Consider the following 57,186-nt stretch of genomic DNA (forward strand, 5'->3'; position numbering starts at 1 on the left):
CTCAGCCCAAGACTTATTTCCCACGTAGCCTGCAGTCTGGGCATACTGAGAACCAGCAAAAAGTATGCGCTAGGTCATAGAAAAAGATTCCGGCAGAGCTTAAGCTAGTAAAGTCACAAAAGCCTTTGGCGATCCCATTGACCACTACGCTACGCCGCTCCGCTGCACTAAGCCCAGGCCTGTTGCATGTCGCGGCATTTATCTGAGGTAAGCCCCGCAATGAGTCTAAATGTAGCCACTCCAGCTGGACCAAGCGAACCCGACACCACCGCCGGTCTGAGCGCGCAAGCCGCTGCCGCTCTGCTGGCCAGCGATGGCTACAACGAACTCCCTTCGGCAAAGCCGCGCCGTATCTGGCACATTGCTCTGGGCGTCATTAAAGAGCCCATGCTGTTGCTGCTGATTGCCTGCGGTGCCATTTACCTCTTGCTGGGCAACCAGCAAGAAGCGCTGGTTTTACTCGCCTTTGTATTTGTCATCATCAGCATCACTTTCTTTCAAGAGCACAAGTCTGAACGCGCCCTGGAGGCGCTGCGCGAGCTTTCCAGTCCGCGCGCTTTAGTGTTGCGTGATGGCGTTCAGCAACGCATTGCCGGGCGCGAAGTAGTACGCGGCGATCTTATCTTGCTGTCCGAAGGCGACCGGGTTCCAGCCGATGCTATTTTGCTGTCTTGCCTGAATATGACGGTCGATGAATCGCTACTGACAGGGGAATCCTTGCCGGTAAATAAGGCCTTGCTAGACCCAGCGCCGAGCAAGATGGAAGTGGCTGGCGGCGACGACCTGCCCTTTGTATTCGCTGGCTCGCTAGTAGTACAAGGCAAGGGTATGGCGCGCGTGATCGCCACCGGCAGCGATAGCGCCATCGGGCGCATAGGCAAGGCCTTGTTTGCACTGGAGCAAGAGCCAACCCGGGTCCAGCTCGAAACCGCGCGCGTGGTCAAATATGTCGCTAGCCTAAGTATCGGTATCGCGCTCCTGTTGGCACTCTGGTATGGCTATAGCCGGGGTGACTGGCTAGCGGGCATTCTGGTCGGGATTACCTTTGCAATGGCATTGATACCGGAAGAATTACCGGTGGTACTGACCTTGTTTTTGGGTTTGGGGGCATGGCGTCTGTCACAAAAAAATGTCTTAACGCGCCGCGTACCCGCTATAGAAACCTTAGGCGCAGCGACCGTCTTATGCGTCGATAAGACGGGCACGCTGACACAAAACAAAATGGCGGTGGCGCAGATTTTTTGTGGCGATCAATATCATCATCTGGGACACGCGGACCAACAACTGCCGGAAGACTTTCACGAAGTCCTCGAATACGCGATTCTAGCCAGCCACCGCGATCCTTTCGATCCTATGGAAGTGGCGATACTTGAGGCCGGGGTGGCAACGCTCACGCATACCGAGCATCTGCATCAGAGCTGGAATCTGGTCAACGAATACCCGCTCTCGAAAGAATTACTGGCCATGTCGCGGGTCTGGGAATCGAAGGATAATCAACACTATGTGATCGCCACCAAGGGCGCGCCGGAAGCAATCGCCGATCTTTGCCATTTACCCGCAGGCGCGTGCGCCAAGCTGATGGCAGAAGTAAACGCCCTGGCGGCACAAGGTTTGCGTGTGCTAGGGGTGGCCAAAGCGATCTTTAAAGCACGCGATCTGCTTGGCGATTTACCACCAATACAGCATGACTATGACTTTGAACTGGTTGGCCTGATCGGTCTGGCCGATCCGATACGGCCCGCGGTACCGGCCGCCATCAAGGAATGCCAGAGCGCAGGCATACGCGTCATCATGATCACGGGCGACTACCCCGCCACCGCCAACAGCATTGCAAAATTGTGTGGTTTGTTATCGCCTGGCGGCATCATGACCGGGGCCGATATGTCGGCAATGAGCGACGTCCAGTTACAGCAAAAAATCCGCGACATCAACATCTTTTGCCGGGTGCAACCCGAGCAAAAACTGCGTTTGGTAAATGTACTTAAATCGAATAAAGAAATCGTCGCCATGACCGGCGACGGCGTCAATGATGCCCCGGCGCTGAAGGCTGCACATATTGGTGTGGCGATGGGCAAACGCGGTAGCGATGTAGCACGCGAATCGGCCGCGCTGGTCTTGCTGGACGACGATTTTTCGTCGATAGTGGCGGCAGTTAAGCTGGGGCGTCGCATCTTCGATAATCTCAGAAAAACCGTGAGCTTCATCGTGGCCGTACATATCCCGGTGATCGGTATGTCCTTGATCCCGGTGATGCTGGGTTGGCCTGTCTTTTTAATGCCGGTGCATATCCTGGTCTTGCAGCTCATCATCGATCCGACCTGTTCCCTGGTATTTGAAGCAGAGGCAGAAGAAGATGAGGTGATGCAACGTGGCCCGCGCGCCACCGATGCCAGCATTTTTGATCGCAAGATTCTCATCAAAGGCCTGCTACAAGGACTGGCACTACTAGCGGTGGTGTTGGGCAGTTACGCCACGTCACTGTATCTGGAATTAGGCGATCAGCAAGCGCGGGCACTGGCTTTTTGCGTCATGGTGCTAGGCAATATCGGCTTGATTTTCGTCAACCGCTCGCTCTCGCCCAAGCTACTCAAGTCACTGACGCGGCCCAATCCTACGTTGTGGTGGGTGGTCGGCAGCGCCTTGTCGATTTTGGCGGCAGCACTCTTTATTCCGGCACTCAATACCTTGTTCTACTTTGCGCAGCCCAGCGCACTCCACATCACCGTCAGCGCAGCGCTGGCCACAGTCTGTATCACTGGTATTGCACTAGTAAAATCACGCGGGCTACTAAGCCTGGACAAGCACGCCTAAACTTAGCAGTGAGATTCATCACTCTTGATTGTGACTCAAGCGCTTGTGGAGACAGGCAAAAAAGCGTTTCCCTGCGCTGACATTCACACAGAGCCGCACCGCGCACCCGGTCATTTTTAGGACTTACGCAAAATTATTGAAGCTAAGCACAAAACCTTAGCTACTAGCGGCTTTGCCTAGGTCTCATTTTTTGATATCCACGACTTATCTTAATCGTCGTATGGCAACTAGCGCGCCCCGCACAAATCGAGATTATTGTATCTGGCCGCTTCTTGAGCATCTTCTATGGCGCGTCTTAACTTGATCTGTTTGCGCAGTATCTGCGCGTGAAGTTCCTGGTCCATCGGTGCGGCGGTCATTAACTGCTCTAAGTCTGCCGTATTGTGAGTGTGCTGATTGGAACGTCGATACATCATTTACTTTCTAAAAAGTGCAAACAATTATCTTTACAGATCGAAACGAAAAATGTTGGATTGCAGCGCGTGCAGCATGCAAACCGCTATTTTCTTTAGCTTAACGCTTCTATAGCAATTTATACCAAGGATTTGTGACTATTTCATGTCTATTTACAAAAATTCGTCTATTTGCAACAAGTTGCATTGCTTAGTAAAACGCATGAACTGTGCAGCACTGACGCTATTTTTTCCAGCAAAGGGGGGAGTTTTTCAACTCGTCTCGTATTTTTAGCTCGCGCCCCAAGACTTAACTTAAGCTCTTTGACGAGCAAATCAAGTTGCTGTCGGTGAGCAGGTTTTAAAACTTTTATTCGATTTCTTGAAGTTTACTGATAAATAACAAATCATTGTGAAAAATATAATCGGCGCAGCAAATAAGCTACTTACACTCAATAGGTAACGTCTAGGTTACGTATCCAGAATGCCCCCTCTTGCTACCCGCACATTTTCCATCGAAGGAATCGCAATGAAAATCACCGTATCTGATTTACAAGCAGCACTTCTCGAGAAAATCGAGCCACATCTGATCAACAAAGGGGGCGATTTTGGACAAAATTTAAAAATACACAAGCAAGCCTCACTCTCGCAGCGCCCCGTATTGCTTGCAATGGGCGCCTCACTATTGCTTGCCGTGAGCGGCTGTGGTGGTGGCAGCGGCGGCGACAGTTCTCCTGTCAGCGCCGCCCCAGCAGTTTCAACGTTTACGACGACAGGCAGTGTGGTCGATGGCAATTCTGTGGGAGTCGCCGATGCAAATATAGTGACCACGATAGGCGCACAGAATTATGGTACGAGCACCAAAGCAGATGGATCTTTTGAGCTGACGCTGCCAAAAAATGCGCCCTTCCCAAAATTTTTTGAGGCCACCGTCATCAAGGACGGCAATGTGACTGGCGTCATATTATTCACCTCGGATAATGGTCAAGTGAGCGTCATCAGTCCTACCAAAATCGTCACTCCTGTCAAAAGCATTGCCGATCTGAGTTTTCCTAATCTCACCAATCTTTTTCATTTAGGCGATGGCACTTTTACCGGGGTGGCAAACAGCCAGCTGCAGATAGCGCTGACCGGCGCGTCGATAGAGAATCAATTCACCTTAAGTGCGGAACAGTTGGCGCAATATGCCAGTTTGAACATCTCTTTCTATGGTCGCGGCATTCAAACCGGAACAGTCCAAAATTGCAAAGACTATGCGATATTACTCAAACTCGATGACAATGGCCTGCCCAATCCCTTGGTGAGCGCACTAAGTATTTCCTTACCGGCCTCACCTGACGATGGCAGTTTTTTGAAATCGACGATTAACTTTTCCTTAGCTGGATACGGGGCAGGAAAATTTAGTCTGAAATTTGTGGCAGGTGTGTGCGAAGGAGCGTCCACAGATTTGGACGATCTGGAAATGGTAGCCATCAGCGGTGTCTTACTACATTGAGCCGCAGCATAACAAAAGGGCGGGCCGAACAAGTATAATGTACTCACTTGTCGCTTTTAAGCCAGCCCTCGTTTTACGACCACATGAAAATTCTCGCTCTCCCGGGCAGCCTGCGTGCTGCCTCACTCAACTCTGCCTTGTTACGTGTCATCGCACGGCTCGCCCCCGCTGAAATTAGTATCCGCCAGTTTGATGGCATGGCGCATTTACCCTTGTTCAATCCTGATCTGGAGCATCTCAATCTGCTCCCGGTGCAGAGCTTGCGGGAGGCCATACGCGCGGCCGATGTTTTGCTGATCGCCAGTCCGGAATATGCACACGGCATCACTGGCGTGATGAAAAATGCGCTGGACTGGATGGTCAGTTGTGAGGTGTTTGTGAATAAGCCGGTAGCGATCTTAAATGCCTCGCCACGCGCCACACATGCGGATGCTTCATTGCGAGAGATCATCAAGATGATGTCAGGCGATATCATTGCCGACGCATCGATTACTTTAGCGATAGTCGGCGCGCGGCTAGATGAAGAAGGGATGCTTGCAGATCCCGGCATCACCGCTGATCTGCGCGGAGCACTGGCGGCGATGCAGGCGCATCTTAGCAGTAGGGCCGCAGTATAGTTTAAGCCGCCAGCGCTTTTTCCAGCAAAGCGTGCAGTTCTGTGAATGAAGGCTGACCCACATAGCGCTTAAGGATATTGCCCTGTTTGTCGATTACATAAGTAGTTGGCGTGAGCTTGACGTCGCCAAAGGCTAGCGCCAACTTGCCCTGCACATCAAGCGCCACATGGAAAGGCAGTTGCCGTGTTTCTGCGTAATTGAGGACGTAATTCGGTGGGTCGTAACTCATCGCCACCGCCACAAACTCCAGACCTTTGGCGTGAAATTGATTATAGGTGGCGACCATCTGCGGCATCTCGGCGACGCAAGTGGAGCACGAGGTGGCCCAGAAATTGACCATCACGACTTTGCCGCGCAAGCTCTCACTGCTAATTTTTTCGCCCTTGAGATTGACGTAACTGACATCCGGCGCTTTCTGTTTTCCGGGTAGCGACTGATAAAACAAACTAGCCAAAACGATCAGAAAGCCAGCCGCCAACAGAGCGAATAGTAAAAACTTGCGGGGTGCGGTGGGTGCTAGCATGAGAGATCAATGTCAAAATAAGGGCGAAAAGTACGTCTATTATACGGTCAAGCACTAGAGAATATGAATCCTGGCAAGATCGCGTCTGCGATGTGGCAGATTTTAAAATGGCATAGGCCTGTTGCGCATATTCCATGCGGCTTTCCAGCCATGCAGGCCTGTAGGCCGCATCGCAGTTACGTCACAGCGATGCGCGCTGGCAGAGGGTATTTTAAAAACCCGGTATCACCCTTACCATAGTTTCGCCACCGGCAGCACGATACCGGCGAACAGCGCCAAGTCTGGTGAGCTGGTAGTCAAGCCTTTGCTCACACCGATATCCATCGTCATGCGCTTGCTTGGGCTGTAGCTAAATGCAAACAAGGCGAGACCTTGCGCCTTAGTACCATTGCGGCGTGAGCCCGACCATTCGCCGGTGATGCCCCAATGTTCGCTGAGCACAGTAGAGAAAGAAGACGACAGGCCGGTTTGCATACGCGAAGTGTCGGTCTCCGCCACACCTAGCCGCGTCAGATTCAGATTGGCATCCATGTGTAGCGCACCAAAATCGCGGCTATAAATACTATTGATCGCATAGTCAGCACTACCCGAACCTAGCGCCTTGACAGCGGTCGGCGCCTTAGCTGACAACTCCAGCCCAAAGGCGCTCTGCTCATCCACAATGAAAGCACGTTTTAACACCAGCGAGGTATCGCCATAGCCGCGATCAACTTGCCCTGCGCCATCGTTGGCGACCACCAGCAACTCGCCCCCCACTAGCACGCCCCACTCTTGGGAGAACGCCAGTTTTAATTGATACGGCATGCTATGCCTACGCGCCTCATCGCTGCGGCTACTTAATCCGCCCAACTCCAGCTCCAATTGCCCGGCCAGCGGCAGTTGCGCCGGGCTAGAAACCGAGGGTCGATATGGGGTGATCGCGTCATCGTTATCCGCCGCCAGCACTTGCAGCGGTAGGCTAATTATTCCTAGCAAAAGCACTAGTTTTGAGATCTTTAGCAAGTCGGACATATTATTCCTTGTATTTGATTATTCGAGATCTTAGTACAAAAAAAACCTCAGTTCGGCCCACCTCAGCGGCAGATTACTCGCACCTGGCATTGCCAGCTTATTCAGTTTTTTTCATACTGTTAAACAAAGACCAAGCCATCCCCGCCAGTAACAACAAACCTGCCGCCAACGCCGCCCATAACCAGAATTTATTCTCTGATTTCGATAATTTTTCTGCTTCGCCCAGTGTCTTGTATTTTTCGGCAATCGCGGTGACGCTGATCAGCGCTAGCGGTATCTCTACCGTTGCTACCTCCGCGTTGACCGCCTGCTCTGACTGGTAGCCTGGCATTAGCGTGCTCAATGCTAGTGCGCCGCCCGTGGTCTCGTCAGCTCCCCAGCTAAGGCTAAAAGGTGAAGCTCCGCGCCCCAAAAAAATAAGGCTGCGTGGCATGCTGGCGACTTCTATGCTGGGCGCGGTTTGCCCTAGCATGCTGATAGGTCCCTGCGTTTGCAGTCTCAGGTGGGTGTAGATCGCGCCGTCCATAGACAGATTTTCCGAACGCGCTTCGCCATTGCTTAGACTTAGACGATAACTGACGGTTTGCGCCAAAATGGTTCGAGCGGCGCTATTATTCTCTGCCGCCGCTCGCTTATGCCTGAGCACATACAGAGGATGATGGCGCAATGGACGAACATCCTCACTGCGCGCGGGCCTTTGCCCCGACACTGTGACGCTCGCCAAGGTATTGGTCTCGCTCAGATTGATGCGCAAGCTATCGAGCGGGGTATTGACTGGCAGTGGATAATCGCAGTAATTTTCTGAGCAACTTGTCGCCTTGATGACTGGCGACCATTGCAGCGGAGCTGGCACTTCATTCTGTTGCAGGCTGTCTATCGTGACAGATTTGATGCTAATCGCTGCGGTCGCATCATGCCAGTGAAGGCGCAGAAATTTGCCTCGATTGCCGTACAGATCGAGACTGAGTTTTTCTATTTTCGCGCCTTGCCGTTTGAGTACAACAATTTGCTCGTCGCTACTAATGCCACGCCAGTGTTGCAAATCGTCGCTGGCGTCTATGCTTAAAGGAAACAGGCCTTCAGCATGTTCATCGAGCTCTAAACGCGCCTGCAGCAAGCTACCCTTGATCTGACTGACATCGATAATACTGTCGGCGCCGGCGCCCGTAGTCAGTGCGGTTTTTGTCTGTATTCTCAGCAGAGAACCGTCTGAGTTTTGCTTAAACTCTAGCGATAAATTACTCGCTTCGGTCGCACTACGATTGCCGCGTGGCGTCAGAGGGTAAATAGTCGCAGCGCTAGAAAGTATTTGCGGTGCAGCTGTCTCATGTTGCAGCCAGGCATACGGGACCAGATCGCCGCTGGCATTGCGAATACGCACATCGCGTAAATCGACATGGCTCGCAGTCGGATAAATCGTCACCGGCAGGTTCAGTCGAAAAAAGGGCCCGCTACCTTGGCTGCGTATAGTCGCTTGTTGCCCGGTGCTTTTCACATCTTGCGCCGATAACGCATGACTGGGTTGCATGAGCAGCATAGCCACGCCAAGCCAGCCGCATCGCTGAATAATTTTCATATACTCTCCAACGATTCGCTATCCTGTTTGCGTAACGCCGCAGCGTCGACTTTCAACGGTACCGGTGCAAAATAGCCGACCACCAGCAACAGTACACCGACTCCGATAAAGGAAACGATTTGATACAGACCGCCGCGATCCGCTAGCTCAACCACAAACAACTTGAGCACCACCACCGCTAGCAATGCTGCACCGCCTGCCCATACGGTACGTGAGCCGCGGCGGTTACCGAACAACATGGAAAGCACACCCAAGCTGGCCCAGGTAATAGACAAAGCAGCTTGGGTCAAATGGGAAGAAAACAGTGCAGAGCTGTGCCATGCGACACCGGCAAAATGGTGGCAACTGCGCAACACCATTCCGGTAATTAAAGCTAAACCCAAAACCGCGCTGATTGCCTGTAACTTGTCAGGTCTAAGTCTGACGCCAGATTGTTCTGGCAGCGCGCGCCACCACAACAGCAATGCCGCCAGCACCAGCCACTGCCCAAGTTCTAAGGGGTTAAGCAAAGGCAAATAGGGCAAAGGTGCAGCATCGCCGGCGCTGAGGATATTACTGAGAAAGCACCAAGCCAGCAAATACACGGCGACTGGCGTACAGGCAGTCTCCAGATAGCCACGGCGAAATTCAGTCAGTGGCCAACGTTTCGCTAACCAGGAAGAGCGCAGCAGCCAGAAACTGAGCGCTGGTACCAATACCCAACCGAGCAATGGCCAGCTTGAAGTAGACTCGCCAAGAAAGCCGAAGCGGGCCTGGCATTCGCGCGCCGCCAGGAATAAATAAAACCAAAACCCAAACACGTGCAGGGTGTTGCGCTGCTCTTGAGCACACCAGCGCGCTTGCATATGCAAGAGGCAAAAATGCCAGATCAATGCTAAAGGCCACAACACCCAACCGAGATAGGCCGAGGGTAGAAACGGCAAGCCAGATCCAGCCAAACCAAGATAGCTGCAGATCAGCAAGGCGGGCAAGGTGAACATGCTGGCCACACCCATTTGACGCCAGTCGCGCCAGCGTGCAATTGCACTTACTAACAACGATGTAAGCAACACGATCGCGCCCATCGCGCTGCCAAAATATTCGGGAATAAGACGAAGTTCTAACACTCTGCTGCTTTCTATACCCCAGGCACTTAGCCACCAGAACAAGCCCCAAAACACCGGCAAGTACAGCGCAATCGTTTGTGTACACCATGGGTTAAACCAGCGCACGGGCTTAACTAGCGTGGTATAGTCACTCTCATTTTTTTCAAGCAGGCTGGCAAGTAGACGTTTGGCTTCTGCGCGAATACTATCGCCGCTTAACCAGGCCACCACAGCAAATGTTAAGGGCGCAAAAAAGTGCAAATGCGCAAACGGCGCTAAGTTGACCAGTGGTAGTTGCGCGCCGATTGCGGACATATGATCCATCTCAAACAAATCGGGTTTAAAGACAAACAGTACAACCGAGATCAATTGTAAAGCCGCCGCTAATCCAGCTAGGGCAATATGCGACATACGCAATGCAACCCACAGGACTAAGTAAGAAGTGATAGGCCAAATCACGATCGCCTGTTGCAAGCTGACCGCAAATAGTAGCGCCAGATGCAACAAAGCAGTACCCACTACCACTGAAATAGAATTGATACGTGACCATGCCGGAGGCAAGCCATTCGCCAGCGCGGTTTTGCGCGCCTGCGCCATGCTCCAGCCAGCGGTCAATAAAATACTCGCGGCAATGACGAAAGCCGCGAGCATCCCTTGCAGGCCACTCTCTAACACCGCGCCTGCGGCCTTAGCCATCTCATCGGCAGCTGCGGGAGCGCTATGCAGGGTAAAAATAAAACTGCCTACTGCCAGTGCCTGCAAGCTTAAAACGATAGGCTGTAGAGCCTTCAGATCCCGCCGGCGTGCGACAAAATACGTGATGACCGATAACAGCGCGCTAGCGGCGGCCGCCATCGCTGGGCTAAACCACTGCCACGGTAAAATCGTCAGCGCGGCGATGCCCAACCAGGGCAGACATTTGCCTGGCAGATATTCCGGGCTGATGGCGCTGTCAAGCTTACCGCCCCGATGCTGGGTCCACATAGCGAAGGCACTGAGGACGAGTAACAGCGGACCTATACTTGAGCCCTGCAACAGCGCTGCGGCGGGTGCCGCGTTGATACCGATCGCATGCAGCAATTTATAACTGGCCCCAACTAGCACCAGGTAAGCAAAGGCGCGTGCATATGGCCGGTGCTGGCGCACGCCCAGCCAATACATACCTGCGCCCTCGACGGCCCAGGCAGCGCTAGTCCATACCCCTTCCAAGCCCAGCGGTATCGCTAGAGTGGCGAAGATCACGCCGACGATTGCATACGCTTCTGCCAGTAAGGCCATGCCCTTGCGTTCGCGCGAAAAAATCAGACGCGCCAAAATGAAATAGAAAGCGGCAAGCGCCATGGCAGAAAATGCCGGGCCAAACTCCCACTGCTTACTCAAAATATACTGCAGACCAAAAGCGGTTAGCGGAGTACCGAACACGAGCGCGCTATCGACTCTGCCGACCTGCGTCAAAGCCGCAGCTGCTTGTTGCGCCAGACCACCAGTATTGTCCAGCTTGCTCTTGGCATCGAGCAAAGTACGGCGCGCAAAAAACACCCCCGTCGCAGTGAACAGTAAGAAAAATAAGATCAGAAAAGCTTGTACCGGCGCATATTGCGCATCGCTGTAATACTGATTCGCCCAGCCGCTGGCCAAAGTAAAGGTGCCGACAAAGCCGATTACGTTCAAAATACGCCAGGCGTTAAACCACGCGACCAAGACTATGCCCAGGTCTAGTATGCTCAGGTAAGTAAACAAGCCCAGCATATGATTGCCGCCAGTAGCCGTGAGTATAGGAGTGGCAAAACCTTCCAGCGCTGCGATGATCGCCAAACTTGGCGCCTTTTGCAAAATCGCTAAAACGGCACCCAGTAATGACACCACAAACATAAAAACAAAACCCATCTCACTGGGGATCAGGGCATGAAATTTTATCGCCGATAAAGTAGTTAAATAAAATACCCCTACCCCCATACCCTGCATGATCAAGGCGTAATCAGTGCGGCGCAAACGCAAGAACCAGCCCAAGCCCAGTAAAGCGACGCCCGTCAGAGCCACACCGGCGTAACGCAATTCGATAGGCACGGTAACGCGTTCAGCGGTGTAACGCAGCAAGAAAGCCAGACCGAGAAATAGTATCAAGACACCCATCTTGACCAAGGTATTACCACCGTAGATGAAATTTCTGATCGGTGCAGGTAGACGCTCTTTAAAAGGAATAATCGGTTCTGCTGGTTTTGCTGCAGGTCTGGGTCTAACCAATGGTGCAGCAGGCGCGGCTACCTTAGCGGGCGCGACCTTAATCACTTCAGGTAAAATTTCAGGTGCTTTCTGAGCTGGCATAGCCAGCACCGGGTCTGGCGTTTTGGCCGCCGCCATGACGAACACGGGAGCCACCAAGTCAGGTCTGCTTTGAGGCTGAGAGGCGCTAACTTCGGCCTCGTTCGGTGCGGCGACCGGGGGTTGAATAGGCTCATTGATTTCAGGCCGCGCCGCAAGCGGTTCCACGCCAGCCACGACGCGCTGCGCCAATTGGCGTTCGACCGAACTCAAGCGCGCTTCCATCAAGGCCAGTTTTTGTCGTAAATTTTGCACCGAATCGCTCTCGCCCAGAGGCAATACTTGGCTGCCACGATCGCGCTTAGATTTACTCAATTGATGAACGACAACACCACCAATAATCGCCATGAAGAAAGCGCCAGGAAAGGACTGAAACCCAGCGCCTATCATTAAACCTAGAATTACACCTAAAAACCACATATTCCATCCTCACACTTCGGTAAACCTGAAGACCTTGGCAAACGCAGGATTTAATTCCTAAATCTTAGGCATGAAGCGAGGATAGTAAACCAAGATGCATATCATCCCAACAATTATAAAAAATAGAATTGAGGTGGCGATAAACGCTACTGCTGGTGTTATTTCACCAGCTTAAATAACACTCAAAATCAGTCGCGCAACTAATCTAATTCTTTCGGCACCGAGATAGGCTTGCCCGCCACATGGGTGGTCAGTACGATGGCAGTAGAGGTCGAGCCGTAGGCGTTAAGCGCATTGATGATGCGTTGCAAATGCTCGACATCGGTGGCCAGCACGCGCATCACGGCACCATCTTCTCCGGTGACGGTATAACAGTCTATGATCTCGGGGCAGGCAGCAACAAACTCAGCATACGGTCGGCCTTGCTGGGTAGAGATGCGTATCATCGCGGTGATCTGGTAACCCAAAGCTCTGGGATTGATATCGGCGCGGTAGCCGCGGATCACGCCAGCAGCCTCGAGGCGCTTAATCCGCTCAGAGACTGCGGGCTGGCTCAGATGCACCTTGCGACCGATCTCGGCATGCGAGACACGGGCATCTTGTTGCAATAACTGCAGGATATTTTGATCGAACTGATCGATTTTTTGATTCATAAGCATTTCGCCTCAATTTCAATTCAATTCACGAAAAATACGCTTTATTACCTATCGTATCAGCTTCATTTTACGCCTTAGCCTTGTTACAGTATAGGTCAACAATATCCATTCCGGATTCCGGTAAGCTGCAATTGAGAAATACTTTTAAGAATCGAAACGACCATGAGCAATGCCATCACGCCGTCCCAAATCGCCCAAATCGCACGCGAATTTGCTACCCCTTGCTGGGTCTATGATGCGCAAGTGATACGCAGCCAAATCGCCAGATTGCGTCAATTTGACGTGATCCGTTTCGCCCAAAAAGCATCGAGCAATATTCACCTGCTCAAGCTGATGCGTGAAGAAGGCGTGATGGTTGATTCAGTCTCGTTGGGCGAAGTAGAACGTGCATTGGCGGCTGGCTATGCGCCGAACGCGCAAATCAATGGGGCGGCGCATGCTCCGATAGTTTTCACCGCCGATCTGTTGGATAAAAATGCTTTGCAGCGCGTGGTCGAACTGAATATCCCGGTCAATTGCGGCTCGCCGCAGATGCTAGAGCAACTCGGTCTGGCCCATCCTGGCCATCCGGTCTGGTTGCGTATCAACCCAGGGTTCGGACATGGTCACAGCCGCAAGACCAATACCGGCGGCGAGCAAAGCAAGCACGGCATCTGGCATGAATACTTGCCGCAGGCACTAGCGCTGATCAAGCAATACGGCTTGCAGTTAGTCGGCCTGCACATGCACATCGGTTCCGGGGTTGATTACGCCCATCTGCAAAGCGTCTGCGATGCCATGATAGAACAGGTGAAAATCTGCGCCAGCGATCTGCAGGCGATCTCTATCGGTGGCGGTTTGTCTATCCCTTATCTGGAGGGTGAAGCCGAGGTCGATACCGCACACTACTTCCAGATCTGGGATCAGGCACGGCAAAAAATCGAAGCACACCTGGGTCATAAAATCAGCATGGAGATAGAGCCGGGGCGTTTTCTGGTGGCGCAAGCTGGCATCTTGATTTCTGAACTGCGGGCGCAAAAACAAGTCGGCAACAATTTCTTCGCCATGGTCGACGCCGGTTTTAATGATCTGGCGCGTCCCGCCATGTATGGCAGTTATCACCGCATCAGCACCCATGCACCCGACGGTACGCTGCGTACCAGCACACCGCGTGCCACCGTGGTTGCTGGTCCTCTGTGTGAATCGGGCGACGTGTTCACCCAAGAAGAAGGCGGCGTGGTCACCAGCCAGAACTTGCCGGCTTGCGAGATAGGCGATTTATTTGTCTTTCACGATACCGGTGCCTATGGCGCCAGCATGTCGTCCAATTACAACTCACGCCCATTGATACCGGAGATACTGGTCGATGGCGCGCGAATCAAACAAATCCGCCGCCGTCAGACGGTACAAGAATTGATTGCGTTGGAGTTGTAATTTTCCAGCAATTTGCAAAAAAATAAGTCATTCTCATGACATGCAACATGCTATTCTTCTTGAAGTAGTTTCATTATCAACATTGCTTGCGCTCATCTATTATTCTCAGGAGTATAGAAATGCCTTTGCACTACTTCAAGAACTATTGCCTGCTGCTGGCCTTGGCTAGCAGTCTGTTTGCGAGTGTTAGCGCATGCGCCGCCACTTACAGCATCGCGGTGGTACCGCAATACAATGTGGCTCTGCTGCATGCCGAATGGCAACCGCTTTTAGAGCGCATTGCACGCGATACCGGTGTCACGCTAGAACTGATCTTGCAATCGTCCTTTCCCAAATTTGAACACGCCTTACTCAAAGGCGAACCCGATTTTGCCTATGCCAACCCGTATCATGCGGTGATGGCGAAAAATGCTCAGGGCTATCTGCCCTTATTGCGAGATAGCAAATCACTGACAGGCATACTGCTAGTGCGCAATGACAGCCCATATAAAAATCTGGCTGACTTAAACGGCAAAGACCTAGGTTTCCCCGCGCCGAATGCCTTTGGTGCTTCGCTGTATTTACGCGCCTTGCTGAAAAAAAAGGACATTAAATTCGAGCCAAAAATCCTCAATAGCCACGGTAACGTATTTCGTAGCATACTCAATGGTAGTGTCGCCGCTGGCGGTGCAGTCAACAGCACCTACAACGATGAAAAACCGGAAATCCGCGATCAGCTAAGGATCATTTTCCAGACACCGGGCTCAGCATCGCACCCGCTACTGGTCCATCCACGTGTGCCAGAAAAAGTACGCATGGAGATAAAAAACGCAATTTTGGAACTACAAAAAGACGCTGCCGGTTTGGCCCTGCTCAAGGATGTACGTTTGTCGCAACCGCTAAGCGCCGACTACAAGAGTGACTATCTGCCACTTGAAAAATTAGGCATAGAAAAATTTCTCGTACACGAAAAAGAATAAAGCATGCGCCTAGAATTTAATTGGCGTCGTTGTTTGCCATACCGTCTTCGTAACCAATTGTTGCTATTTATCGGCATCGCGGTAACGCTCGCCGTACTCATCGTCTCTACCGCATTTACCTACCAATCCATAAAACGGGAACGCGCTCAAATCAATGAGAATGTCGATTTTTTGGTCAAAAATATTGAGGCGGTCAGTGCCAGCTTAATCCTGAGCAAAGACAATGAAGCCTTAGAACAAATACTGTTAATGAACGCGAAATTTCCTTTGGTCGACGGCATATTAATCGTCGATACAAAGAATCGTGTCATGAGTGAAGTAGTTAAGGTAGACGGTTTCCCAGAGCCGATATTTAGCACCACGACCATCATCCCTCACTTGATCGACGATGCGCTCGACACCAAGACCGGCAAACCTGCCGAAGCTGACTGGTTCTCGGTTCTATTGCCACCCGATGTACAGCTGGAAAATTGGTATCCTATCCAGGCCGGCAGTTGGCTGGCCTCGATCCGCATCCGTTATAGTCTGACAGAACTGCACGACAGAACAGTCAAGCAATGGCAGCACACCTTACTGTATGCCTTAGCCGCAGCGCTGGGTAATTTTTTTGTTCTGGTATGGATGTTACGTACGCCGATGCGTGTATTGCAGCAAACTACCACGTTTGCCGAACATCTTAGCGAGCATATAGGCGAAAAAACGCCGGTCTATCATGGCACGCGGGAATTCTACGCATTGGGCAGCGCACTCAACGGTTTATCCGAACAACTACAGTATCAGGGTCAAGCACTGAATGAACAGGCGGCACACACCCAATCGATACTCGACAATATTGTCGATGGCATCGTCACCATCGACACGCTGGGCACCATACGCTCATTCAATCGGGCTGCCAGCCGCATCTTTGGCTACGCTCAGGACGAAGCGATTTCCAAAAACATCCGCATGCTGATGCCAGAGCCACATCGCAGCGCACACGACAGCTATTTAAAAAATTATGCCGATGGTGGCACCGCAAAGATTATAGGTAAAGGCCGCGAGGTAGAGGGTATGCGTAAAGATGGCACGCTGTTCGCTATGGATCTGGCAGTCTCGCGCGCACTTGATCACGACGAAGTGATCTACATCGGTGTGGTGCGCGACATTAGCGAACGCCATCGTCTGGATAGATTGAAATCCGAGTTTGTATCCACTGTCAGCCATGAATTGCGCACCCCCTTAACCTCGATTCATGGATCACTCAGACTGCTGGAAAGCGGTGTCGTCGGAACCCTGCCGGCGGCGGCCTTAAAACTAGTCAACCTGGCACAAAAAAATAGTCAGCGCCTGATCTTACTCATCAATGATTTGCTCGACATGGAGAAATTGGCCGCCGGGAAAATGGACCTGCAGTTGAGTATGGTCGATCTACTCAGCATCGTGAAACAGTCGATTTTAGACAATGGCGGCTATGGGCTCAATTACCAGGTGCAGTATGTTCTGGATGCTCATCCCGAGTCCTGCTTCGTGATGGCCGACGCCGCGCGTCTACAGCAGGTTTTGGCCAATCTTTTATCCAACGCGGCAAAATTTTCGGGATCGTCGCACCAGGTGAATATCCAGATAATTCTGCTCGATGGCAAAGCCAGAGTGCAAATAGAAGATCATGGCGCAGGGATCTCCGAAGAGTTTAAGGGGCAAATATTTGGCGCTTTTGCGCAAGATAACAATGGTAATACCCGCAAACAAGGCGGCACCGGACTAGGCTTAAAAATCACGAAATCGCTGGTACTGGCGATGCAGGGCGAAATCGGCTTCGACACCAAAATCGGCAGCGGCACCATCTTCTGGTTTGATCTGCCGCTGGCCGCGCCTGCAGCATAGTAAACTGCCTAGCAGTCGGCATGGGATTGACGCCATCGCGGCCTTCACTTAAAATCCGTCACACAGGTGTGAAGGGACGCCTGCCCGCAGAAGAGGCTCTCACCCTGATTCATATCTGTACCATCAATGATGGCATGAAAACTTCATTCGTACCTTAATTCGTTAGGCATCAGCGGGATGCCCGGCATAACGAAAAAGGAAGCTTTTATGTTACATACCTTGCAGACGTTTTCCCCCGTCACAGAATTAAAAACCCGCGCCCGTTTGCTGTTAAATGCCTTACGCGCCGAATCTCCCACAGTCATGCAAAACAGCGCTCGCATCGCCCGACAACAAGGCTGGCCGGTGCCGCAAGAGTGGAGCTTACACCACGCTCTCAATCTGGTTGCCTGTGAAGCCGGGTTTAGCCAATGGGAACATGCGCGTCAGACTCTGGAAGGCTCAGCGCCAGCGCCGCAGGACATGGGTACTTTCTGGTACGACAAGCAGGCACATGGCTACACCAATCACTGGTTCGCCAATTATGCCGACGCCAGGCAGCAATTAGATCTGCATCCCGACAGCTATCTGCTGCCCTACAAAAATCAATTCTTTGTCGCCGAACTGCCCTGCGTAGAGCAACTCGGTCTGGGCCAACATCCGGCTTTGTGGCAAGCGATCTCACATGATCTGGTGGCAGGCTATGGCAGTGCCGCATGGCAAACGCTGTGCGCATTGCGCTTCAAGGCAACGCGGCGCGACACTTCAGCATTGAAAAACTAAACAGAAATTTTTAAAAAGCGTGGCGCATATCCGGTGCGGCTTGCAGGCCATTATCAGGCTGTAAGCCGCATGGAATATGCGCTTGCATTCTTCAATTTAGCTGAGAACTAAATCGCGATCTCAGGCAAGCTGGCCGAACGCGTGCCGGCTAGCGGCGCATTATCGCCAGCGCGGTAAGTAAACACCATAGAGAACTTAGTCTGCGTGGTCTGATTGCAGCCAGCCGCATGAAACAGATTACTATGAAATAACAAGGTATCCCCCTGCATCAAAGGTACCGAAATCGCCTGCTGCAGCAAGGCTTGATTTTGCCCCAGATCGGCACGTAAAAACTGCGCCGTATCGAGTTGTTCGGGCTGGATAGTCCAACGATGCGAACCTGGCAGCACCAGCAAACAACCATTCTCAATAGTCTCATTGCGCAAGGCTAGCCATGCCGAGATCAGCTCGGCGCGTTGAAATTGCCAGTAACGGCTATCCCGATGCCAGCCGGTAATGCTGGAAAAACGCGGCTGTTTAGTCATGATGCAGTTGTGATGCACTTGCGACAGTGCCGCGCCCGCGCCCAATAGCTGACGCAGGGCCGCTGTTAGTTGCGCACCGCGTGCCCAATCCGCCAGCAAGGGGCTGCGTGCCACCGCCTGCAATAAACGCCTGGCAGTGCGGCCGCCTTCGGCGTCGCGTGAAGCTGGCGCGCCTGGATAGCGGGTATCCGCCTCGTACTCGATAGGGCCGGCTTCCGCCGCTAATTCCTGCTGGGCAAATGCGACCACGGCCTGGCAATAAGCGGCATCGGATAGGGCTGGCAATACCAGATAACCGTCTGTGCGAAATTGTTGTATTTGTTCAGCTGTGAGCATGGCAAAAAAAGTAAATGTCGAAACGCTATTGTGACATGCGGTCTGGATAAGCAAACAGATACAGTTATACAAAAATCGACCATAACAGAAGGCTCACCTAGCCAGCGCGAAAGCGCTTGCCCGCCAGCGTATCAAGTGGCACCATGATGGCAACATGCGTGGCAAGAGACATAACATCACCCTACAATCTAACCTCAGGAGATCAGCATGGCATCTGGAAAAATCTTGGTAGCGCAAGGCGGCGGCCCCACTGCGGTGATAAACCAGACGCTGGCCGGAGTAGTGCTGGAGGCGCGCCGTTTTCGGCAGGTAGAACGGATCTACGGTGCCCGTCATGGAGTGCGCGGCATCATCGAAGAAGACTTCGTCGATCTGACCCAAGAGACCAGCCACAATCTGGAACTAGTCGCGAATACGCCCTCGTCCGCGCTCGGTTCTACTCGCGACAAACCAGATGAAAAATATTGCCAAGAAATTTTTAAAGTCTTGCGCGCGCATGAGATAGAACACTTTTTTTACATAGGCGGCAACGACTCTTCCGACACCGTACGCATCGTCAGTCTGGAGGCGCAAAAAGCCGGCTATCCGCTACGCTGCATCCACATCCCCAAGACTATTGATAACGATCTGGTGGGCAACGACCATACCCCCGGTTTCCCGTCTGCTGCACGTTTTGTGGCACAGGCGTTTGCCGGTGCCAATCTGGATAACGCCGCCTTGCCCGGCGTCTACGTGGGTGTCGTCATGGGGCGGCATGCCGGATTTTTGACGGCGGCCTCGGCCCTGGGTAAAAAATTCCCGGAAGACGGCCCGCATTTAATCTACTTGCCGGAACGCGATTTTTCGATAGAGAAATTTCTCACTGATGTACAAGCCACCTATGCGCGCTATGGTCGCTGCGTGATTGCCGTATCGGAAGGCATACACGATGCCAGCGGCACGCCTATCCTGAGCTTATTGGCCAAAGATCTGGAGCGCGATGCGCATGGCAATGTGCAACTCTCAGGCACCGGTGCGCTGGCCGATTTACTCTGCGAAGAAATCAAAGCCAAGCTAGGCATCAAACGTGTGCGCGGCGACACCTTTGGCTACTTACAGCGCTCCTTCATCGGTTGTGTCTCGGACGTCGATCAGCGTGAGGCGCGCGAAGTCGGCGAAAAAGCGGTGCAATTTGCCATGTGGGGTAAGTGCGATGGTTCGGTGGCGATACGGCGTACCGGCTTTTACTCGGTCGATTATGATTTACTGCCTTTAGAAGCAGTGGCCGGCAAAACCCGCACCATGGAAGACGAATTTATCAGCGCCAATGGCACCGATGTGACTGACGCCTTTCGCATGTATCTACGTCCCTTGCTAGGCTCGGCCATGCCGGATGCTTTCCGTCTGCGTTTTAGCCCGGTAGAAAAAGTATTGAAGCGCTCTTAAGAAACGGCGCTGCTCTGCAAAGCAGCGCAATTTTGTGTAAAATTTGGCATTAATTATGCACCACCATAGAACTTCCGCAAAATTGTTTCCGCCAGACCTAGTGCCGCAGACTTACTTGAGTACTCATTGTACGATTGGGCGGATACCAGGAGGCTAGAGCTATTTTTGCGAAAGCGCTAACCATGCAAGGTTCACATCATGTCATCACGTCGTAGCGTCCTAAAAAAATCCCTGATACTGAGCGCAGCTGGTCTTTTCATGGGAGTGCGGACAGCGCTGGCACAAGAGCCTGACAGCAGCGAGAACACGGCCACCAAACACAAGCCACTGACACCGCCGCCCGATTTATTTGATTCGCAGGCGCTTGATCTGGATTTTTGGCTGAAACCGCGCACTCTCGATCTGGTACGCCCGGCCAGCGGCGAACGGGTGCAACTCTTGTACTGGAAGGATGGAGAAATGCTCGATTCGGCCTATCAGCAAGTCTGTCATTTATTGCGCGACGTGAATGGAAAAAAAGCCGCCGCCATCGACCCTAAATTACTCGAAACCTTATGGGCGACCCAGGCCTTCATCGCCCGCTTAGGCATGACCAAACCCTTAGAAATTTTGTCCGGCTATCGCACGCCAGAATCGAATCAGCGCCTGATCGAAGAAGGGATACCGGCGGCGCGTAAATCCCTGCATCTGGAAGGGCGCGCGGCGGATATCCGCATCGCGCATTTACACGAAGAAGTTTTGGGAGAATTAATCCAGAGCTTCAGACAAGGCGGCGTCGGTTTTTACTATCGACCTAGCGCCAAAGGCGGCTGGATCCATACCGATACTGGCCTGCAAAGGAAGTGGAAAGGCTAAACCGCAGCTGGCGCGGAATAGACCGAATTAGCGGAATTAGCGTTTTTTGCGACTGCGGTCAGCCGAATCGCGCAAGATCGTGAAGTTCCAGTCATGCTGATTATTGACACCATCACCGCTGACGATAATACGGAAATTATCATCGGCATCCTTAAGTCTCTGTCCCTTGGCGATTAATTTCTGACTCACGTCAGTACGCGCATACACATCTACTTCTACTTCTGATCCGTCAATCGCGGCCGGTGACAGCACTGCTGCGATCGTCTTGGGAGTAAAGTCGACCATATAAACCGGCATAGAAAATGCACTCATATTGCCTCCGAGAAGAGTTGATCTAATCGATTCTACTCGCCTCACCAGCTCATTTGCCACAAATTTGTGGGGGCTGATTAAAAAATTTTACGACCCTGCATAAAAAAGGCCACGCTTACGCATGGCCTTTTTCAAATAAACAACAAGCGGCTAGGCTTTAGATCATATTTGGGCTTTTACCCAGGCATGAATACGCTGCTCCAAGACATCCAGAGGCAGCGCACCCGCACCTAAAACTTCATCGTGGAAAGCGCGCAGATCAAACTTCTTGCCCAGCTTTTGGGTCGCATACTCACGCAGCGCAACGATCTTCAGCTGTCCGATTTTATAACCGAGTGCCTGCCCTGGCCAAACGATGTAGCGATCGGTCTCGCTTTGTACATCGACTTCTTCTATGCCAGAATGATCATGGAAAAAATCCACGACTTGCTGACGGTTCCACTTTTTGTAATGCAGACCGGTATCGACCACTAAACGTATGGCGCGCAGCATCTCGTCTTGCAGATGGCCGTAATAGCTATACGGCTCCTGATAAAACCCCAGCTCTTCACCGAGACGCTCTGAGTACAGCGCCCAGCCTTCGGCATAGGCGTTGTAGTTACCTTGCTTGCGAAACTCTGGCAAGCCCTGCAACTCTTGCGCAATGGAAATTTGCATATGGTGACCCGGCAAGCCTTCATGCAAGGCCGTGCTTTCTATCGGCAAGGTCAGGCGTTCGGTAAAATCACTGGTGTTGACCATCACGTGACCAGGCCGCGATCCGTCCGGGGTGCCGTTATTGTAAGAGGCACCGGCCGCTTCTTTTTCGCTAAATTCAGGCACTGCCATCACGGTCATTTTTGCCTTCGGCAAGCGACCAAACAATTGCGGCAATTTGGCTTCCATCTGCTCTGTGTACTTGGTGTACAGGTCGAGAATTTCCTGGCGTGATTTCGGATGCAGATCCGGGTTCTTCAACACGCTGGCGTTAAAACTCTTGAGATCGGCAAAACCGAGTTTTTGCGCTGTGCCCAACATCAGAGCTTCGATCCGCGCCACTTCGCGCAAGCCTAATTGATGAATCTGCTCAGGATCCATATCGGTCGTGGTCGAGGTTTTGACGCGAAATTTATAGCGTTCTGCGCCTTCCGGCAAGGACCAGATACCAACATCCTGACGCCCGTGCGGGGCGTATTCGGTCGCCACAAACCCGGCAAATTTCTGATAACTAGGCACCACCTGCGTGACCACGGCGGCGCGAATCGCTGCGCTCAGGTTTTGCTTGTCCGCCTCAGAAAAACTGGCGGGGAATTTTTTCAGAGGCTGCGTAAACGGCGAGTCGTCCAGATTAATGGCGGCGATATCTTCACATTGGCGGGCAATTTTTGTGAGCAAAAATTGCGGCGGCATCAACTTACTTTTTACGCCATTTTGCATCTGCACGGTGATCTGCTCAAAGGCCAGCGGCAAGGCTTTTAGCCTGGCCAGATAGTCTTGATAGTCTTTGACGCTAGTAAATGACAGGCGCGCCACCATTTCTGGCGCTTCCAGATGGAGTCCAGAATTTTGCAACACTGGCATCTGCCATTCTTTAAATTTGATGCCTTCTACACCGATGGCGAGCTGGCGCACCATCAAGTCTTTATTCAGTTGATCCTGAGTACTAAAACCTGTGCTGTCTATCGCCATGAAGCGTTTTAAGAAGACCGCTTCGGCGCGGGTCTCTTCATCGATCGCCGCTTGCGAAAAATCGCTGAGCTTATCGTTGTAACGCTGGTCGCCTATCATCGAGGCGAACTCAGGATTCTTGCGTAGGTTGTATTCCCACTGCTCTTTGAGCAAGGCGTTCAGCGCCTTGAGTTGGGTCTCGACCTTGCTCACTTTGCTGCTGGCTGCAGCACTAGCGGCAAAGGCCGGGGCGGATGCCTGGAGCAAGCCCAGGCTGGCAAATAAAAGGGCAATACTGGCAGTTTTTTTCAATCTCATCACTCTGTCTCCTGAATTTTTATTGACACATTGATTGCATTAGTCGAACTAGTGTTTTTATAACACCTGCCCCAACACGCAAGCCCCATGCGGCTTTGCCAGCATCGCCCTCGGAAAGGCGCAGCGCTATTGCGTATTCGGCAGGTCTATTTTTTTATTGGCAAAGTACACACAATTACTCGTCCACTTGCACCTTGGACTGCACTAGGACTACAAATAGAGCGGCAATCTCCTTATTAGTTCATTTTTTGACTAAACCTGAAACCCACAGCGGCAGACGCCCAGCCATCTCAAAAAACATTTGCTGATGCAACTGGATCAGCCAACTGCGACGGCAGAGTCTTTTAATTACAAGAGGGCAATTGTACAAGCAAACAAAAAGCTAGCATAATGTGGCTAAAATTATCCGCCCTCCTCCTTCTCTGCTAGCTGCCCGCCATGAACAGTCCCGATCTAGAAAATATTAATGTTAGTTCCTTCGATGCCATGCCGACCCCGGTCGATCTGCATGCACGCCTGCCGCTGTCTGAACGTGCCGCCAGCGTCGTCAACGAGGGCCGCGAAGCCTTGCGCAATATCCTCGATGGCACTGATAAGCGCCTGTTCGTGGTAGTTGGCCCTTGCTCCATCCATGACCCGGTCGCTGGTTTAGATTACGCGCGCCGCCTGCTGGCTCTGCAAGAAGAAGTCAAAGACACTATGCTGCTGGTGATGCGTGTGTATTTTGAAAAACCGCGCACCACCACCGGCTGGAAAGGCTATATCAACGATCCTTATATGGATGATTCTTTCCGCGTCGATCAGGGTATGGAGCTGGCGCGACAATTTTTACTCGACGTCTGCGAACTCGGCCTGCCCACTGGCACCGAGGCGCTAGACCCGATCTCGCCGCAATATCTGGGCGATTTAATTGCCTGGACCGCGATCGGCGCGCGCACCACAGAATCGCAAACCCACAGAGAAATGTCGTCCGGATTATCGACACCGGTAGGTTTTAAAAACGGTACCGACGGCGACATCAGCATTGCGATTAACGCCATTTTATCGGCCTCGCATCCGCATTCGTTTTTGGGCTTAAACGACCAGGGTCGCGTGGCTATCGTACGCACCCGCGGTAATCAATATGGTCACGTGGTGTTGCGCGGCGGCGATGGCCGCCCTAACTACGATACGGTGTCAGTAGCGATGGCCGAACAAGCCATGCAAAAAGCCAAGCTGCGCCCGAATATCGTGGTCGATTGTTCGCACGCCAATAGCTATAAAAAACCAGAATTACAACCGCTGGTGATGGCCGACGTCATCAACCAGGTCGTCAACGGCAACAGCTCGCTGGTCGGTCTGATGATAGAGTCGAATATCGTCGCTGGTAATCAAAAAATCCCAACTGATTTGAGCCAGCTTACTTACGGTTGCTCGGTGACCGATGCCTGCGTCGATTGGGCCACCACCGAAAAAATGCTCAGAGACGCAGCTGCCAGATTGCGCAGCCGCTAATCCACTGCGCTGCCGGCAGAAATTTAGTCGGCAGCAATCCTCAGGTTTTCCTCAAAGCTGGCGCGCTGCCAGCTGCATCTTCAAGCCCACCGGCGTCATGGTAAATTTCAGTAACTCTCGGGCCGGTTGACCGTCCGGCGTGCTGACGTTTTGTATCTCAAAATTGAGCAGCAATGTGGCCATCGCCATCTTCATCTCCAGCAAAGCCAGATAACGTCCCGGACAAATACGCGGACCCGCCCCGAACGGCATCGCGATGCGTTTCGCCGAGCTGGAGCTATGCGCCAGCTCGCCCTGTCCCAGCCAGCGCTCCGGTGCAAAGCGATCGGCCTGCGCGATATGCGCGTCGCTCACAGAATCGGTGCGCATCAGGCAAATCACGATGGTGCCAGCTGGCACCATCACATCGCCGACCACCGTATCTTTATGTGCCTGCTGCGGAATTTGCGGTGCCACCGGTTTTAAGCGCATGGTTTCATGCGCGCAGGCTTCTACGTAATCGAGCTGGCTCAATTGCTCTAGCGTAGGCATGCTGCTGCCAGCGCAGACGCGCCGCACTTCTGCCGTCGCCAGCGCCAGCGTCGCCGGGTTCAGCCACAGCAGATGGATCATCCACGCTAGGGTGTTAGCGGTCGTGTCTTCACCGGCCAGTAACATAGTCAAGACATTGCCGGCCACCTGGCTGTCGTCGATCCCGCTATCGGGCTGATCAGCGGCGGCGATCATCGCCTCTAATAAATTAGTCGGATGCTGATGCAAGCCAGCATCTGCCTGCATGCGCACCCTGGCCTGCGCCACAAAGCCATCGACCGCCTGCATCACCTCATGCACACTTTTCTCTAACTGCTTATCGCTGGCAGAACGCCGTATGCGCCACACCGGGACCACCGCAAAAATGCGACTGAACAAAGCCGGGAAAATTTTATCCAAATGCTGCTGTATCACATCCTGATCCGACTCCAGCGTATTCACCTCGGCCCCAAAAGCTAAGCCGGCGATGGTATCGACCGTATAGCGCATCAGATCGGCTTGCAGATCGATCGCCTGCCCGCCCGCAGCCGCTTTTTGCCAGCGCCCGCACAAGCGCTGCGCCACGCTCTGCAAAACCGGGAAATAATTTTTAACGTGGGCCGGATCGAAGCTAGACAAAACCATGCGACGCTGCCGCTTCCAGATCTCGCCATTGGTACTAAACACCCCGCCCGGCAAGCCCATCTCATGCCACATCTCTTGCAGGCGATCACTGCGCCCAAAACCCTCAGGTCTATCCCGCAAAATTTTCGCAATCAGTTCATGGTCGCCCACCACCAGCAACTTACGGCTGCCCATCCTGACCTTAAACAGCGCGCCATATTCGCGACACCATTGCTCAAACTGCAGATGCGCCTGCGGCATATCAATTTGCAAGGCATTTCCAAACAGCGGAACCGCCCGCGGCCCGGGTAAATCCTCATAGCTGCGTAGCGTAACAGGGGCAACAGGCGCGGCGGTAACGGTAGGAGCGGCGGTAGCCGCTGGGTGCATTTGTGTAGTTTCCATACATGTCTCGGTCTAGGTTTTTTTTTGTGCCCGGGCGTCTTGTTATCCCCGCTAGCAAGACCTCAGTCTAATCCTGAAACCTGACAAATAGATGCTTTAATTGCAAAATAAATTAGAGGAATTCTGCCATTACAACAAGGCCCAACCCAGCGCTATACACAATTGAAGCAAGGCATGCCCCAGCGCGCATATCCCATGCGGGTTTGCGGGCAAGCAGGCTGGAGAGGCGCATGGAATATGCGCGCTGGCAGGGTCGGCAAATGGAATTCCACACAGCACTGCAAGCAAACGATTGGGTTTAACGTTTAAAGCGCAATCGGTACCGGCCAGCGATAGCCCAACACCGACGCTGTTGGATAGAAATGCTCGCGCACTTGCTCCAGCTGATTACCGCCCAACAAATGTATCTGCTCTTGCTCTAAACGTAGAAAAAAGCCGACGTGGCCCTTCCAGCCAGCCGGGTCATCGCGCGATAGAATCACGATGCACCCCGGTATCGGCTCGCTCAAGACCTCGCCCCAGTCCAACCATGATCTGGCCAGAGCGGACTGGGTGCCAGCGATGCCCACCTGTGCGAGCGACCAATTGACAAACGAAGAGCACCACGAAGCCTTGTCATCGTAGCCTCGGATATTCGTGTGGGCGTGGTACTCGGTAACGCGCGGATTGCTCTGCCCTGGCGGGTAAGCGCTAACGCCTACTTCCGCGTAGGCGACGGACATCCATGGAGAGTGTGGCATAGGTGATTTAACGCCGAGCTACCCGGAACTGCGCACACCAGACGCAAACCAAAGAGCAAAAGATTGAAAATATACTGAACGTCAACACGCCAATATGCGCAGTTTCCGAGTTAAGTATCATGTTAAAAAATTGGATATATTGAACGCACTAAATATCATTAGAAAGGCCGTCCATATTCCTTTATTTGCCTATCAAAATCAGTCTGTAGCTCGGGGAACTCTGCAAATATTTTGCTTAAAACTTCGATTTGAATTGTTGCAATTGCAGTCGCAATAGCTATCCCATATAATTTTCGTTCTTCTTCAGAACAATGCTCTTTAAGTAGAGTTACCAAGTGTCCCATGTCGGCAGAACTTCGAAACGCTGTCACTCCAATAATACGAGCCAATTCTTTATTCAATTTATTCTCCGTGACGCGATTTTTAACGTGTTTTAATTTTCATTTTGAAAAATTAGCCGATAACTATAACGCTAGTCAAAAGTTGTTTTTCTCTGGAAAGCCTTATGCAGACTCGCTCTTATCGCGTCTAGCTAGCAAACACCAGAGACAAAAAATCGACGAAAGAGGCGCAGAGATTAAATTGCATTTTACCAATAAACTTGGCAAATTTGAATTTAATTTTCAGCCTTAAGCCTATGAGCCGCACTACTTAAGATCACCCATTGCCGCCCACGTATTGCGCCGAAAAAATTCCCGCAACAGGCAAGGCTAGCGCGCATATTCCATGCGCTTCTTCAAGCATGTTGGCCTGTAGGCCGCATGGAATATGCGTGATGGCGGGGTCGGTTTTAGATACTTGATCCAAATAAGCGACCGAGATCCATAGGAGTGCGGCGCGCCAAGTTGCCGCTGAGCTGCAGAGCGAGGCTGACCGGCAAGCGTTCAAGCAAGGCTTGAGACTGCTGCTTACACGTGGGGAAGGAAGCCCGTGACTTTAGCATGCAGCAATTTCACCAGCGTTGGCTCCATAAATCGGTAGTTGTCGGGGATATTCAGGCACAGCAGGCGCTTATCCCGCAGGTAGGGCTGGAATTCCTTGGACAGCTTGGTCTTGTGATCGCGTTCCATCACAAAGATCAAATCAGCCCACTCAACGAGTTCGGGCGTGAGCGGATTTTCTGCCCCTCGATTTAATCCGGCCGACCGGCACTCAACACCCGGATGTTCTGAGAACACTTGCTCAGCGGTTGGACTACGCCAACGGTTCATGCTGCAGATAAAGAGGACATGTTGCAAAATAGGAAGCGCTTTCACGAAAGTAGCTAACTGGGCGCGCCTGCACCGGGACGATGAACCAAGCCGCGAAAAATTAAAAAGAGCCACAGTCTATGCAGGCGGCGGCCGAATTGCGCGAGAGTTTAGTCGCTGCTGTGGGTGGCAATAAATTCACCATTGCCTATCGGGACTACCACCGACACGTAGTCTGGCAGGGACGATACCAGGGCGATGAATTCGGCAAGCTCTTGTGCATGGGAAGTCGCATTGTCGACAACCAGGCTACCGCCGCGCCGCAATACTCTTTTAATTTCTGGCCACCATGCGAGGTATTCGGAGCGCTCGGAATCAAGGAAAATGAAATCGAAACTCTCTGAGTCGGAGCTAGCAAGGAATTGCCCCGCCTCTCCATGAAATAGGTCGATAACATCGGCGAGCTCGGAGCGTCCGAATGTCGTCCTGGCCAATTCAACTTTCGTATCGGAGAGCTCGACGGTGGTCACCTTCCCACCGACAGATTTGGCGGCTTGCGCCAGCCAAAGGGTCGAGTAACCATTCGAGGTACCGATTTCCAGCACCCGCTTGGCTAGCGAAGTACGAACCAGAAAGGACAAAAACAAGCCTGTGTCGTGCGTGATGTTGAGCATACGCTGTGAACGATCTGAAGTTGAGGCATCATTCGCGCCTCCAAATGCTTCAAGTTCAGTAAGCAAATTTTGTAGCTGCTGGTTCATGGAGATTCCTTGCGTTTAAGGTTGAGGTGACGGGGTCGAAGCGTCCACGTCCGATGTTGAGTTAAATGCCATCATAAAACGTGCAGAATTAATAGATATGAGACAAAAATTGTGATCGGTATGAGAGCACGATATTTTTCAGCCGCATCACGTAAAACACGGTCATTCGTTTCACCAGTTCTCCAAATTAAGTTGAAAATATCTAGGACTCCAAAAAAACCATACCGAAACCCCGCGGTAAAAGCGTATATAGCGACTAAAAGTATCCATGCATAAAACATGGGCATCACAAGCACACCGGTAAGCGGGAAAAATAGGAGAAATTTAATCGGAAATTTCCACGCTAATATCCAAGGAGCTGCCATAGCAGTAATCCCAGCGAATACAGAAGCCACTATGGCTCCAAACATTCGTTCAATTGTTGATGGTGTTTCGTCGATACGCTTCATTTGAAATTTAACGTCGAAAGTGGGTGGACCGCAACGGCGCGCTCAGCATTGAAGAATGGCGACAACTATGGAGCCGTTGTGGGTCCATTCGACGGCCCCGTTAGATGCTCCATCAGTAGATACACAAAGACTTAGAAACACTGCTGACTACTCCATCTTTTATTTCCACACCGCATCGGCAAATTAAGTTCAACCCACTTACGCCCACTCTAACCCGGTCTTCAATAGAAGCACGATACCAGCCGCCACTCTCGATGACCAATTGTTCAAGTTGTTGTCTCGCCATTCCAACATGTACGGCACTACATATCTTTTCGGACTTCGACGATGCGAACGCATCAGTCACGGCTCCAAAAATGAAATAGCCTATGCCGATAGTGCAAAGAGCGATTGCGACGCAGATAATCGACTTTTTCACCGGCACCTAACGTTGAAATAAGCGAAGGGCGAAGGGCAAAGCCCTTTGACTGTCCGCTTAATGGAAGGGTTAGACGACACTTGGCAGAGCCTTAATCTGAACGAGCACAAGTTGCGCCAGCTCGTCATCGTGTGCAACCTGCGTGACTCCAATAACTGCAAGCGAGCCTATAAGCTCGGCAAAGAACAGAACTTGCGCAACTTCTTTCGGTTCGTATGAGGGCTCGATAGAAGTTTCAGTATTCCATCGCTGAACTTGCAGCCCTCCTGTATGGGTAAAGCTGCAGAGGGCGCCCCAGTGTTCGCGCTTGATTTGTGAAAGAACTCCTTCTGAGAAGCTGGGTGTACCCTCAAGCTTCTCAAGCAGGACATCGATTCCTGGAGGATTGTCTCCGGCCCAGAACTTTGCTACCTGCTCATCACTGGCACATAGCGCTAGCCACATTCCTCTGACATAGCTCTCCAACGAGACGCGAAGAAGCGCGTAGGCGGATGCGTTCAGCTTGTGGTCGATTAACAAGACGATGGAATGATGGTGCTCCTGTGCGATCCCCAAGCAGGCAACTGCAGCACGAATCTTCGGTGCGGCAGAGATCTCTTTGTTGTGAAGTGCGGCGCGCAGCCACTCGACATGGTTGAAGGCGATTTCGATTCGCTCAGGTGTAATCATGTGGGGACTAACTTGTTCTAATTTTCATTTGGAAAAATTAACCGATAACTATAAAGCTAGTCAAAAATTGTTTTTCTCTGAGGAGCTGCAAACTAGCTCTTATCGCGTCTAGCTCGCAAACATCAAGGACAAAAAATCGACGAAATAGGCGCAGAGATTAAATTGCATTTTACCAATAAACTTGGCAAATTTGAATTTTATTTTAGCCTTAGGCTGATGAGTCGCGCTACTTAGGATCGCTCATCGCCATTGGCATATTACGTCGTCAGAAATCCCACAACAGGCAAGGCCAGCGCGCATATTCCATGCGCTTCTTTAAGCATGCTGGCCTGCACGGCGCATGGGATATGCGCGCTGGCGGGGTCGTGTTTTTTGGTTTGCTGTTACTTAGTCTTACGTGTACTTCTGTCGTTATTGTCCGATTGCCGACCTGAAGTAGCCCGGTAACTACTCTGTACACGCAATACTCAGGCACTTCGAGTTACGGCAAACCGGTGTTGTTTTTGATTTGGTTTTTGATTTGGTTTTTGATTTGGTTTTTGATTTGGTTTTCCGCATGTGGCGCTGCCAATTGTGCGGGGCAGAAAATGGATGAGAAATGAAGCTGTCTGAGCGCAGCGAGTTTGCTTCATTTCCCATTTTCTGCCCCGCACAATTGGGCACCCGCAGGGCAGCGACTTTGCGTCGCCTTCTTTTGCTTCCGTTTCTTGGCGAAGCAAGAAAAGGGAGTAGCCGCCGGTCTACCACCGGCCGGCAATCGCACAGCAACCACCAAAATACAAACAAGACCAAGCCGCAGCAAACAAAAAAACCAGTCTTGCCAGCGCGCATATTCCATGCGCTTCTTCAAGCATGCTGGTCTGAAAGGCGCATGGACTATGCGTGATGGCGGGGTCGAAAATAGTCCATACGGCGCAATACGCCTGCGGCTATTGACGTACTTAATGCGGCTCGCGGCCTTATTCGATCGCTAAGCATGCGCCCAATTACCTTGTGTAATCAGGCCTACGCAGGCCGTCTTATTCGCCCAAAGCCGATAAGGTAAAGATTTCAAAGCCGGTTTCGGTGACGGCCAGAGTATGTTCAAACTGAGCTGACAGCGAGTGATCTTTGGTGACGGTGGTCCAGCCGTCGCCCAGCACTTTGACTTCAAAGCTACCGGCGTTGAGCATAGGTTCGATGGTGAAGAACATGCCTGGCTCGAGTACGGTGCCGGTGCCGCGTTTGCCGTAGTGCAGTACCAGCGGCGTGTCGTGAAAAACTTGCCCAACGCCGTGACCGCAAAAATCGCGCACCGAAGAAAACCTTTCAGCCCTGGCCACCGCTTCTATCGCTGCACCGACATCACCCAGAGTTGCGCCGGGGCGCACTTCCTTAATGCCTGCCATCATCGCTGCATAGGTGGTGTCCACCAGCCGATTGGCCAGGATAGACACCGCGCCGACCTTGTAGGTACGGCTGGTATCGCCATGCCAGCCGTTGATCTTCGGCGTGACATCAATATTGAGGATGTCGCCGGTTTTTAAGATTTTGCTGGCCGAGGGGATACCGTGCGTGACCACATGGTTGACCGAAATACAGCTGGCATGCCGGTAGCCGTGGTAATCAATGGTGGCGGGAATGCTGCCGGCGGCACGCATAAATTCTTCGCACAGCCGGTCTAGCTCGGCCGTTGAAACGCCGGCTTTAACGTAAGGAGTGATGAAGTCCAGGGTTTCGGCGGCGATCTTGCCGGCGATACGCATGGCGATAAAATCGTCTGCATCATGCAGGCGGATAGGCTTGCCGTGTTCGGTTTGGGTAGAGTAGCGCATGGTGTCAGGTATCAGGTAGTGAGGGCTGGTGTTAGTGCTGGTGCTGGCCTTGCCCATACGCACAGCGCATCATGGGAAGCGCGCAGCATGGCATCAATGCTGGTGGGAATAGGACGGTGTTGGATCAGGTAGGGCTTGACGATGGCGCTCGGTGCGTCGATTAATACGAAGCGCATGAGTGTCTCTATGTCGTCGTCGCGCAGCTGCTGTCTGGCGCTTTGCAGGGCCAACCCAAAGCAGGCGTCGAGCGCACTTTGCTCGGCTTCTAGCTGGGCATGTAGCTCGGGCGACAGGCTTTCATTGAAGACTGTGTTGTGTTCACATTGCACAAGAAACTGTGCGTACACAGGATTGCTGCGGCACCAAAGCAGGAAGCTGGCCACCGATTGCCAGCTATCGCCGAGCGCCCATTGGCTGGCGACGCTGAGGCGGAAATCGTGTTTGACTTTAAGCCAGGCCCGGGCCAGTATCGTATCGCGTGACTCGAAGCGGTGATAAACCGAGCCTACCGGGGCCCCGGTTTTATTCGCAATCGCCGCGATAGAAACAGCCGCGACGCCGCAATGCGCGGCGATCTCGATAGCGGCGTCGATAAAGTGATCTTCGTTGAATTTTGCTAGTCTTACCATCCAATTAGAATATCAGTTCCAATTGTATCGGTCAAGCGCGCAAGGCGTAGTGGGCTAGCGCAATTACGCGGTAAAAAATCTCACAAGCGGCAAGGCCAGCGCGCATATTCCATGCGCTTCTTCAAGCACTCTGCCCTGCAAGGCGCATGGAATATGCGTGATGGCAGGGGCGGCTTTTTGTTTGGGTTTGTTCGCTTGGCGATGAGGTTCTGCGATTGCTGCTTGATAGTCCGGCCTGGCTTGAGCTACCAAAATCGCAGCTCGATAAATTTAGCGTTAAGCCTGGATTCGACTAGGGGGCCTGTATGTGCACAAGCCAAATATTATGCACAGCCCCTCACCTTTGTCACAATAAAGCCCGTCGCGACCAGAACGCAAACACCCCCGACTGCCACCATCAAAAAACAAAATATCCACCAAATGTGGCGATAGGATGTCGGCGAATAAAAGCCTGAGCCGTAACGACGAGGAAATGGCCAAGAAAACAAAAAGGAAAAAACACCAAAAATTACCCAGGCAAACCCAAACACGCCGACAAAGAGGCGAACAAGTCCGCATCGCCATCCAGGGACAAGAGATGCGCCAATAAGAAGGGCGCTGAGCGAGAACAGACACTGCACCACACGCCACGCCCACGTCGGTGATTTCATCAACTGCTGCAACGAATTATTTGTTTTCATAAAAAATGTGCGCGGCGCGATTACGCGTCGGTGTTCAAGATTGAATTATGTGGACGCATCTACTTTAACTTCAACTTCAACATCAACACCACTATTACCAGGACAAAGATGAGTAGCAGCTGAAACATGATCACGATAGGTGCCGCCATACCCCATTCAAAATACAGCGGGAGATCCATGCAGATAAACCAGACAGCAAAGACGATGGCGGTTCGCCTAATGAATGGTCGCACATTTAACCAATAAATCAAACCCAGGATCACAAATTGCGAGCCTAGCCATATCCCGCCAAACGCCAACGGCAATAAGAAGAGATACAGCACAGGGGGAAATTCTTTGTATTCTTTCATGCCCTATATAAATTTAAAGGTTCTATTTCCGTTCATCTCTATTTTCCTCGTTTAGGTGAGTATTCATCCTATTGAGGTGCCCGTAAACATGAGAGCATGACACTGTACAGTTCCTTTACTCTTTTAGCGATGAGGTTCTGCGATTGCGGCTTTTAGATTTAATCATCAAGCCGAAGGCGCTACCGCCAGAAGCTAGTGCCAGCCAGGTATCAAAATAGTTAGCGATGCTTGTTTAGCTAATGCAAAAAGAAGCCCACAAAATACCTACACAAAGCAACATCGCAAGCGCCGCGATTTTCGGTAACAAGATCTGCCATCCTTGATGCTGACGCAAGCGCGATGCTAATACGATGATGCCTGAAAAATAAAGTAAGTTGATCAGCTCAAAACCCAATCCCAAAGAAAAAAAATCTCTGCCAGCGTAATTGATCGGTAAAAACAAGGGAAAGAATCCGGCGAAAAACAAGATAGGTTTGGGATTGCTTAAGGTCAGAAATATACCTTGCACAACACCTGTCTGACGCCGCTCAGCCGGACCCTCTACGTGGGGTTTAAATGCCGGAGCGTGCCAATACTGCCATGCCAGATAGAGTAAGTAAGCGCCGCCAAACACGCGTAAAGCGAGATGCAATTGCGGGTAAACATGCAAGGCCGTGGCGACACCCAAGTAAGCCATGCAAATCAAGATCAGGTCACCAAAGACGATGCCGCTCAGTGCGCGCAAGGCCAGTGCACGGCTGGGCTGGCTGAGCACCAATAGCGTGGCGGGGCCCGGCACCACAATGACCAGACTGGCTGCCCAAAAGAATCCTAGCCAACGATACGCGTCTGTCATAGCACACCAAACATGCGCGTTAATTGCGCCTGATTATCTGCAAAAACATAGCCTAAATTAGTCGCTCGCTGAGTCGATACCACATAGTCGTGGGGATAATCGAAGGGGCTTAAATTACTCGGCGCATGCGCGTCTAACTGCGCTTGTAGCAGATGTGCTGGCGGGACAGTTTGCCCACTGGCTATCTCGTATAAATCTAAAGCGCTAAAGCAGCCACGCCCTGCCGCATTGATCGGACCTACAAAATTTTGCTCACCTATCCAGAGTAAATACGCGGCCAAATCAGGGGCAGAAATAAACGAGGTTTTACCCATGCCGGCAGAGTAAGCAAATGGCGCTTGCTGTTGCACCAGCGCGGCGTAGTGCGCAAAGCGTCCGGTAAATTCGTCCATCGCGGCATACACATGCGCACAGCGCACACTGACAAAAGGAAAGGCCGCGTTTTGCGTGAAATAAGCTTCTGCCTGATGTTTGCCATATCCATAGTTGGCCTCGGCAAACGCGGCATCGCGCCACGGAAACGCTAAGGATATGTGCTCGTCTTGCAAATCTATCAGGTCTTCCTGCGCCGACGCGGTGCCTTGCGGATACTGATCTGCATACACTTCTATGGTCGAGGTCATGATGTAGCGACCGACTTTGCCCAGAAAAACCTGACAGGCGATCTGCGCATCGAGCGGGTGGTAGCAGACTTGATCGTAGACAATATCAAAACCCGCGCTGTCAGAAAACGCCGCATGCATGGCTGCCGCATCGCCGCGATCGACCTGAATATGCGCTAAGCGCTCATTCAAATCGACTGGCATTACGGTATTGCCTCTAGTCGCCAGTGTGACATGATGGCCGCGCTGCAATAGCTCTTGCACCAGTATTTTCCCAAAAAAACGCGTGCCACCGATGACTAATATTTTTCTATGCATGATGCTCACTTTATCCAAAAAATTGTATGACAAGGAAATTTTAACGAGATAAACTGAGCGCGACAAACTAGTTATTTTTGATGGATGAGTAAGAAAAACTTAGTCTACTGCTTTAATATTTTTCTTATTTATCGTAATTATTCAGTGCGCTATATAAGTCCTTCTCCTGCTTGCGGGAGAGGGAGTTTTCCTAGCGACCAGAACAGTTACTATTTATCTCATTTAACAAGGGCAGCGATGATGGCAAACTTCTTATTGCGGCCATCCCTGAGTGACACGGCATATCAACATCTTGAAACGCACACCTTCAACTGTTTTACAGAAAGCTATGCATAAAAATTTACACAGAGTCTCGGGCTTATTAGAGTTCGCCACCGTTGCCAGATTAGGCAGCATTAAACTGGCGGCTTTAGAACTCCATAAAACCCCGGCAGCAGTCAGTTTGCAAATGAAAACGCTGGAACATAAGCTGGGATTCGAGCTATTAGAGCGGCACGCACGCGGTATCAAAATTAGTACTAAGGGGCGCGAATTAGCCGGGCTATTGCAAACGCAATTAGAACAATTGAGCGCCAAAATAGCGGCCTTGCAAAGCAAAGATGCTGAGCACGTATTGCGCATTACCAGCACCCACTCTTTTGCCATGAAATGGCTGGCGCCAAGGCTGGGCAATTTCACGCTCGCCCACCCAAAATTAGATTGCCATTTATCGTCTTCGGATGCGCTGGAAAGCGATTGCGACATTGCCATTCGCTACAGCGCCTATCAGGCAGGTGAAACTTATTTGTATCGCGAGCATTTGGTGGCGGTGTATAGCCCCAAGCTGCTTACTCGCGGCAAATCGACTTTAGAAACTTTGGCGCAGATTGCGCGTTACCCACTGCTGTATGAAGGTGATCAAAGTGCCTGGAATCGGCTGTTTAAAAGCGCCAAAATAAAACACCCGCTGCACTTCGCACAAAATTTTAGTCACGCGGGAACCCTGGTGCAAGCAGCGCTGGCCGCGCAAGGCGTGGCACTCGCGCCCTTTAGCATCGCATCTCACGACTTAGCGCAAGGAAATTTACTTCGCGTAGCCAAATTCAATTTAGCGCACGATTACGGCTATCAACTAATCGTGAGCGATACGCGGTTAGAAAAAAATCAGCAATTTTTCGCCTGGATGCAGGATGAAATCGAGAAAATGAAGCAAAGCATAGGATAAGGAAGACGATGGCCTTAGCGTAACAATCTAGAACGGTCTGATACGAAATATCCTAAGGTATTCAAGCATTCCGGCTACGCGGATCTGGGCCATTCACCGTGCCTTCGCCCGGCGTAATGAAGAGCATAGTACAGCTGGCCTTGACCTTGGCCGTGTGCCAACTACCTTTCGGGATGATCACAAAGCTGCCTGGCGTATCGAATTCTATCTGCCGCTCTAGGCCATCGGCATACAGATGCAAGCTAGCTGCACCGGCAATCAGATACAGGGTTTCGTCGCCGTGCGGATGCATTTCCCAGCTTGGCCAATCTGCGGAAAACGCATATTCGGCGACCAAAAAACAGCCGCTGAAATTACCGAAGCGGGTATCTAGTTCTTGATAAATATCCGGTGTCAGCGGGACGGGCGTGGCCGTCTGTAGTGCGTCGAGAACGATAAAATTAGAGTTGAGTTTGACTTGTGACATGCTGCCTCCTCGTATCGGTGATATGCATCTATAGTCGCAGGTATTATCCGCCTGCGGCTGTTAGTTTTGTCGGTATGGCTAAGGTGCATGCCGACGCGACAGGAATTTTCCAAGTTCTGTCTTCTCGAAGAAATGATTTTTCGGCCACAGCAAGCTTGCCTGTTCGCCCCGCCATTGCACCTCGCCAACTGGCATGCCTCTGTGCGTGGCGGCCCACCAGCGCCAAACCGTAACCCCCACTGACCACCAGGTCCACGCCAATAAAAAGCCCAATGCAAGGCTAGATGCTGAGGCGAGCGGATCATGCACCTTAAAGACATACTGAAGCAATGCCAATGGCCCAATCATGAGGGGGACAACGGGCCCGTTAACCGCGATTACGCCAACCAAAGTAGTCACCCGCGGTGACGCCGAGCCAGGAGCAGGTACGGAGTAAGCAATTTCAGGAGAGAACTCAGCGAGAGCTGCTCTTTCTGCCGCAGTCATTTTTTCTACCCGCTTTCTCAAGCGATAACGAAATACGCCTAGACATGCGGACACTAAAAAATACGCAAGAATTATTGTTAGCAGTAAGGCGATCTTGTGGCTCACCGCAAGCAGCGCTGCCAGGAACCAGGCCACGCCCCCGCATGCGACCAACAAACCAGGGATTAACAAGTATCGACCGATAGCTTTCATCTTGTACTCGCTTTTGATGCACTCTGTTGAGCGTAGAGGCTGCGCGTATTTGCGCAATCTCTGCGCGTAAGATTAGGTATTGGTGGGCCCTGCCCCAGGAAACCACTCAATATGCTGATCACCGCCGCGGCCCCAGTAAGTTACCCGTTTGCCACGCAAAAATGCAATGTAAGCCTGAACTCCAGCACGCATAGCACGTATTGTGAAGTCTCTATAATGCTGAGCATTTTGTTGACTATCGAGAATAATTGCTCGAAGCGCGTCAACATCTAAATCGGCGGCAATAGAAGGTAGGTTTTCATAATTAATCGATGTTTTAATTATTTCACCAGAGGCACTGTAATAAGTTTTTTGCAGCGCCACATAGTCGACGTGGTAGTACTCCACACCAGTTTCAACTAAACGTCTAACGACTTCTGGAAAGGGGATACGTCCATCAAGGGTAGCGCGAGCTACTTCAGCGACAATTTCAGAGTTCATTGCTAGCTTTCGATGTGAGTGCGGGATATTGCCAACGTTGAAATGACGGGCACGAAGCGTCCGAGCCGATTGTTCAGCTAGGGTTTTGTCGTAAGAGTAGCAAGGTCTTTTTGCTCGCCCCAAACAAAAACGACATGCTCTTTATAAAAAATGCTTTTCAATTCATTCAATCGATCTTCAACAATTGACGGTGGTGCCTTTGTATATATGACTATGATTTTCATCTTTTTTCCTTGTAATTCTGGTTTTTGCTTTACCAAACTTTCAGAACTAATTGCAAGCGCATAGAAGGCGATTTTTTTATTGAGTAGTTCAATTGATTCTTCATTCCACGGCCTTGATTGATGAAGAAGTAGTAATGCCTCTTGCTGGTCAGGTTTTGTCGCGATCGCATCAATGACGTTTGTTTGTCCAACTTCTGCGTGAGCTGACAAAGTCAGAAGGCTAAATAAACAGGCAGCTAGAATTAATATTATCTTCATTTCAAACTTTTTTTATGGTTTTAGGATTGAAAAACGCAAACACTCTAGGTGTGGTGCTGGTAGCGAACAGGAACGTCGCGTGCGCAACGCCGCTCTCAACTTCCGTGCTAGCCGTACACGTAGTAGTGCTAATGTGTATTGTTCTGAGCATTTCTTTTGCTTGATAACTACCCCAGATGGCCAATAGAAGTGAGGGCAGAAACGCCAATAGATGTATGTAGCCAATTAATTTGGCTTTCGCCCCCCTGCGGACTTTAGTTGGCCGATAAACTTTCTCTTTGGCGAGTGGAAATTGTCCGTCGCGGATAATTTTATAGCCACGCCAGCCAAATATAGAGGTAATCAGAATTGTGACAGCCACTGGCATGCCTACAAATAAGCCATACCAAAGAGCCTTAACACCTTCAATGCCGAAAATGTTACGGCACGGTGCGTTGCTTGCGAACTCTCTAAACCAAGGGAAAAGCCAAGATTTTCCGATGAAAAAAACTAACGCACCAGTAACTACGCCAATAATTACGATCCTGATGCGCTCTGCAGGTGTGTGTTGTTCTGCATATTCCGGTTCTTGATACATATAGATGTCAGCGTAACTAGTTATCTCCGTCACCGCGACGGGCGAATCGGACGGCACATAATACTTTAAGAAAAAACTCTCAGAACCCGCCAACAGGCTGGGCTTGAAGAGTTTCAGCGCATCTTTTATACCAGTAAAAAAACCTGAAAAGCACAGGCTATTTTTTCCTTGATTATACTAATGAAATTATCAAACCAGAAATATTCGCTCAGAAATACTTACACTGATAAGCCGTACTCTTTGCCTAGGGCCTGAATCACCGCAAGCATATTGCGGGGTGCTGGCTGCGGCCTTTACACACCCAACATAGGAAGATGTTTTCTATCGTGATAAGTGAGGGACAATAAGATGCAATGCTTCACTACATCCACGGGGATTTCATCGTTTTTATAGAACACGATGGCTCGATTACCTTCGAATTTAAGCGTATCGCCGTACAGCTCTTTAAACGTATCAACTAATTTTGTTTGGCAGTGAAAATACAGGGCGTATTGCTCTGGTGCAGAATTTTTCCAATCGATTCTGATGGTGCTGCCATTCTTGATCAGATAACTTGGCTCGCCCCATTTTAAAGTTTCTTCCAGCGTATCCGCTTCCTTACATTCGGATGCAGTATCGAGTACCAACTGACGCAAGAACATCATTTTTTTACGCATAGGCTGAGGGTAGTGATTAAACACCTGGGCAACCTGAATGCTCTCAATTTCAGTCACATCAACCTAGCTTTCTAATAGCCCTGATGAATAGCGCCTATCGGCCGCACCGCAAAAAAAAATCTGCGAGTGAAACAAAGCGAGCGGTTTACGGCGAATCGCCATACTTAAACTGTAGCGACTTCTTGACGCTTTGACTGGGAATTGTAAGCGATGCGCGGGTCGTATGCTAGCAATTTAACAAGTAGCCGTAAGCCAGCGTATGCGCCGTCTATTGCGCTGCATGCGATTTCAAATACAGGCAGCGCCAACGCGCATATCCCATGCGCCCCGCAGGCCAGTGTGCTTGAAGAAGCGCATGGAATATGCGTGATGGCAGGGGGCGATTGTAAACTCCACAAAAAAATCCGCCCGATGACGCGGCGCGAATCGGATGGATTTTCCATTTTTTAAATGCCCGCGCAGCGACCCGCAAGTGCGGCTAGCCGCTGCGCGCAGTTTGAGTTGAATTGAAGCAAGCGACACGCGTGCTGTTTACACATGTCGCTTGCGCCTTCTGCGGTTAGGCAGTGAGATTTGCGCTCACTGGCGTTGCCTGATTAAACTTGACTCCGGCAATCACGGTGCAGATCCCGATCAAGGTTTGCCAATCGGTATTCGAGGTATTCAGATCGGTTTGTAATTGAGTCAAGTTCATGTTCGACACATCGGTCTCTGCGTTTGAGAGGTCGGTGATGACTGCCGTCAGATCTTGTTCCAAAGCGCCCCAAGCACTGGTGACCAAGGCGATTTGTGCACTGGCTGCAGCCGATTGTGTGATCAAGGTATTGAGTTGTCCGCTTAATAGTTTTAAGGCCGCAACTTCTTGCGTCAACACGCCCATATTCGACATATCGCTGGTCACTTGTGAGGTCAATACCTTAATCTGGTTATCTGCAACGATCATCATCGTGATGCCGACCGCAGCACCGACAATACCAAATGCCAGCCCGAAACCAAACGAAAAAATCGCAATAACAGCACCAGCCCAAAACGCCACGCCAGCGGCGATTGCCGATGCGGTCAGTACGGTTTGCCAGGTCGAAATTTTAGAACGCAATTGCGCAACGTGTGCCTCAAGCTCGACAATTTTTCCTTGATCAACGCCTGCCTGCGACAACGCGCTAGTCGATGCGGTTTGCATAATCGCGGCGTCGGCGGTCAGATTATTGGCGAACGTCGTGATCTGTGTTTGCAAACTCACCGCCGCCTGCGAGTAGCCCTTGACTGAGGAGCGCATACTCTGCAGCGTGCTCTTTAAGGCAGCGATGGCCTGGGTATTGGTAGGGTCCGCTTGTAGTACCGTAATCAAACTATTGATGGTACTCATGCTGCTATTAAAGACGATACCGTAAGAGACTATATTATTCGGAATACTGACCAGACTGGTGGCGATTGGGTACCAGGCGTTGGCGTGAATTTGCGCATCGCTAAACGCGGTCTGGAAACTGCTGTACCAACTAGGCGGCGTTGTGATCACCGGTAAAGTTGTGCCAACGATGCCAGAGACATAGGCAACTACATTATTGCTGGCATTAAAGGCATCGGCCAATTGCTGCTCAATCGGGATAGTGCCGCTGGCGTTGGCGGCCGCCAGATTATTCGACACCAGACGCAAACCTCCTGCACTCATAGGCTGGCTCGCAGGCATAGTTTGAAATGGGGTAAAACGCTTTGCTTGGCTACTCATGATAATTCTCCTAAAGATAAATACGGACATCTGCAATATCGCCCCGGCCTTGTTGCACTCGCCTTACCGTACTTGCGTAAGTTGTTGGCGGTACCCCTCACAGGAACAATGTTGCCTAACTCCTCTATGAATAAATCGATTTTAGAAAACCTCAATAAATCGACGACTTTACTCACACCAATGTCAGGATGGGCATCGATTAAAGTAACAAAATAGATAGAGCAAATTGCATGCCAAATTTTAAATTTTGACGTTTATCTTATGCTCGGAGTGGCCACGCCGGTGCGGCCTTCAGTATTCAGATGCAAAGCGGGTTGAGAGACTCAGTGAAGTGGCATTTACGTGTCAAAGCGTATTTTTACGTGCATGATTGACGTGTAAATTAAGCATGACTAGGGCGATTAGCTCAGTCTAGCGGTAGGTTTGCCGCTTGCGAAGGCGTACGCTGCCTGGGCAACTACGCCGTGTAAAAATTCAAATGCAGACAACGCCAGCGCGCATATACCAAGCGCTTCTTCAAGCACATTGGCCTGCGAGGCGCATAGAATATGCGTGATGGCTTAGGTGGTTTTTAGATACTCGTTAGGAAGGCTATGCGCAGACGATGAGCTTAGGCTTAGCTCGGCACTGCGACCGGGCCGAGTCGTCGTTCTGCTTGGGTTCTGTGGAGAAATTTCGTCAGAGAATCCGGCGGAGAATCAAGGCCCAGGTCTTCCAGCATTTGCCCAACGCTGCCACGGTGATAGCCAGCATGGGTAATAACGTGCAACAACATCTCTTCGCAAGACATGGCACCTTGGTCCCCGTCTACAAATCTGAAGTGCACACACTGTTTTAAGCGCTCGGCGCTGACGCTAGACGCAAACCGCAGATACCAGTCGTCCGTGTCGCGGACGACATCGCGTAATTCGCTAAGCTCTGGCGTTTTTTCGCTATTGGTCGCCTTAAAGTGCAGCGTATCTACGCCCATCAAATGAGCTTGAAAAATTCTATCCACGACATTGGCGTGATCGAGTAAATGCAGCATGGCAGAGAATTGAGCAGGGTGCTGCTGCGCATCGAACTGGGCGAGAGCAGCGTGCAGTTCGGTATTCGTCCAAGCTTTGTATCCGAATAGTGAAACGAGTATGCTGTTCACGGTCTTAAACTCCCTAGTTTATATCTGTTGATATGACGCAAGCGATGCGTGACGATATGGCCAAAAGATTGTAAGCGAAGTATTTGTCGAATTGCTAGTAATTTAACAACAAAATAGATGGGCAAGCATGTCACGCATTGCTAGTATGAAATGTCAAAAGCGGCAGCGCGCATATACCATGCGGCTCGCAGGCTTGTGTGCTTGAGGAAGCGCATCACATTAGTTCACCGCGATGCGCACTGGCAGGGGCAGTTTTGGATACGCCAGGGTAAGCGCAGCTACCGGGCTACGCTGATGCGCGGGGTAAAGCTCATTGGCTAGTCTGCTCGACTAGCGCCATGCGTCGGCGCAGGCTTTGCGCTTCTTGTAGCTCGCCGGATTTTTCGGCACGCATTGCTTGCACAGCCAGCCATGCCAATAAGGGGCGTCGCCAGCCTTGGCTGGCGGCGCTGTCGACCGCTAACGCCAGCAAGGCCGGATCGGCGCGGCCGCTACGCATCAGTACTCCAGCCGCGACTAAACGAGCAAACGGATCCTTGATGGCCGCCACGTTCGCTGTCAGCGCGCTGACCGAACTGGTGGCGATGGCACGCTGCGTTTCGGGTAAGAGTGCGACATCTGACGGCTGGGCGCTGCCGGCCAGATAGGCGGCATAGGCCAGCTCGGGCGCGGCAGCATCTACTCTGAGCGACTCAAAACCGGGACAATCATTGAACACCAGACTGGCGACCTGGCTGGCACAGCGCATCAACTCAGCGCGCGCCACCAGCGTCGCCTGGCCGGTGCTGGCCAACTCGTTGCGCGCTCTGGCAAACTCCTGATCCGCGACTCTGTCCTTGCCGGACAAATAGGCGGCGACGCTGCGCTCCAGACTGGCTGAAGCAGTGAGCTGCCAATCCGGCGTGAGCGGACCGCTGGCACAGGCGCACAGCATCAGAACCCATGCGCTAAGTCCTGCATTTGCAAAAAGTCGGTTTAATTTCATGGTAGTTTAATCTCCGCTTCGCGCTTGAAAGGCCACTTACGATTGATCTCGTTGACCAGTTGTTCTAGCTTGCGTAAATTGCTCTCTAGCTCAGCGCGTAAGGGTCCCAGATCAGTGGTGGCAACTTTGACGTTGGCACCGATGGCCTGTGCCTCTAGCAAGACCGCATCGACTTTTTTCAGACTGGCTCTGGCCTCGTTGAGTAGGCCTGTGAGCTGCGCTAAGGCTAGCTGGGCTTCGGGCAAGGCACCATTTTTGCCAAATACCTGGCTGTCGGCTTTCAGCGCCAGCGTGTCTACGCTGGCCAACAATTTGTTCGCACGGTCTAGCATCAGGTAGATTTTTTTGGCGTTCTCATCGCTGCCGAGTAAGGCTGGTAGCGCGCCGTCTTTGCCTGCCATTTTTCCGCTCAGGCTACTCAGATTACGCAAGCTTAGATCGAGTGCCGAATCGGTGGCGCTGAGTTGATTCAGATTTTGCAGCAACTGCTTGATCGCGCCCATCATCAAGGGGATTTCTGCCGCGGCATCGCCCACCAGCAGGCTGCGCACCGCGCCGTCTTCTAATAGCGGATCACTCAAGATGCCGCTAAAGGCGCGCAAACGGGTAGACCCAACCAGACCGCGCTCCATGGTAAAAATGCTGGAACTACGCAGCCAGTGCGCATCTTTTTGCGCCACCGCGACGATGACTCTGGCCTTGCCTTCTTCATTGAGCTCGATACGGCTGACGCGGCCAATAGGAAAGCCAGAGAATGTCACATCCATGCCCACCAGCACCCCCTCGGCATCATTGGCCAGTAACACCAAACGCTGGCTAGTCTCAAAAGCACCGCGCGCATACATCAGGTAAAGCACGGTGGCGGCCACCAGGACCAGCATCAAGACCAGCAACAAGGCGGCTTTAAACTCTACGTGCGCGATGGTCTTGCTTAGCGGCGCACTGCTTGATTCACTTTTTGGCTCACTTAGTGGCTCACTTAGTGACTCAATTAGTGGCTCATTTTTACCAGTTTCAGGGATGATTTTATCTGTCATATTCTTTAATAATAATTGCCCATCAGTGAGATCACTTCAATTGCCAGCAGCACCGCAAATAAGCGCACCATGGCAGCTAGACCGGTCGCAAAATAAGTTCTTCTTTTCGGTACGTCTATCAGTTCATCGTAATAGGCTGATGCCATAGGAATAAACGCGACCGCCAGACTAAAGAAGAAAATTTTCAGCGCCAATATCAGCGTCACCGCGCTGCTAAACACCTGGCCGACCACCCGCGTATAGGCCGGCAAACCCCAAGGGGTAAAACCATACATGGCAAAATAGGTTAACAACAAAGTCATGATGCAACTGACAGCGCCCAGCATCCAGACGCAAAACACGCCCGCCAGCACGCGCGGTAAAAATTCTTCGGCGATAGGATTAATGCCTTGCAGACGCAAAGTTTCAAAGCGCCCTTGCGCACTCATCTGTACCAGATCGGCGCTATCAGGCAGGCTACTGCGCAGCGCCACAAATAAGGCGGCGCTCAATGGTATCAGTTCTAGCACCAATACCCGCACCACCATCTCTATGGCAAAGCGTGACAGGCCGTAGCTCAGTGCAGTCACGATCACGATACGGATGATGACCACGCTGATGAGCGCCGACAACACCGTAAACCAGGCCAGATTCAGCACGGTACTGTCGACGATATGATGGGCGCTGGCATGCCGGTTTTTTTTACTCAGGCAAGTTGGCAGCAGGGTCAAGATCATGGCAGCAAACAGCACGATGCTCCACCAACTCGATAAGTAAGAGCTAAAGGAGCTGGCGAGGCGCGTATGCACAGACCGGGCGGAGGGCGGATTCATCAAAATAGCGCAGACGACACTGGTGGAAAATAATTTCTCATGCCGTGGATTCTACGTGCAATCGCTATCCGACGAATCATTCTCGCTATTTTTTTATTTGGACTTTGTGCTGAGGGTTTGTATTAAGTGCGCATGCACCTTGGCGCGGTTTTCGTGATTAGCAGCAACAAGATGTTTCAAGGCACTATCGGGAAGTTTCACATGGCTACGTCGCTCATGCCGCACATTGACGACGCGCCAGTCGGACAACAGCATCCAATCCCATAGCTCCTCGTCTAGCGGCACGGTCACTTTCATGGTGATGCCGTCGCGTATCAGACTAGCACCGACTGCAGGCACAGCGCTAGCGGGTAAGGCTTTGCGCTTCTGTCGTATGCCAAAAATTTTTCTAAGTAGGTCATGCATGTTGGTGCTCCCCTATTCTTGTAAAAAATAGTCTAGCTATGCCATCGCAGTTTTTCTGAGTATCGACTCATCGTTAAGCTGACGGTGCATCAGATGCGCGTCAGCTCGCCTCACTAATTATCCGTGATGCTTATTTGTGATGCTTATTTGTGATGCTCATCTGTGACGCTCACCTGTGTTACTACTGTTGAGTTTCGTATCGGAAATTTCAAAGTAAAAACGAGAACAAATTCCTCCGCAAATGCTCGCCTGGCTTAGCACATCCGTCTATCTGTCAAACCATAGACGTACTCAAAATTCCCCCCAGCGAAGAGCTGCCTCGCTGGGACAATTTTTCTCAAGTCATAAAACAAATTTCTGCACCCAGTCTAGTCATTAGGCGCGAATATTTAAAGTATTTTTTCTCAGTTCAATTCCTAAAAAAACACCCGTTCAGTTTTGTAATTTTCCAGCCCGATAATCATTGATCGCTGCCATGATCTCGGCCTGGGTGTTCATCACAAACGGACCGTATTGCACGATCGGCTCACGCAGTGGCTGGCCAGCAATTAGCAAGACCCGGCTAGCGCCATTGGCACGGAATGTGACGCCATCGCTGCCCGCATCATTGCGAAAAATCGCCATGCGTTGTTGCGGCACTACCGTATCCGCAATCTGCAGCGCGCCTCGATACACATATACAAAGGCGTTGATGGAAGAGGCCATGGTTTGCGAAAACTCGGCACCGTCAGGCAAATGCAGATCCAGATACAGCGGCTGCGTTGTCTCGCGCTGCATGGCTCCGGCCACCCCGTGACTATTGCCGGCAATCACGCGCACGGAGACGCCCGCGTCAGTGACAAATTCAGGAAGGGCCTCATTTTGTATGTCCCGGTACCAGGGCGCACTCATCTTGTCTTTAGCTGGCAGGTTGAGCCACAGCTGAAAGCCTTCCATGCGGCCATCTTCCTGCTCCGGCAATTCGGAATGGATCACGCCCCGACCGGCCGTCATCCACTGCACGCCACCGTTTTGCAGTAAGCCTGAGTTACCCGCACTGTCATGATGGCGCATGCGCCCAGTCAGCATATACGTGATGGTTTCAAAACCGCGGTGCGGATGATCTGGAAAGCCGCCAATATAGTCTTGCGGATCGTCAGTGCCAAAAGCGTCCAGCATCAGATACGGATCGAGTCGCGTCTGCAAACCCTGCGTCAGCACCCGCGTCAGCTTGACGCCGTCGCCGTCCGAAGTCGCATGACCTAGCACCAGTTGCTCGACCGCGCGTGGTTGTATCACGCGTTCTGGGATCAGATGCGAGCTGTTGCTTGTTTGTGCTTGATCTTTCATGATGTCTTGCTCCTGGATAGCGATGCTTACTATGGCGTACGGCGTTTTTATTGCATTTTTATTGTATTTTGATTCAATCAAGCCGCGATCAATTCATGTATTTGCTGCGTGGCGGCGGCAAATGCAGCTTGTTCTGCGTCTGGCCCCATCGCCATACCTTCGGCATACACAAACTCGACCTCAGTGATGCCTAAAAAGCCCAGAAAAGTTTGCAGATATGGCGTTTGGGTATCGCTAGGCATATTGCGATGAACACCGCCGCGTGTCAAAACCACATAAGCCTTTTTACCGGTCAGCAAACCTTCTGGACCATTGGCAGTGTAGCGAAAAGTGACTTGAGCGCGTGAGATCGCATCGATCCAGTTTTTCAATTGCACCGGCACCGCAAAGTTATACATGGGAGCAGCCAGCACCAGCGTATCGGCGGCCTGAATTTCGGCAATCAGTGCATCATCGAGGGCGACCCGTGCTGCTTGCACGGCATTGCGTTGCTCCGCCGGAGTAAACAGTGCCTGTAAAGCGGCCTCATCAAGCATAGGCTGCGGTGTACGGCCCAAGTCGCGCAGATTTAAACTGGCAGTCGGGTTAGCCGCCAGCAAGCGCTGTACGACTTCATTGGCCAAACGGCTGGAGTGCGAGGCGTCGGCACGTACGCTAGAGTTGATTTGTAAGATATTCATGATGGGCTCTTTTCTGATGTGGTTGGTAGGTGTGTACTTTAGACGTTCCATAAACAATGCAGAAGCCCATAATATGGATATAATTATTCCACTGGTGAGACAATATTATGAGGAAGTAAAAAATCCAATGAAGAGAATACGATGAACCTCGAAGCCAATGATCTGCTGCTATTTGCCCGCGTCGTCGATGAAGGCAGTTTTAGCCGCGCCGCCGAACGCCTGGGTTTGCCCAAATCCACGCTATCGCGCCGCATCAGCGGGCTAGAAGCGCAACTGGGCGAGCGCCTGCTGTTGCGCACCACTCGCAAACTCACTGTGACCGATTTTGGCCATGCAGTGTTATTGCACGCGCATCAGCTAACCGCCGAGGTCGAGTCCACCATAGCGCTGGCGCAGCATCGTCAGGCCGAGCCCAGCGGACGCCTGCGGGTCTCGATGCCGAACGACTTTGCCAATGAAGTCTTAGGACAATTGCTGGCCGATTTTATCGCCAGATATCCGGCCATTTCTTTAGAGCTGGACCTATCGGCCAGACGGGTCGACCTGATCGGTGAAAATTTTGACGTGGCGATACGTATGGGCAACTTGCCCGACGACGCCACACTGGCGGCACGCCGTCTGGCGGTATTCTCGACTGGCCTGTATGCGGCCCCCAGTTATCTGAAAAAACATGGCATACCGTATGAGCCGGAAGCGCTGATGGAGCACGACAGCTTACGCATACTCACACGTAGCGGCGAACCGGCACTATGGTCACTCACACGCGCCAGCGCCGGCCAGGGCGCGGAGGAAAGCTGGCAAGGTTCGCCACCGGTACGCGCCTGCGCCAACTCACCCGATACCTTGCTGCATCTGGCACGGCAGGGCTTGGGCATCGTCATGACGAATGAACATTTCGCCTCCAAATTAGTCGAAACGGGAGAACTCCAGCAAGTGCTGGGCGACTGGAATATGCCATCCACCACCGCCTGGGCGGTGTTCCCGGGGCGTCGCCTGATGCCAGCCCGCAGCCGTGTGTTTCTCGATGCCCTACAAGAAGAATTTTCGGGGCCACGCTGTCAAAAAATTGTCGCCGACTTAGCTCAAAAGAAGCCAAAAAAATGAAAAATCCCCTCCTGCTGGATCTGCCTGCCACACTAGAAACCGAGCGCCTGTTACTGCGCACGCCGCAGGCAGGCGACGGCGCTATCTTCTTAGCCGCACTCAAGGCCTCGTTGCCAGAGTTACGTCGCTACCTGGGATTTTTACCCTGGGTAAAACCTGATCCTACGCTAGAATCGGCCGAGCTATATTGCCGCACGACTTACATCGATTATCTCAATCGAAAAAATCTCTTGTACTTTATTTTTGAAAAATCCAGCGGCCAGTTGTTAGGCGCGGCCGGACTGTATCGCATAGACTGGACGCTACCAAAAGCGGAAGTCGGCTACTGGAGCAATAGCGCGACAGCGGGCCACGGCTTTATCAGTGAAGCGGTGCTGAAATTAATCGATTTCGCCTTTCAGGAACTAGCCATGCTCAGACTAGAACTGGTCAGCGATGAAGATAATTTAGCCTCGCGCCAACTGGCCGAGCGTTGCCAGTTCGAACTGGAAGGGATACTACGCAAGGACCGTAAAGCGGAAGATGGGACACTCAGCAGCAGTTGCATGTATGCGCGACTGGCGACGAGATAAAACAGAATTGAAACCAGGCGATAGTTTGAACTTCGTTGGCTCTTGGCTGTCTGGATCTTTATTGAAAAGAGATGTCACCAGTGCCAACAAGCACATCATTTAATCAAAGTGGTTCATAAACTAGTTTTTTTCGCCTGCCCCGTATACCGTTCAAACGTAAAACATAAAGACCAGCATGTCCTATCCCTACTTAAGCGATCTGATCAACCATTTATTCGGCACCAATTGGACTATTCCGATTGCGATGTTCGGCACTTTCGTCGCTCTTGCTATCCTGATTGCTAGCGCGCTGGCAAAAAAAGAAGTGCTGCGTTTTGAAGCTTTGGGTTTGTTGCCACAAGCAAAAAATTCCGCGCAAGCTTTGCTACCTGCACATGCCATTTTGTCGGACTTGGTGTTGATTTCTACCCTGTTCGGGATATTAGGCGCCAGAATTTTTCACATCTTAGAATATCCGTATGAGTTTATCGATCATCCATTAGAGATGATATTTTCTCGCTCTGGACTGACTATTTATGGCGGTTTAATTTTCGGCGCGGTTGCCGGAGCGGTGTATTTAAAGAAGCGTGCTGTTCCGGTGCTCCCCATGCTGGACGCCTTGTCTCCGTCTATTATTTTGGCGTATGCCATAGGACGTATCGGCTGCCAGATTTCTGGCGATGGGGATTGGGGTATGGCGGCGAATTTAGCCCTAAAACCAGACTGGATTCCAACGTATTTTTGGGCGCAAACCTATACCAATAATATTGCTGGCGTTGTGATTGCTAGCCCCGGCGTCTATCCCACCCCGATCTATGAATCGCTCATCGCTTTCGGTATATTTTTGTTTTTGTGGGCGATACGAAAAATGCCCTATTCCAGGGGCGTCATGTTTTCGACCTATTTGCTATTGAGTGGTTTCGCTCGCCTGCTCATAGAAAAAATAAGAATCAACAGCGCATATCACTTTCTCGGCATCAGCTTTACTCAGGCAGAGTTGATCTCAGTGCTGCTGATCACCTTTGGCTTACTTGGTATCTGGCGTTCTACTCATACCAAATACATGTCAAAAATGGCGATTTCTCTCGTGGTTGCTGGCGCATTGACGGCTTGCGTGAAACTTTAGAAAGATTACGGAGCGCTACTAAACCGAGAAAACGCGGCAAGGTTCCGCCCTACAAAAACCATGCTGCCAGCGCGCATATCCCATGCGCCTTGCAGGCCAGCATGCTTGGAAAGCCGCATAGAATATGCGCGCTGGGCCTATGCACTTTTAAAATTGTTACTGCTGCCGACTAGAGCTTTCGCAACTCTCGCATACAGCTGACATAGGCGCTTTGTATGCGCTCTTGATCTACATGGCGGCCGCCCTGCACCACCTGCTGACCGCCAACAAACACCTCGCGCACCAGATTATCGTTGCCAGAAAATATCCAGCTATTGAGTAGCTCAGCCGCAGCTACGTCTTGCAGATTCGGATGCTGCTCGTCGAGCACCAAGATATCGGCGCGCTTACCAATCGCGAGTTGGCCAAGCTGGCGGCCACTGGCCTGCGCACCGCCCTGCAAACAGGCTTGCCACAGAAAATCACCGACCCGTCTTTGCCCGGCAATTTGCGCGATATTGCGGCCCTGCAAGCGCAGACGCTGACCATATTCCAGCCAACGTAATTCTTCTATCGGACTTTGCGATACGTGGCTGTCGCTGCCTATGCCGAAACGGCCATGCTTAGCGATGTAGGCCGGCAGATCAAAAAATCCGTCGCCGAGATTACCTTCAGTTGTGGTGCAGATGCCGGCCACCGCGCCACTGGCGGCGATTCCTGCCACTTCGTGCTTGCTCAGGTGGGTGGCATGCACCAGGCACCAGCGTTGATCGACCAGGCCGGTTTCCAGCAGCAGTTCGACTGGCCGTTTGCCGGTGGCGGCCAGGCAGGCATCGACTTCTCTTTGTTGCTCGGCGATGTGGATATGGATAGGACGTCCGGCCGGCAAGGCCGCCACCAGTTCACGAATCTGGGTAAGATTGGCGGCACGCAGTGAATGCGGCGCGACCCCGACTTCCAGCTGGCCGCTGCGGCTACTCTCTAACTGCTGCACCAACTGCAAAATTTGTTCGACATCGGTACTAAAGCGTCTTTGGTCGACACGTAGCGGTTGATCCTTGAAATCGGCATGACTGTACAAGACCGGCAACATGCTCATGCCTATCCCAGTACGGCTGGCGGCGGCAATCACCTGCTTGGCGGTCTCGGCCATATCCGGATAAAAACTGCCGTCTGGTGCGCGGTGCAAGTAATGAAATTCGCAGACAGCGGTATACCCGTGGCGCAGACATTCTGAATACAATTGGGCGGCGATCGCCTGCATTTGCGGCGGAGTGATGTGCAGGGCATAGCGGTACATCAGATCGCGCCAGGTCCAGAAACTGTCGGGGCCATCACCAGCGATTTCACTCATACCTGCCATGGCGCGCTGGAAGGCATGCGAGTGCAGATTGATCATGCCGGGCAAGACAAATTCGTGCTGCATCTCATGCGCCTGCGGGATCGCATCCGTCTGCACCGCAGTCAAATCACCGCTGGCATCCCAGTTGAGGCGCACATTCTTGGCCCAGCCATCTGGTAATAAGGCATTTTTTGCAAACAGGCTATTCAACATAGTCATACAGCTGCCTCCTTATGTTGCTGCGCCCAATTGATGCAAGTCGCCAATAGTTCACGCAGTAGCGGCTGCACTTGCGCTGCCAGATCGGGACGGTAGCCGTAAGGTGCGGCTTCATCCATGTAAATACACTGGCTCATTTCTAGCTGTACGGCATGGATATTACGCTCGGGCTGGCCGTAGTTGCGCGTGATATAACCGCCTTTAAAGCGGCCGTTAAACACGTGACTGTATGGTGTGCCGCTGTCAGTAAGGGTAACTGCCAGAGCTTTTTGCATATCCGGGTGGCAGGACTTTTGGTCGGCCGTGCCGAAATTGAGATCAGGTAATTGCCCCTGAAAAAAGCGCGGTACGTGGGAGGCGATCGAATGCGCATCCCACAACACGGCAACCCCATGCAATGCGCGCAGGCGCTCTAACTCGCTGTGCAATTGCTGGTGATACGGTTGCCAGTATTGCGTGATGCGGCGCTGTACTTCGGCCGCATCCGGAGTTTGTCCAGCCGGGTATAAAGGCTGTTTAGCAAAGGTGTCTAGCGGGCACAGGCCGGTAGTGTCTTGCCCCGGGTAGAGATTACTGTCATCGGAAGAGCGATTCAGATCGATTACGTAGCGCGAATAATCGGCGTGAATAATCGAAGCACCGAGTTCTTGCGCCATGTTGTAGAGCAGCGGCAGATGCCAATCGGTATCGGCTTTTTCCTGGGCTACTGGCAGTAACTGAGCACTCACTTCCGGCGCTATGACTGTGCCTACATGCGGCATGGAAATGAGTAGAGGAATATGACCTGAATGAAAATGGAAAGCCTGTGACATGGTTGGCACCTATTCTTGAAAGCTAAGTTGTTGGCTGAGCCGGTCGGCCGCCGCTAAAGTCATCTGGATTAATTCTTGTTGGCGCGGCTGTGCTCGGCTGGCGGGAGCCATCAACGAGAGACTCGCTTCTAGCCTGGCATTGGCCGAAAACACCGGAGCGCTGACACCCCAGATCCCGTGATCTATTTCGTTTTCGCTGACAGCATAGCGTTGCTGGCGTATCAGCTCTAATTGTTGCAACAATTCTTGTGTGTTCAGCCCAGCATTATCGGTTTGTTGCGCCAATAAATCTTGACGCAAGTGCTCTGGCAGATACGCGAGCAAAGCCTTGGCCGACGCACCACGTACGCTGGAATTGGCGCGCCCTTTGGCGAACGAACAGCGCAGCGCTTGCACACTGTCTTGCATTGCCAGGCAGATCACCTGGCCATTGAGATACACCATCAAGCCCACACTCTCGCCCGATTTTGCCACCAGTTGCGCGATCTCGGCGTGTGCCTTTTCCATCAGATAAGAATGCTGATCAAAGCCCCATGCCAATTGCACCGCCAACGGCCCCGGTTCGTAGCAGCCGCTATGCGCATGCTCTTGCACCCAGCCCCATTTTTTCAGAGGGGCCAAGTGGCGATAAATGGTACTCAAAGGTAGTTGAGTTTGCGTCGCCAGATCCTTAGCCGAGATGGCGCGACCGTGGCGCGCGATGCAGGCCAAGACCTGCAATACGCGCTCGCTGGTGGGTATCTCTCTGGCAGTAGCTGAAAGCGGCTGATCAATCATAGACAAAAACCTGCGTAGCTGAAGCCTCTATGCTAGCAGTTCATTCTGAGAATTCAAGCAGTGATTCTCGCAGCGTGGGAATTAATTGATATTTTTGCGGTAATTTCTCGGACTAGGGCATGCCGATTGCAGAAAAGGGAATTTCTAAAAACCTTGTGCGCAATATCCATGCGCCTTACAGACCGAATTGGGCTGGAAAGGCGCATGGATATTGCGTCTTTCAATTTATGAGAGCTAAATTTAGCCAGCGTTTGCGTATCAATTGCGACTTAATTGCGACTTTGCGCAGCGACCGCGCAATGACGGCTTTCTTGATTCGGATAGCTGGCCTTGATGGCGTCGAAACGCGACTTCTCGTCAGCGTTGAGCTTACGTAACTGATAAGAAAATTTCGCGGTACTCACTTCGCGTGGTCCGATACGGGCGCTCTTGACGCCTTTACTATTGAGGTTGGCCAGATGCGCTTTGGCCGCCTCTTCTGACTTAAACACGCCCAGTGAGATGGCCCAGCGCAGATTGGCGGGTTCTTGCATGACAAAGAAATCGGTGACACCGATACGGCGTAATTCCGCAGTTTTTTTATCCGCTCCCTCTTTGCTACCTTGCGGTGGAATGTAGACCATATGGCTGGCCACCTCGCTGACATTGCTGCGAGCCTGTCGTTCGCCTAGCGCCAAACTCTTCATTTTTTCTTCAAAACCGGTGGCCTCCGCAGGTAAAAAATTACCCACTTCGAGACAGGCAATGAGCTCTTTGGCTTTATCTTGTGTGGCCTTGGCGCTGTCGCTAGTAGTCTCAGTCAAAGCCAGCACTGCGCTGGCAGACAGCAGTTGTATCTGGTCAGGATTGCGTTGCCCATTAATGCGTTGCGGCTCATGACTGGAAAAAGGCCAACTGCCCAGATAACCTAAATTAAATGCCAGCAATAAACTATTGAGCAGCAATAGTGTCCAGAAAAAAAATCTCAGCATAGTTTTATAGTGAGTGAGTAGACGGCGGGGTCGCGGCGGCCACGACCGCTAAACCGATTAAAACCAAATTGTCGACATGATGACAGCTTATCCCCAGATGCGGTGTCAGGTAACTGGCTGCGCCACCCGAAATAATACAATCTACCGCTTGCTCCTGGCTAGCATGCAAAGCCTCGTGCGCCTGCATGATGGCACCTACTTGCGCATTGATACAGCCGCTGACAATGGCCAGTTCGGTATTGTCAGCGAACAGATATTGCAAAGAGAGACTAGCCGCCACCGAAGGCAATTGCGCAGTATTTTTGGCCAGCGATTGCGCCATCAATTGCAAACCGGGCAGTATCATACCGCCCAGAAAAATCCCATCCGGACTAACCGCATCAATGGTAGTGGCCGTGCCGCAGGTGGCCACTATCAGGGCGCGTTGCGGATACAGAGTGTGCGCCGCAATCGCCGAAGCAAAACGATCGCTGCCTAATTGCGTAGGCTGGCGATAGCCATTGCGCAAGCCAGCACACGCGCCCGAAGACTGAAAACGTTCAGGTGCAATCCCTGGGGCAGCACGCTGCAAGATCTCAACTAAACTCGCTTGCAGCACATCGCCCGCCACATTTGAGATCAGAATACGACGTATCGGCTGGGCGGCCCAGATTGCTTCTAATTGAGCTAACTCTGAATGGCTGACAGAGTCTAATACCTGCCATTGCGGCGCGACACAGCCGCTCTGAGGCGCCTGCGGTATTGCCCACTTGATTCTGGTGTTACCGGCATCGATTAATAAGAGCATGCGTGTGTCCTGATGAAATTCCTAGTCATGGTGTAGCGGCGGCGCGTAAAGAGACATCACCCGAAATGACCGGCAGTGTACCCTGTGCAGTCTGCAACAACAAACAACCTTGCGCATCGACCCCAAGTGCCAGACCTTGTTGCACCACCTGACCTCTATCCATGATCAACACCTCTTGCTGCGTATGGGCATGCAGGCGATTCCAGCGATCAGCAAAAGCTGCGAAACCGTGCTGACGAAATTCTTCCATGGCAGCAGCCAAACTATTGAGTAATTGCGCCACCAACTGATTTCTATCCATTTGCGCCAGCCAGGGTGCGTCCGCCACACTATGCCCTATGTCGGTTTCCAGCGCGTCAGGCACGCTCAGATTCAAACCTACTCCTATCACGGCCCAACTGCCGCCTTGTCTGGCAGCGGCAGTCTCGATCAAGACGCCCGCCAATTTCTTTTTGTCTTTAAGGATATCGTTCGGCCACTTCAGGCTGACCGGCAAACCCAGTGCCAGCAGGCACTCTGCGATCGCAACACCGATGGCCAGGGGCAAGCCCAATAAGGCCTGGCTAGTGCCGGGAAAATACCAGGCCAGAGAAAACGTCAGCACGCCGCCGGGTACCGAATGCCAGACTCGGCCAGCCCGGCCACGCCCTGCAGTCTGATGCTCGGCAATGCGTAGCACGGGACCTTGTAACAGATCCAGACGCGCCATCAGATCGGCATTGGTCGAGCCAGTCTCTGCCACCACCTCAACATCGACTTGCTCGCCTTGCTGCGCTCGCAAATGCAAAATTTTTGCAGTACTAAGGCGCGTCCGGCTCCCGGGGTTTTTATGCTGCTCGCGTATACTATCCATAGGCTTACAAATCCACTTCTTTACTCATTTTAATTCTTCATTCCATTTCCAAATCCTTCTTGTCTAGGCGACGAGTCGAAGACAGTGCTTTAGCACGGCGAGGCGAAGGCAACAACGACATGAATGATTTAGAAATGGAATAAACATAAGAAAACGGCACCGGAGACTAGCTGCGGTGCCGTGGTATTACTTCAGTGTCG

The 57,186-nt window shown here is 51.8% G+C and carries 56 protein-coding genes; 14 read left to right on the plus strand and 42 right to left on the minus strand.

The window, feature by feature from the left end:
- The first annotated feature begins 219 nt into the window (after nt 1-219).
- Nucleotides 220-2,811: a cation-translocating P-type ATPase gene (locus ACO0K8_RS20175; protein WP_422948448.1), complete on the plus strand. Its 2,592-nt coding sequence runs from the start codon at nt 220-222 to the stop codon at nt 2,809-2,811.
- Nucleotides 2,812-3,038: 227 nt separating this feature from the next.
- On the opposite strand, the gene ACO0K8_RS20180 is transcribed toward ACO0K8_RS20175, so the two are convergent.
- Nucleotides 3,039-3,224, minus strand: a complete 186-nt coding sequence (locus tag ACO0K8_RS20180) for a hypothetical protein (protein ID WP_422948449.1) — start codon at nt 3,222-3,224, stop codon at nt 3,039-3,041.
- Between the two features lie 508 nt (nt 3,225-3,732).
- On the opposite strand from ACO0K8_RS20180, the gene ACO0K8_RS20185 reads away from it, so the two are divergent.
- The gene (locus ACO0K8_RS20185) at nt 3,733-4,698 is read left to right on the plus strand and encodes a hypothetical protein (RefSeq protein ID WP_422948450.1); all 966 of its coding nucleotides are present in this window, start codon (nt 3,733-3,735) and stop codon (nt 4,696-4,698) included.
- 83 nt (nt 4,699-4,781) lie between these two features.
- Nucleotides 4,782-5,315 carry an NADPH-dependent FMN reductase gene (locus ACO0K8_RS20190; RefSeq protein WP_422948451.1) on the plus strand — a complete coding sequence of 178 codons (534 nt, stop codon included), beginning with the start codon at nt 4,782-4,784 and terminating at the stop codon, nt 5,313-5,315.
- A 1-nt stretch (nt 5,316) separates the two neighbouring features.
- Here ACO0K8_RS20190 and ACO0K8_RS20195 read toward each other — a convergent pair whose 3' ends face one another.
- From ACO0K8_RS20195 to ACO0K8_RS20215, 5 genes are all read right to left on the minus strand, one after another.
- The gene (locus ACO0K8_RS20195) at nt 5,317-5,838 is read right to left on the minus strand and encodes a peroxiredoxin family protein (RefSeq protein ID WP_422948452.1); all 522 of its coding nucleotides are present in this window, start codon (nt 5,836-5,838) and stop codon (nt 5,317-5,319) included.
- A 231-nt stretch (nt 5,839-6,069) separates the two neighbouring features.
- The gene (locus tag ACO0K8_RS20200; RefSeq protein WP_422948453.1) at nt 6,070-6,849 is read right to left on the minus strand and encodes a transporter; all 780 of its coding nucleotides are present in this window, start codon (nt 6,847-6,849) and stop codon (nt 6,070-6,072) included.
- Nucleotides 6,850-6,946: 97 nt separating this feature from the next.
- Nucleotides 6,947-8,425, minus strand: a complete 1,479-nt coding sequence (locus ACO0K8_RS20205; protein WP_422948454.1) for a DUF3999 family protein — start codon at nt 8,423-8,425, stop codon at nt 6,947-6,949.
- A complete protein-coding gene (locus tag ACO0K8_RS20210) occupies nt 8,422-12,252 on the minus strand; it encodes a DUF2339 domain-containing protein (RefSeq protein WP_422948455.1) in 3,831 nt (1,276 codons plus the stop codon). The genes ACO0K8_RS20205 and ACO0K8_RS20210 overlap by 4 nt, the downstream gene beginning before the upstream one ends.
- A 200-nt stretch (nt 12,253-12,452) precedes the next feature.
- Nucleotides 12,453-12,905 carry an Lrp/AsnC family transcriptional regulator gene (locus ACO0K8_RS20215; protein WP_422948456.1) on the minus strand — a complete coding sequence of 151 codons (453 nt, stop codon included), beginning with the start codon at nt 12,903-12,905 and terminating at the stop codon, nt 12,453-12,455.
- A gap of 165 nt (nt 12,906-13,070) precedes the next feature.
- On the opposite strand from ACO0K8_RS20215, the gene lysA reads away from it, so the two are divergent.
- From lysA to ACO0K8_RS20235, 4 genes are all read left to right on the plus strand, one after another.
- The gene (lysA, locus tag ACO0K8_RS20220) at nt 13,071-14,321 is read left to right on the plus strand and encodes a diaminopimelate decarboxylase (protein ID WP_422948457.1); all 1,251 of its coding nucleotides are present in this window, start codon (nt 13,071-13,073) and stop codon (nt 14,319-14,321) included.
- A gap of 119 nt (nt 14,322-14,440) precedes the next feature.
- A complete protein-coding gene (locus ACO0K8_RS20225; RefSeq protein WP_422948458.1) occupies nt 14,441-15,280 on the plus strand; it encodes a phosphate/phosphite/phosphonate ABC transporter substrate-binding protein in 840 nt (279 codons plus the stop codon).
- Between the two features lie 3 nt (nt 15,281-15,283).
- Nucleotides 15,284-17,143 carry a sensor histidine kinase gene (locus ACO0K8_RS20230; RefSeq protein WP_422948459.1) on the plus strand — a complete coding sequence of 620 codons (1,860 nt, stop codon included), beginning with the start codon at nt 15,284-15,286 and terminating at the stop codon, nt 17,141-17,143.
- Nucleotides 17,144-17,350: 207 nt separating this feature from the next.
- Nucleotides 17,351-17,905: a hypothetical protein gene (locus tag ACO0K8_RS20235; protein WP_422948460.1), complete on the plus strand. Its 555-nt coding sequence runs from the start codon at nt 17,351-17,353 to the stop codon at nt 17,903-17,905.
- Between the two features lie 107 nt (nt 17,906-18,012).
- On the opposite strand, the gene ACO0K8_RS20240 is transcribed toward ACO0K8_RS20235, so the two are convergent.
- A complete protein-coding gene (locus tag ACO0K8_RS20240) occupies nt 18,013-18,765 on the minus strand; it encodes a phytanoyl-CoA dioxygenase family protein (RefSeq protein ID WP_422948461.1) in 753 nt (250 codons plus the stop codon).
- Between the two features lie 207 nt (nt 18,766-18,972).
- Between ACO0K8_RS20240 and ACO0K8_RS20245 the strand changes: the two genes are divergently transcribed.
- Both ACO0K8_RS20245 and ACO0K8_RS20250 read left to right on the plus strand, forming a co-directional pair.
- Nucleotides 18,973-20,190 (plus strand): 6-phosphofructokinase, encoded by a 1,218-nt coding sequence (locus ACO0K8_RS20245; protein ID WP_422948462.1) that lies wholly within the window; start codon nt 18,973-18,975, stop codon nt 20,188-20,190.
- 198 nt (nt 20,191-20,388) lie between these two features.
- Nucleotides 20,389-21,045, plus strand: coding sequence for a YcbK family protein (locus ACO0K8_RS20250; protein WP_422948463.1), 657 nt, complete (start codon nt 20,389-20,391; stop codon nt 21,043-21,045).
- A gap of 36 nt (nt 21,046-21,081) precedes the next feature.
- On the opposite strand, the gene ACO0K8_RS20255 is transcribed toward ACO0K8_RS20250, so the two are convergent.
- The gene (locus ACO0K8_RS20255; protein ID WP_422948464.1) at nt 21,082-21,357 is read right to left on the minus strand and encodes a hypothetical protein; all 276 of its coding nucleotides are present in this window, start codon (nt 21,355-21,357) and stop codon (nt 21,082-21,084) included.
- A gap of 162 nt (nt 21,358-21,519) precedes the next feature.
- Nucleotides 21,520-23,322, minus strand: coding sequence for a DUF885 domain-containing protein (locus ACO0K8_RS20260; RefSeq protein WP_422948465.1), 1,803 nt, complete (start codon nt 23,320-23,322; stop codon nt 21,520-21,522).
- Between the two features lie 438 nt (nt 23,323-23,760).
- Here ACO0K8_RS20260 and ACO0K8_RS20265 point away from each other — a divergent pair, with 438 nt between their 5' ends.
- The gene (locus tag ACO0K8_RS20265; RefSeq protein WP_422948466.1) at nt 23,761-24,816 is read left to right on the plus strand and encodes a 3-deoxy-7-phosphoheptulonate synthase; all 1,056 of its coding nucleotides are present in this window, start codon (nt 23,761-23,763) and stop codon (nt 24,814-24,816) included.
- A gap of 51 nt (nt 24,817-24,867) precedes the next feature.
- Here the strand turns inward: ACO0K8_RS20265 and ACO0K8_RS20270 are convergent, their stop codons facing one another.
- The 13 genes from ACO0K8_RS20270 to ACO0K8_RS20330 all read right to left on the minus strand — a co-directional run bounded on the left by ACO0K8_RS20270 (nt 24,868) and on the right by ACO0K8_RS20330 (nt 35,810).
- Complete coding sequence (locus tag ACO0K8_RS20270) at nt 24,868-26,355, minus strand: cytochrome P450 (protein ID WP_422948467.1); 1,488 nt, start codon at nt 26,353-26,355, stop codon at nt 24,868-24,870.
- A 305-nt stretch (nt 26,356-26,660) separates the two neighbouring features.
- Nucleotides 26,661-27,077: a TIGR02594 family protein gene (locus ACO0K8_RS20275; RefSeq protein WP_422948512.1), complete on the minus strand. Its 417-nt coding sequence runs from the start codon at nt 27,075-27,077 to the stop codon at nt 26,661-26,663.
- A 176-nt stretch (nt 27,078-27,253) separates the two neighbouring features.
- Nucleotides 27,254-27,496 carry a hypothetical protein gene (locus ACO0K8_RS20280; RefSeq protein ID WP_422948468.1) on the minus strand — a complete coding sequence of 81 codons (243 nt, stop codon included), beginning with the start codon at nt 27,494-27,496 and terminating at the stop codon, nt 27,254-27,256.
- A gap of 507 nt (nt 27,497-28,003) precedes the next feature.
- Nucleotides 28,004-28,306 (minus strand): low molecular weight protein tyrosine phosphatase family protein, encoded by a 303-nt coding sequence (locus ACO0K8_RS20285; RefSeq protein WP_422948469.1) that lies wholly within the window; start codon nt 28,304-28,306, stop codon nt 28,004-28,006.
- 149 nt (nt 28,307-28,455) lie between these two features.
- Complete coding sequence (locus ACO0K8_RS20290; RefSeq protein ID WP_422948470.1) at nt 28,456-29,046, minus strand: O-methyltransferase; 591 nt, start codon at nt 29,044-29,046, stop codon at nt 28,456-28,458.
- 71 nt (nt 29,047-29,117) lie between these two features.
- Entirely contained in the window at nt 29,118-29,495 is a 378-nt protein-coding gene (locus ACO0K8_RS20295) for a hypothetical protein (protein WP_422948471.1), read from the minus strand.
- Nucleotides 29,496-29,982: 487 nt separating this feature from the next.
- Nucleotides 29,983-30,582 (minus strand): DUF6988 family protein, encoded by a 600-nt coding sequence (locus ACO0K8_RS20300; RefSeq protein ID WP_422948472.1) that lies wholly within the window; start codon nt 30,580-30,582, stop codon nt 29,983-29,985.
- A 1,019-nt stretch (nt 30,583-31,601) separates the two neighbouring features.
- Nucleotides 31,602-32,396, minus strand: coding sequence for a type I methionyl aminopeptidase (gene map / locus ACO0K8_RS20305; RefSeq protein WP_422948473.1), 795 nt, complete (start codon nt 32,394-32,396; stop codon nt 31,602-31,604).
- Between the two features lie 11 nt (nt 32,397-32,407).
- Nucleotides 32,408-33,025 carry a TetR family transcriptional regulator gene (locus ACO0K8_RS20310; RefSeq protein WP_422948474.1) on the minus strand — a complete coding sequence of 206 codons (618 nt, stop codon included), beginning with the start codon at nt 33,023-33,025 and terminating at the stop codon, nt 32,408-32,410.
- A gap of 323 nt (nt 33,026-33,348) precedes the next feature.
- A complete protein-coding gene (locus ACO0K8_RS20315) occupies nt 33,349-33,705 on the minus strand; it encodes a hypothetical protein (protein ID WP_422948475.1) in 357 nt (118 codons plus the stop codon).
- 59 nt (nt 33,706-33,764) lie between these two features.
- The gene (locus tag ACO0K8_RS20320) at nt 33,765-34,055 is read right to left on the minus strand and encodes a hypothetical protein (RefSeq protein WP_422948476.1); all 291 of its coding nucleotides are present in this window, start codon (nt 34,053-34,055) and stop codon (nt 33,765-33,767) included.
- A gap of 232 nt (nt 34,056-34,287) precedes the next feature.
- Complete coding sequence (locus ACO0K8_RS20325; RefSeq protein WP_422948477.1) at nt 34,288-34,890, minus strand: LysE family translocator; 603 nt, start codon at nt 34,888-34,890, stop codon at nt 34,288-34,290.
- A complete protein-coding gene (locus ACO0K8_RS20330; RefSeq protein WP_422948478.1) occupies nt 34,887-35,810 on the minus strand; it encodes an NAD-dependent epimerase/dehydratase family protein in 924 nt (307 codons plus the stop codon). Before ACO0K8_RS20330 ends, ACO0K8_RS20325 begins: the two co-directional genes overlap by 4 nt.
- A gap of 328 nt (nt 35,811-36,138) precedes the next feature.
- On the opposite strand from ACO0K8_RS20330, the gene ACO0K8_RS20335 reads away from it, so the two are divergent.
- Nucleotides 36,139-37,014, plus strand: coding sequence for a LysR substrate-binding domain-containing protein (locus ACO0K8_RS20335; RefSeq protein ID WP_422948479.1), 876 nt, complete (start codon nt 36,139-36,141; stop codon nt 37,012-37,014).
- A 61-nt stretch (nt 37,015-37,075) separates the two neighbouring features.
- Here the strand turns inward: ACO0K8_RS20335 and ACO0K8_RS20340 are convergent, their stop codons facing one another.
- The 14 genes from ACO0K8_RS20340 to ACO0K8_RS20405 all read right to left on the minus strand — a co-directional run bounded on the left by ACO0K8_RS20340 (nt 37,076) and on the right by ACO0K8_RS20405 (nt 48,465).
- Entirely contained in the window at nt 37,076-37,480 is a 405-nt protein-coding gene (locus ACO0K8_RS20340) for a cupin domain-containing protein (protein ID WP_422948480.1), read from the minus strand.
- A gap of 78 nt (nt 37,481-37,558) precedes the next feature.
- Nucleotides 37,559-38,158 carry a hypothetical protein gene (locus ACO0K8_RS20345; RefSeq protein ID WP_422948481.1) on the minus strand — a complete coding sequence of 200 codons (600 nt, stop codon included), beginning with the start codon at nt 38,156-38,158 and terminating at the stop codon, nt 37,559-37,561.
- 72 nt (nt 38,159-38,230) lie between these two features.
- On the minus strand, nt 38,231-38,638 hold the full coding sequence (locus ACO0K8_RS20350) for a DUF1398 family protein (protein WP_422948482.1): 408 nt from the start codon (nt 38,636-38,638) through the stop codon (nt 38,231-38,233).
- A gap of 77 nt (nt 38,639-38,715) precedes the next feature.
- Entirely contained in the window at nt 38,716-39,120 is a 405-nt protein-coding gene (locus tag ACO0K8_RS20355; RefSeq protein WP_422948483.1) for a DUF6572 domain-containing protein, read from the minus strand.
- A 1-nt stretch (nt 39,121) separates the two neighbouring features.
- A complete protein-coding gene (locus ACO0K8_RS20360) occupies nt 39,122-39,697 on the minus strand; it encodes a hypothetical protein (protein WP_422948484.1) in 576 nt (191 codons plus the stop codon).
- 293 nt (nt 39,698-39,990) lie between these two features.
- Nucleotides 39,991-40,410, minus strand: coding sequence for a DUF1801 domain-containing protein (locus ACO0K8_RS20365; protein WP_422948485.1), 420 nt, complete (start codon nt 40,408-40,410; stop codon nt 39,991-39,993).
- 502 nt (nt 40,411-40,912) lie between these two features.
- A complete protein-coding gene (locus ACO0K8_RS20370) occupies nt 40,913-42,079 on the minus strand; it encodes an HBL/NHE enterotoxin family protein (RefSeq protein ID WP_422948486.1) in 1,167 nt (388 codons plus the stop codon).
- Nucleotides 42,080-42,695: 616 nt separating this feature from the next.
- On the minus strand, nt 42,696-43,217 hold the full coding sequence (locus ACO0K8_RS20375; protein ID WP_422948487.1) for a DinB family protein: 522 nt from the start codon (nt 43,215-43,217) through the stop codon (nt 42,696-42,698).
- A gap of 310 nt (nt 43,218-43,527) precedes the next feature.
- Nucleotides 43,528-44,202, minus strand: a complete 675-nt coding sequence (locus ACO0K8_RS20380) for a hypothetical protein (protein WP_422948488.1) — start codon at nt 44,200-44,202, stop codon at nt 43,528-43,530.
- A complete protein-coding gene (locus tag ACO0K8_RS20385) occupies nt 44,199-45,239 on the minus strand; it encodes an MlaD family protein (RefSeq protein WP_422948489.1) in 1,041 nt (346 codons plus the stop codon). The genes ACO0K8_RS20380 and ACO0K8_RS20385 overlap by 4 nt, the downstream gene beginning before the upstream one ends.
- Before the next feature lie 5 nt (nt 45,240-45,244).
- Nucleotides 45,245-46,051: an MlaE family ABC transporter permease gene (locus ACO0K8_RS20390; RefSeq protein WP_422948490.1), complete on the minus strand. Its 807-nt coding sequence runs from the start codon at nt 46,049-46,051 to the stop codon at nt 45,245-45,247.
- A 93-nt stretch (nt 46,052-46,144) separates the two neighbouring features.
- A complete protein-coding gene (locus tag ACO0K8_RS20395) occupies nt 46,145-46,456 on the minus strand; it encodes a hypothetical protein (protein ID WP_422948491.1) in 312 nt (103 codons plus the stop codon).
- Between the two features lie 432 nt (nt 46,457-46,888).
- Nucleotides 46,889-47,785 carry a pirin family protein gene (locus tag ACO0K8_RS20400; RefSeq protein WP_422948492.1) on the minus strand — a complete coding sequence of 299 codons (897 nt, stop codon included), beginning with the start codon at nt 47,783-47,785 and terminating at the stop codon, nt 46,889-46,891.
- Nucleotides 47,786-47,862: 77 nt separating this feature from the next.
- Entirely contained in the window at nt 47,863-48,465 is a 603-nt protein-coding gene (locus ACO0K8_RS20405) for an FMN-dependent NADH-azoreductase (RefSeq protein WP_422948493.1), read from the minus strand.
- 141 nt (nt 48,466-48,606) lie between these two features.
- On the opposite strand from ACO0K8_RS20405, the gene ACO0K8_RS20410 reads away from it, so the two are divergent.
- From ACO0K8_RS20410 to ACO0K8_RS20420, 3 genes are all read left to right on the plus strand, one after another.
- Nucleotides 48,607-49,569 (plus strand): LysR family transcriptional regulator, encoded by a 963-nt coding sequence (locus ACO0K8_RS20410; RefSeq protein WP_422948494.1) that lies wholly within the window; start codon nt 48,607-48,609, stop codon nt 49,567-49,569.
- Entirely contained in the window at nt 49,566-50,141 is a 576-nt protein-coding gene (locus ACO0K8_RS20415) for a GNAT family N-acetyltransferase (RefSeq protein ID WP_422948495.1), read from the plus strand. The genes ACO0K8_RS20410 and ACO0K8_RS20415 overlap by 4 nt, the downstream gene beginning before the upstream one ends.
- A gap of 175 nt (nt 50,142-50,316) precedes the next feature.
- Nucleotides 50,317-51,246, plus strand: a complete 930-nt coding sequence (locus ACO0K8_RS20420) for a prolipoprotein diacylglyceryl transferase (RefSeq protein ID WP_422948496.1) — start codon at nt 50,317-50,319, stop codon at nt 51,244-51,246.
- A 169-nt stretch (nt 51,247-51,415) separates the two neighbouring features.
- Here the strand turns inward: ACO0K8_RS20420 and ACO0K8_RS20425 are convergent, their stop codons facing one another.
- The 6 genes from ACO0K8_RS20425 to ACO0K8_RS20450 form a co-directional block, all read right to left on the minus strand.
- Entirely contained in the window at nt 51,416-52,786 is a 1,371-nt protein-coding gene (locus ACO0K8_RS20425) for a formimidoylglutamate deiminase (protein WP_422948497.1), read from the minus strand.
- Entirely contained in the window at nt 52,783-53,598 is an 816-nt protein-coding gene (hutG, locus tag ACO0K8_RS20430) for an N-formylglutamate deformylase (protein WP_422948498.1), read from the minus strand. Before hutG ends, ACO0K8_RS20425 begins: the two co-directional genes overlap by 4 nt.
- A gap of 9 nt (nt 53,599-53,607) precedes the next feature.
- Entirely contained in the window at nt 53,608-54,375 is a 768-nt protein-coding gene (locus ACO0K8_RS20435) for an IclR family transcriptional regulator (RefSeq protein ID WP_422948499.1), read from the minus strand.
- Nucleotides 54,376-54,644: 269 nt separating this feature from the next.
- Nucleotides 54,645-55,346 (minus strand): SPOR domain-containing protein, encoded by a 702-nt coding sequence (locus ACO0K8_RS20440; protein WP_422948500.1) that lies wholly within the window; start codon nt 55,344-55,346, stop codon nt 54,645-54,647.
- 4 nt (nt 55,347-55,350) lie between these two features.
- On the minus strand, nt 55,351-56,133 hold the full coding sequence (locus tag ACO0K8_RS20445) for a type III pantothenate kinase (RefSeq protein ID WP_422948501.1): 783 nt from the start codon (nt 56,131-56,133) through the stop codon (nt 55,351-55,353).
- 25 nt (nt 56,134-56,158) lie between these two features.
- A complete protein-coding gene (locus tag ACO0K8_RS20450) occupies nt 56,159-56,986 on the minus strand; it encodes a biotin--[acetyl-CoA-carboxylase] ligase (RefSeq protein ID WP_422948502.1) in 828 nt (275 codons plus the stop codon).
- Nucleotides 56,987-57,186: the final 200 nt, after the last annotated feature.

This window comes from Undibacterium sp. Ren11W, assembly GCF_049340485.1.
Taxonomy (GTDB): Bacteria; Pseudomonadota; Gammaproteobacteria; order Burkholderiales; family Burkholderiaceae_D; genus Undibacterium.

Bases quoted from the DNA above. Each gene is read 5' to 3' on its own strand.
- ACO0K8_RS20175 (WP_422948448.1), top strand. From the start codon at position 220: ATGAGTCTAAATGTAGCCACTCCAGCTGGACCAAGCGAACCCGACACC.
- ACO0K8_RS20180 (WP_422948449.1), bottom strand. From the start codon at position 3,224: ATGTATCGACGTTCCAATCAGCACACTCACAATACGGCAGACTTAGAG.
- ACO0K8_RS20185 (WP_422948450.1), top strand. From the start codon at position 3,733: ATGAAAATCACCGTATCTGATTTACAAGCAGCACTTCTCGAGAAAATC.
- ACO0K8_RS20190 (WP_422948451.1), top strand. From the start codon at position 4,782: ATGAAAATTCTCGCTCTCCCGGGCAGCCTGCGTGCTGCCTCACTCAAC.
- ACO0K8_RS20195 (WP_422948452.1), bottom strand. From the start codon at position 5,838: ATGCTAGCACCCACCGCACCCCGCAAGTTTTTACTATTCGCTCTGTTG.
- ACO0K8_RS20200 (WP_422948453.1), bottom strand. From the start codon at position 6,849: ATGTCCGACTTGCTAAAGATCTCAAAACTAGTGCTTTTGCTAGGAATA.
- ACO0K8_RS20205 (WP_422948454.1), bottom strand. From the start codon at position 8,425: ATGAAAATTATTCAGCGATGCGGCTGGCTTGGCGTGGCTATGCTGCTC.
- ACO0K8_RS20210 (WP_422948455.1), bottom strand. From the start codon at position 12,252: ATGTGGTTTTTAGGTGTAATTCTAGGTTTAATGATAGGCGCTGGGTTT.
- ACO0K8_RS20215 (WP_422948456.1), bottom strand. From the start codon at position 12,905: ATGAATCAAAAAATCGATCAGTTCGATCAAAATATCCTGCAGTTATTG.
- lysA (WP_422948457.1), top strand. From the start codon at position 13,071: ATGAGCAATGCCATCACGCCGTCCCAAATCGCCCAAATCGCACGCGAA.
- ACO0K8_RS20225 (WP_422948458.1), top strand. From the start codon at position 14,441: ATGCCTTTGCACTACTTCAAGAACTATTGCCTGCTGCTGGCCTTGGCT.
- ACO0K8_RS20230 (WP_422948459.1), top strand. From the start codon at position 15,284: ATGCGCCTAGAATTTAATTGGCGTCGTTGTTTGCCATACCGTCTTCGT.
- ACO0K8_RS20235 (WP_422948460.1), top strand. From the start codon at position 17,351: ATGTTACATACCTTGCAGACGTTTTCCCCCGTCACAGAATTAAAAACC.
- ACO0K8_RS20240 (WP_422948461.1), bottom strand. From the start codon at position 18,765: ATGCTCACAGCTGAACAAATACAACAATTTCGCACAGACGGTTATCTG.
- ACO0K8_RS20245 (WP_422948462.1), top strand. From the start codon at position 18,973: ATGGCATCTGGAAAAATCTTGGTAGCGCAAGGCGGCGGCCCCACTGCG.
- ACO0K8_RS20250 (WP_422948463.1), top strand. From the start codon at position 20,389: ATGTCATCACGTCGTAGCGTCCTAAAAAAATCCCTGATACTGAGCGCA.
- ACO0K8_RS20255 (WP_422948464.1), bottom strand. From the start codon at position 21,357: ATGAGTGCATTTTCTATGCCGGTTTATATGGTCGACTTTACTCCCAAG.
- ACO0K8_RS20260 (WP_422948465.1), bottom strand. From the start codon at position 23,322: ATGAGATTGAAAAAAACTGCCAGTATTGCCCTTTTATTTGCCAGCCTG.
- ACO0K8_RS20265 (WP_422948466.1), top strand. From the start codon at position 23,761: ATGAACAGTCCCGATCTAGAAAATATTAATGTTAGTTCCTTCGATGCC.
- ACO0K8_RS20270 (WP_422948467.1), bottom strand. From the start codon at position 26,355: ATGGAAACTACACAAATGCACCCAGCGGCTACCGCCGCTCCTACCGTT.
- ACO0K8_RS20275 (WP_422948512.1), bottom strand. From the start codon at position 27,077: ATGTCCGTCGCCTACGCGGAAGTAGGCGTTAGCGCTTACCCGCCAGGG.
- ACO0K8_RS20285 (WP_422948469.1), bottom strand. From the start codon at position 28,306: ATGAACCGTTGGCGTAGTCCAACCGCTGAGCAAGTGTTCTCAGAACAT.
- ACO0K8_RS20290 (WP_422948470.1), bottom strand. From the start codon at position 29,046: ATGAACCAGCAGCTACAAAATTTGCTTACTGAACTTGAAGCATTTGGA.
- ACO0K8_RS20295 (WP_422948471.1), bottom strand. From the start codon at position 29,495: ATGAAGCGTATCGACGAAACACCATCAACAATTGAACGAATGTTTGGA.
- ACO0K8_RS20300 (WP_422948472.1), bottom strand. From the start codon at position 30,582: ATGATTACACCTGAGCGAATCGAAATCGCCTTCAACCATGTCGAGTGG.
- map (WP_422948473.1), bottom strand. From the start codon at position 32,396: ATGCGCTACTCTACCCAAACCGAACACGGCAAGCCTATCCGCCTGCAT.
- ACO0K8_RS20310 (WP_422948474.1), bottom strand. From the start codon at position 33,025: ATGGTAAGACTAGCAAAATTCAACGAAGATCACTTTATCGACGCCGCT.
- ACO0K8_RS20315 (WP_422948475.1), bottom strand. From the start codon at position 33,705: ATGAAAACAAATAATTCGTTGCAGCAGTTGATGAAATCACCGACGTGG.
- ACO0K8_RS20320 (WP_422948476.1), bottom strand. From the start codon at position 34,055: ATGAAAGAATACAAAGAATTTCCCCCTGTGCTGTATCTCTTCTTATTG.
- ACO0K8_RS20325 (WP_422948477.1), bottom strand. From the start codon at position 34,890: ATGACAGACGCGTATCGTTGGCTAGGATTCTTTTGGGCAGCCAGTCTG.
- ACO0K8_RS20330 (WP_422948478.1), bottom strand. From the start codon at position 35,810: ATGCATAGAAAAATATTAGTCATCGGTGGCACGCGTTTTTTTGGGAAA.
- ACO0K8_RS20335 (WP_422948479.1), top strand. From the start codon at position 36,139: ATGCATAAAAATTTACACAGAGTCTCGGGCTTATTAGAGTTCGCCACC.
- ACO0K8_RS20340 (WP_422948480.1), bottom strand. From the start codon at position 37,480: ATGTCACAAGTCAAACTCAACTCTAATTTTATCGTTCTCGACGCACTA.
- ACO0K8_RS20345 (WP_422948481.1), bottom strand. From the start codon at position 38,158: ATGAAAGCTATCGGTCGATACTTGTTAATCCCTGGTTTGTTGGTCGCA.
- ACO0K8_RS20350 (WP_422948482.1), bottom strand. From the start codon at position 38,638: ATGAACTCTGAAATTGTCGCTGAAGTAGCTCGCGCTACCCTTGATGGA.
- ACO0K8_RS20355 (WP_422948483.1), bottom strand. From the start codon at position 39,120: ATGAAGATAATATTAATTCTAGCTGCCTGTTTATTTAGCCTTCTGACT.
- ACO0K8_RS20360 (WP_422948484.1), bottom strand. From the start codon at position 39,697: ATGTATCAAGAACCGGAATATGCAGAACAACACACACCTGCAGAGCGC.
- ACO0K8_RS20370 (WP_422948486.1), bottom strand. From the start codon at position 42,079: ATGAGTAGCCAAGCAAAGCGTTTTACCCCATTTCAAACTATGCCTGCG.
- ACO0K8_RS20380 (WP_422948488.1), bottom strand. From the start codon at position 44,202: ATGAAATTAAACCGACTTTTTGCAAATGCAGGACTTAGCGCATGGGTT.
- ACO0K8_RS20385 (WP_422948489.1), bottom strand. From the start codon at position 45,239: ATGACAGATAAAATCATCCCTGAAACTGGTAAAAATGAGCCACTAATT.
- ACO0K8_RS20390 (WP_422948490.1), bottom strand. From the start codon at position 46,051: ATGAATCCGCCCTCCGCCCGGTCTGTGCATACGCGCCTCGCCAGCTCC.
- ACO0K8_RS20395 (WP_422948491.1), bottom strand. From the start codon at position 46,456: ATGCATGACCTACTTAGAAAAATTTTTGGCATACGACAGAAGCGCAAA.
- ACO0K8_RS20400 (WP_422948492.1), bottom strand. From the start codon at position 47,785: ATGAAAGATCAAGCACAAACAAGCAACAGCTCGCATCTGATCCCAGAA.
- ACO0K8_RS20405 (WP_422948493.1), bottom strand. From the start codon at position 48,465: ATGAATATCTTACAAATCAACTCTAGCGTACGTGCCGACGCCTCGCAC.
- ACO0K8_RS20410 (WP_422948494.1), top strand. From the start codon at position 48,607: ATGAACCTCGAAGCCAATGATCTGCTGCTATTTGCCCGCGTCGTCGAT.
- ACO0K8_RS20415 (WP_422948495.1), top strand. From the start codon at position 49,566: ATGAAAAATCCCCTCCTGCTGGATCTGCCTGCCACACTAGAAACCGAG.
- ACO0K8_RS20420 (WP_422948496.1), top strand. From the start codon at position 50,317: ATGTCCTATCCCTACTTAAGCGATCTGATCAACCATTTATTCGGCACC.
- ACO0K8_RS20425 (WP_422948497.1), bottom strand. From the start codon at position 52,786: ATGACTATGTTGAATAGCCTGTTTGCAAAAAATGCCTTATTACCAGAT.
- hutG (WP_422948498.1), bottom strand. From the start codon at position 53,598: ATGTCACAGGCTTTCCATTTTCATTCAGGTCATATTCCTCTACTCATT.
- ACO0K8_RS20435 (WP_422948499.1), bottom strand. From the start codon at position 54,375: ATGATTGATCAGCCGCTTTCAGCTACTGCCAGAGAGATACCCACCAGC.
- ACO0K8_RS20440 (WP_422948500.1), bottom strand. From the start codon at position 55,346: ATGCTGAGATTTTTTTTCTGGACACTATTGCTGCTCAATAGTTTATTG.
- ACO0K8_RS20445 (WP_422948501.1), bottom strand. From the start codon at position 56,133: ATGCTCTTATTAATCGATGCCGGTAACACCAGAATCAAGTGGGCAATA.
- ACO0K8_RS20450 (WP_422948502.1), bottom strand. From the start codon at position 56,986: ATGGATAGTATACGCGAGCAGCATAAAAACCCCGGGAGCCGGACGCGC.